General features: G+C 52.2%; 49 protein-coding genes, 1 tRNA gene and 1 pseudogene (1 of these 51 running past the window's edge). 12 read left to right on the forward strand and 39 right to left on the reverse strand.

Going from position 1 to position 57,671, the window contains the following annotated elements:
* Positions 1–100: 100 nt before the first annotated feature.
* A complete protein-coding gene (gene ftsY, locus IKB43_00475; GenBank protein ID MBR2468621.1) occupies positions 101–1,021 on the reverse strand; it encodes a signal recognition particle-docking protein FtsY in 921 nt (306 codons plus the stop codon).
* On the reverse strand, positions 1,021–1,602 hold the full coding sequence (locus IKB43_00480; GenBank protein ID MBR2468622.1) for an ATP-dependent Clp protease proteolytic subunit: 582 nt from the start codon (positions 1,600–1,602) through the stop codon (positions 1,021–1,023). The genes ftsY and IKB43_00480 overlap by 1 nt, the downstream gene beginning before the upstream one ends.
* Before the next feature lie 95 nt (positions 1,603–1,697).
* On the opposite strand from IKB43_00480, the gene IKB43_00485 reads away from it, so the two are divergent.
* From IKB43_00485 to IKB43_00495, 3 genes are all read left to right on the forward strand, one after another.
* Positions 1,698–2,462 (forward strand): type I 3-dehydroquinate dehydratase, encoded by a 765-nt coding sequence (locus IKB43_00485; GenBank protein ID MBR2468623.1) that lies wholly within the window; start codon positions 1,698–1,700, stop codon positions 2,460–2,462.
* Between the two features lie 84 nt (positions 2,463–2,546).
* Positions 2,547–3,011, forward strand: a complete 465-nt coding sequence (locus IKB43_00490; GenBank protein MBR2468624.1) for a PTS sugar transporter subunit IIA — start codon at positions 2,547–2,549, stop codon at positions 3,009–3,011.
* A 153-nt stretch (positions 3,012–3,164) separates the two neighbouring features.
* Positions 3,165–3,239, forward strand: a tRNA-Val gene (locus IKB43_00495).
* Between the two features lie 89 nt (positions 3,240–3,328).
* Here the strand turns inward: IKB43_00495 and IKB43_00500 are convergent.
* From IKB43_00500 to IKB43_00510, 3 genes are all read right to left on the reverse strand, one after another.
* Complete coding sequence (locus tag IKB43_00500) at positions 3,329–4,366, reverse strand: beta-lactamase family protein (protein MBR2468625.1); 1,038 nt, start codon at positions 4,364–4,366, stop codon at positions 3,329–3,331.
* Between the two features lie 139 nt (positions 4,367–4,505).
* Positions 4,506–5,768 (reverse strand): diaminopimelate decarboxylase, encoded by a 1,263-nt coding sequence (gene lysA, locus IKB43_00505; GenBank protein ID MBR2468626.1) that lies wholly within the window; start codon positions 5,766–5,768, stop codon positions 4,506–4,508.
* Between the two features lie 343 nt (positions 5,769–6,111).
* Positions 6,112–6,516, reverse strand: coding sequence for a glycogen-binding domain-containing protein (locus IKB43_00510; protein MBR2468627.1), 405 nt, complete (start codon positions 6,514–6,516; stop codon positions 6,112–6,114).
* Positions 6,517–6,737: 221 nt separating this feature from the next.
* Here IKB43_00510 and IKB43_00515 point away from each other — a divergent pair, with 221 nt between their 5' ends.
* Positions 6,738–8,159: a hypothetical protein gene (locus tag IKB43_00515; GenBank protein ID MBR2468628.1), complete on the forward strand. Its 1,422-nt coding sequence runs from the start codon at positions 6,738–6,740 to the stop codon at positions 8,157–8,159.
* Between the two features lie 92 nt (positions 8,160–8,251).
* Positions 8,252–9,820, forward strand: a complete 1,569-nt coding sequence (locus IKB43_00520) for a phosphomannomutase (GenBank protein ID MBR2468629.1) — start codon at positions 8,252–8,254, stop codon at positions 9,818–9,820.
* A 9-nt stretch (positions 9,821–9,829) separates the two neighbouring features.
* Here IKB43_00520 and IKB43_00525 read toward each other — a convergent pair whose 3' ends face one another.
* The 6 genes from IKB43_00525 to IKB43_00550 all read right to left on the reverse strand — a co-directional run bounded on the left by IKB43_00525 (position 9,830) and on the right by IKB43_00550 (position 16,343).
* A complete protein-coding gene (locus IKB43_00525) occupies positions 9,830–10,627 on the reverse strand; it encodes a hypothetical protein (protein ID MBR2468630.1) in 798 nt (265 codons plus the stop codon).
* 15 nt (positions 10,628–10,642) lie between these two features.
* A complete protein-coding gene (locus IKB43_00530) occupies positions 10,643–11,581 on the reverse strand; it encodes a hypothetical protein (GenBank protein MBR2468631.1) in 939 nt (312 codons plus the stop codon).
* Positions 11,582–11,596: 15 nt separating this feature from the next.
* Positions 11,597–12,448 carry a hypothetical protein gene (locus IKB43_00535; GenBank protein ID MBR2468632.1) on the reverse strand — a complete coding sequence of 284 codons (852 nt, stop codon included), beginning with the start codon at positions 12,446–12,448 and terminating at the stop codon, positions 11,597–11,599.
* Entirely contained in the window at positions 12,441–13,271 is an 831-nt protein-coding gene (locus tag IKB43_00540) for a TIGR02147 family protein (protein ID MBR2468633.1), read from the reverse strand. The genes IKB43_00535 and IKB43_00540 overlap by 8 nt, the downstream gene beginning before the upstream one ends.
* A 455-nt stretch (positions 13,272–13,726) precedes the next feature.
* On the reverse strand, positions 13,727–14,887 hold the full coding sequence (locus IKB43_00545) for an iron-containing alcohol dehydrogenase (GenBank protein MBR2468634.1): 1,161 nt from the start codon (positions 14,885–14,887) through the stop codon (positions 13,727–13,729).
* A gap of 172 nt (positions 14,888–15,059) precedes the next feature.
* Positions 15,060–16,343: an O-acetylhomoserine aminocarboxypropyltransferase/cysteine synthase gene (locus tag IKB43_00550; protein ID MBR2468635.1), complete on the reverse strand. Its 1,284-nt coding sequence runs from the start codon at positions 16,341–16,343 to the stop codon at positions 15,060–15,062.
* Between the two features lie 391 nt (positions 16,344–16,734).
* On the opposite strand from IKB43_00550, the gene IKB43_00555 reads away from it, so the two are divergent.
* Positions 16,735–17,121 carry a (deoxy)nucleoside triphosphate pyrophosphohydrolase gene (locus IKB43_00555; protein MBR2468636.1) on the forward strand — a complete coding sequence of 129 codons (387 nt, stop codon included), beginning with the start codon at positions 16,735–16,737 and terminating at the stop codon, positions 17,119–17,121.
* A 114-nt stretch (positions 17,122–17,235) separates the two neighbouring features.
* Positions 17,236–19,194 carry a carbohydrate-binding protein gene (locus IKB43_00560; GenBank protein MBR2468637.1) on the forward strand — a complete coding sequence of 653 codons (1,959 nt, stop codon included), beginning with the start codon at positions 17,236–17,238 and terminating at the stop codon, positions 19,192–19,194.
* Positions 19,195–19,281: 87 nt separating this feature from the next.
* On the opposite strand, the gene IKB43_00565 is transcribed toward IKB43_00560, so the two are convergent.
* The 16 genes from IKB43_00565 to cysT form a co-directional block, all read right to left on the reverse strand.
* The gene (locus IKB43_00565) at positions 19,282–20,199 is read right to left on the reverse strand and encodes a cysteine synthase family protein (GenBank protein ID MBR2468638.1); all 918 of its coding nucleotides are present in this window, start codon (positions 20,197–20,199) and stop codon (positions 19,282–19,284) included.
* Between the two features lies 1 nt (position 20,200).
* A complete protein-coding gene (locus IKB43_00570) occupies positions 20,201–21,382 on the reverse strand; it encodes a PLP-dependent transferase (protein MBR2468639.1) in 1,182 nt (393 codons plus the stop codon).
* A 337-nt stretch (positions 21,383–21,719) separates the two neighbouring features.
* Entirely contained in the window at positions 21,720–22,679 is a 960-nt protein-coding gene (locus tag IKB43_00575; protein ID MBR2468640.1) for a serine acetyltransferase, read from the reverse strand.
* Between the two features lie 104 nt (positions 22,680–22,783).
* On the reverse strand, positions 22,784–24,049 hold the full coding sequence (locus IKB43_00580; protein MBR2468641.1) for a cysteine desulfurase: 1,266 nt from the start codon (positions 24,047–24,049) through the stop codon (positions 22,784–22,786).
* A 463-nt stretch (positions 24,050–24,512) separates the two neighbouring features.
* The gene (locus tag IKB43_00585; GenBank protein MBR2468642.1) at positions 24,513–25,478 is read right to left on the reverse strand and encodes a hypothetical protein; all 966 of its coding nucleotides are present in this window, start codon (positions 25,476–25,478) and stop codon (positions 24,513–24,515) included.
* Between the two features lie 90 nt (positions 25,479–25,568).
* Positions 25,569–27,035: a molybdopterin-synthase adenylyltransferase MoeB gene (gene moeB, locus IKB43_00590; protein MBR2468643.1), complete on the reverse strand. Its 1,467-nt coding sequence runs from the start codon at positions 27,033–27,035 to the stop codon at positions 25,569–25,571.
* Positions 27,036–27,191: 156 nt separating this feature from the next.
* Complete coding sequence (locus IKB43_00595; GenBank protein MBR2468644.1) at positions 27,192–27,590, reverse strand: M67 family metallopeptidase; 399 nt, start codon at positions 27,588–27,590, stop codon at positions 27,192–27,194.
* 72 nt (positions 27,591–27,662) lie between these two features.
* Positions 27,663–28,073, reverse strand: a complete 411-nt coding sequence (locus IKB43_00600) for a M67 family metallopeptidase (protein MBR2468645.1) — start codon at positions 28,071–28,073, stop codon at positions 27,663–27,665.
* Positions 28,074–28,145: 72 nt separating this feature from the next.
* Complete coding sequence (gene moeB, locus IKB43_00605) at positions 28,146–28,955, reverse strand: molybdopterin-synthase adenylyltransferase MoeB (protein ID MBR2468646.1); 810 nt, start codon at positions 28,953–28,955, stop codon at positions 28,146–28,148.
* Positions 28,955–29,161 carry a sulfur carrier protein ThiS gene (gene thiS, locus IKB43_00610; protein ID MBR2468647.1) on the reverse strand — a complete coding sequence of 69 codons (207 nt, stop codon included), beginning with the start codon at positions 29,159–29,161 and terminating at the stop codon, positions 28,955–28,957. The genes moeB (IKB43_00605) and thiS overlap by 1 nt, the downstream gene beginning before the upstream one ends.
* A gap of 59 nt (positions 29,162–29,220) precedes the next feature.
* Positions 29,221–29,472, reverse strand: a complete 252-nt coding sequence (locus tag IKB43_00615; protein MBR2468648.1) for a sulfurtransferase TusA family protein — start codon at positions 29,470–29,472, stop codon at positions 29,221–29,223.
* The gene (locus IKB43_00620) at positions 29,465–30,325 is read right to left on the reverse strand and encodes a 4Fe-4S binding protein (protein MBR2468649.1); all 861 of its coding nucleotides are present in this window, start codon (positions 30,323–30,325) and stop codon (positions 29,465–29,467) included. Before IKB43_00620 ends, IKB43_00615 begins: the two co-directional genes overlap by 8 nt.
* Positions 30,326–30,372: 47 nt before the next feature.
* Complete coding sequence (locus IKB43_00625; protein ID MBR2468650.1) at positions 30,373–31,599, reverse strand: O-acetylhomoserine aminocarboxypropyltransferase/cysteine synthase; 1,227 nt, start codon at positions 31,597–31,599, stop codon at positions 30,373–30,375.
* A gap of 122 nt (positions 31,600–31,721) precedes the next feature.
* Positions 31,722–32,780, reverse strand: coding sequence for an ABC transporter ATP-binding protein (locus tag IKB43_00630; protein MBR2468651.1), 1,059 nt, complete (start codon positions 32,778–32,780; stop codon positions 31,722–31,724).
* Positions 32,781–32,867: 87 nt separating this feature from the next.
* Positions 32,868–33,710, reverse strand: coding sequence for a sulfate ABC transporter permease subunit CysW (cysW, locus tag IKB43_00635; GenBank protein ID MBR2468652.1), 843 nt, complete (start codon positions 33,708–33,710; stop codon positions 32,868–32,870).
* Positions 33,710–34,540 carry a sulfate ABC transporter permease subunit CysT gene (gene cysT, locus IKB43_00640; GenBank protein ID MBR2468653.1) on the reverse strand — a complete coding sequence of 277 codons (831 nt, stop codon included), beginning with the start codon at positions 34,538–34,540 and terminating at the stop codon, positions 33,710–33,712. Before cysT ends, cysW begins: the two co-directional genes overlap by 1 nt.
* 142 nt (positions 34,541–34,682) lie before the next feature.
* On the opposite strand from cysT, the gene IKB43_00645 reads away from it, so the two are divergent.
* The 3 genes from IKB43_00645 (at position 34,683) to IKB43_00655 (ending at position 41,892) form a co-directional block, all read left to right on the forward strand.
* Complete coding sequence (locus IKB43_00645; GenBank protein MBR2468654.1) at positions 34,683–35,255, forward strand: HD domain-containing protein; 573 nt, start codon at positions 34,683–34,685, stop codon at positions 35,253–35,255.
* A 523-nt stretch (positions 35,256–35,778) separates the two neighbouring features.
* Positions 35,779–40,752 carry a RecQ family ATP-dependent DNA helicase gene (locus IKB43_00650; GenBank protein MBR2468655.1) on the forward strand — a complete coding sequence of 1,658 codons (4,974 nt, stop codon included), beginning with the start codon at positions 35,779–35,781 and terminating at the stop codon, positions 40,750–40,752.
* 279 nt (positions 40,753–41,031) lie between these two features.
* On the forward strand, positions 41,032–41,892 hold the full coding sequence (locus IKB43_00655) for an ORF6N domain-containing protein (GenBank protein ID MBR2468656.1): 861 nt from the start codon (positions 41,032–41,034) through the stop codon (positions 41,890–41,892).
* 92 nt (positions 41,893–41,984) lie between these two features.
* Here the strand turns inward: IKB43_00655 and IKB43_00660 are convergent, their stop codons facing one another.
* Positions 41,985–43,034: a sulfate ABC transporter substrate-binding protein gene (locus tag IKB43_00660; GenBank protein ID MBR2468657.1), complete on the reverse strand. Its 1,050-nt coding sequence runs from the start codon at positions 43,032–43,034 to the stop codon at positions 41,985–41,987.
* A gap of 242 nt (positions 43,035–43,276) precedes the next feature.
* Here IKB43_00660 and bioB point away from each other — a divergent pair, with 242 nt between their 5' ends.
* Positions 43,277–44,227, forward strand: coding sequence for a biotin synthase BioB (gene bioB / locus IKB43_00665; GenBank protein ID MBR2468658.1), 951 nt, complete (start codon positions 43,277–43,279; stop codon positions 44,225–44,227).
* Here bioB and pdxT read toward each other — a convergent pair.
* The gene (gene pdxT / locus IKB43_00670; GenBank protein MBR2468659.1) at positions 44,216–44,818 is read right to left on the reverse strand and encodes a pyridoxal 5'-phosphate synthase glutaminase subunit PdxT; all 603 of its coding nucleotides are present in this window, start codon (positions 44,816–44,818) and stop codon (positions 44,216–44,218) included. The two genes, bioB and pdxT, sit on opposite strands and share 12 nt — an antisense overlap.
* Positions 44,818–45,696, reverse strand: coding sequence for a pyridoxal 5'-phosphate synthase lyase subunit PdxS (gene pdxS / locus IKB43_00675; GenBank protein ID MBR2468660.1), 879 nt, complete (start codon positions 45,694–45,696; stop codon positions 44,818–44,820). The genes pdxT and pdxS overlap by 1 nt, the downstream gene beginning before the upstream one ends.
* 139 nt (positions 45,697–45,835) lie before the next feature.
* On the opposite strand from pdxS, the gene IKB43_00680 reads away from it, so the two are divergent.
* Positions 45,836–47,260 carry a PLP-dependent aminotransferase family protein gene (locus tag IKB43_00680; protein MBR2468661.1) on the forward strand — a complete coding sequence of 475 codons (1,425 nt, stop codon included), beginning with the start codon at positions 45,836–45,838 and terminating at the stop codon, positions 47,258–47,260.
* 63 nt (positions 47,261–47,323) lie between these two features.
* On the opposite strand, the pseudogene IKB43_00685 reads toward IKB43_00680, so the two are convergent.
* The 9 genes and pseudogenes from IKB43_00685 to feoB all read right to left on the reverse strand — a co-directional run.
* Positions 47,324–47,608: pseudogene (locus tag IKB43_00685) on the reverse strand (5-methyltetrahydropteroyltriglutamate--homocysteine S-methyltransferase).
* 89 nt (positions 47,609–47,697) lie between these two features.
* The gene (locus IKB43_00690) at positions 47,698–49,107 is read right to left on the reverse strand and encodes a hypothetical protein (GenBank protein ID MBR2468662.1); all 1,410 of its coding nucleotides are present in this window, start codon (positions 49,105–49,107) and stop codon (positions 47,698–47,700) included.
* A 166-nt stretch (positions 49,108–49,273) separates the two neighbouring features.
* Positions 49,274–50,959 (reverse strand): sulfate adenylyltransferase, encoded by a 1,686-nt coding sequence (locus tag IKB43_00695; GenBank protein ID MBR2468663.1) that lies wholly within the window; start codon positions 50,957–50,959, stop codon positions 49,274–49,276.
* Positions 50,959–51,858: a sulfate adenylyltransferase subunit CysD gene (cysD, locus tag IKB43_00700; GenBank protein ID MBR2468664.1), complete on the reverse strand. Its 900-nt coding sequence runs from the start codon at positions 51,856–51,858 to the stop codon at positions 50,959–50,961. Before cysD ends, IKB43_00695 begins: the two co-directional genes overlap by 1 nt.
* Before the next feature lie 55 nt (positions 51,859–51,913).
* Positions 51,914–52,240: a ferredoxin family protein gene (locus tag IKB43_00705; protein MBR2468665.1), complete on the reverse strand. Its 327-nt coding sequence runs from the start codon at positions 52,238–52,240 to the stop codon at positions 51,914–51,916.
* Positions 52,224–54,014 carry an adenylyl-sulfate reductase subunit alpha gene (locus IKB43_00710; protein ID MBR2468666.1) on the reverse strand — a complete coding sequence of 597 codons (1,791 nt, stop codon included), beginning with the start codon at positions 54,012–54,014 and terminating at the stop codon, positions 52,224–52,226. Before IKB43_00710 ends, IKB43_00705 begins: the two co-directional genes overlap by 17 nt.
* A gap of 176 nt (positions 54,015–54,190) precedes the next feature.
* Positions 54,191–54,748 carry a hypothetical protein gene (locus tag IKB43_00715; GenBank protein MBR2468667.1) on the reverse strand — a complete coding sequence of 186 codons (558 nt, stop codon included), beginning with the start codon at positions 54,746–54,748 and terminating at the stop codon, positions 54,191–54,193.
* A gap of 286 nt (positions 54,749–55,034) precedes the next feature.
* Positions 55,035–56,540: a hypothetical protein gene (locus IKB43_00720; GenBank protein ID MBR2468668.1), complete on the reverse strand. Its 1,506-nt coding sequence runs from the start codon at positions 56,538–56,540 to the stop codon at positions 55,035–55,037.
* Positions 56,541–56,759: 219 nt separating this feature from the next.
* Positions 56,760–57,671: the final stretch of a ferrous iron transport protein B gene (feoB, locus tag IKB43_00725; GenBank protein ID MBR2468669.1), read on the reverse strand. It continues 2,097 nt past the right edge of the window; 912 of the gene's 3,009 nt are visible here — the last part of the coding sequence; its start codon lies beyond the right edge, outside the window; the stop codon is at positions 56,760–56,762.

The following is a 57,671-nucleotide window of genomic DNA, read 5'->3' on the forward strand; positions in this document are numbered from 1 at the left end:
AGGCACAGCAAGACCGTAAGTCCAAGAATCATCAAGAAGCGCCCGGCGACGCTTTTTAAACTCTTGATAATTCGTGGTTGAACGTCGGTCATGACGGTTTTCAGGTTTCGCTTTCCAGGGCGTTTTCGAAAAGGCCTTCTACATATTCGGCCTTGCTGAAAGGCACCAGCTGGTCGATGCGTTCGCCCATGCCAATCCAGCGGATGGGAATCTGCAGGGAGCTTGCGATGGAAAGCACTGCTCCGCCGCGGGCCGTGCCGTCTAGCTTGGTGACCACCAGGCCCGTAAGGGGGAAGCTCTGGTTGAAAATCTTGGTCTGGTTGATGGTGTTCTGACCGGTGTTGCCGTCAATGACCAGCCACATGTCGTGAGGCATGTCGGGGTTCACCTTCTTGATGACGCGGACTATCTTCTTGAGTTCTTCCATCAGGTAGTCCTTGTTGTGCAGACGGCCTGCGGTATCGATGAGCACCACGTCGCAGCCGCGGGCCACAGCCGCATTGCAAGCATCAAACGCCACGGCTGCAGGGTCGGAACCTTCTTGATGTTTTACGAATTCGGCGCCGCTACGTTCGGCCCAGGTTTCCAGCTGGTCGATGGCCGCCGCACGGAAGGTATCGCAGGCGGCAATCATCACCTTCTTGCCTTCGTCCTTGAGGCGGGCGGCAAGCTTACCGATTGTGGTGGTCTTGCCGGCACCGTTTACACCGATGACCAGCACCACATGGGGCTTGCCCTTGAGTTCAAAGGGGGGAGGGTCTTTCAAGAGGCGTTCCGCCTCGCTCCGCATAATGTCAAGAACCTGCTCGGTGGTCAGTGACTTGCCGAGAGCCTGCTCGCGTAAGGCGTCGGTCAACAGGAATGCGGCTTCGACACCCACGTCGGCCTTGATGAGGTGCTCTTCCAGCTCTTCCAGGGTTTCGTCGGTAATTTTCCCGGCGCCTACAATACCCTTGAGCTCGCCCATAAGGGCGTCACGGGTCTTGGCAAGGCCGCTCTTGATGGCAGAAAAAAGTCCCATTATACCAGGCTCTCGACCTTATCGACCAGACCGTAGGCCCTGGCCTCTTCGGCGCTCATAAAGTTGTCGCGTTCGGTGTCCTTGTCGATTTCTTCGATGCTATGGCCCGAAGTTTCGGCAAGAATCTTGCCCGTGATGTTACGGATGCGGAGCATTTCTTCGGCCTGGATCTGGATATCGCTAGCGGGCGCCACGATTTCGCCGTGAATCAGGGGCTGGTGGATCATGATACGGGCATTGGGCCAGGCGTAACGCTTGCCCTTGGCACCGGAGGTGAGGAGGACAGCTCCCATGGAGGCGGCCTGACCACAGCAGACGGTAACCACGTCGCTCTTGATGGCGTTCATGCAGTCGTAAATGGCAAGACCGCTAGAAATCACTCCGCCCGGGCTGTTGATAAAGAACACGATGTCTTCGTGGTTCAGGGAATCCAGGTACAGGAGCTGCTTGACGATGCGTTCGGCGCTTTCGTCATCCACTCCGCCCCACAAAAAAATCCTGCGCTTGGAGGCGAGGAACTCCTCGGCCTTTTTCATCATTTCGGGTGTCTGGTTTTCTTTCTTTTCGCTACAGTCAGCCATAATGAATCCTTTTTGTTCAAGTATAATTTAGAAATTATTCAACACTGAATTATCGCCATTTCCTTGCAAAATGTAAAGATTCCTATATTTGGCCCATGCCCGCGTGCAACGATAAAATTTTGGTAGGCCTTGTCAGTCCCGAAGTCCTCTCCGCCATAGAGTCGGACTCCATGCACCCCGTGTTTCTGGACCTGCAAGCCTGTTCGGCGCTAGAAATCCGGTATGACTTTTTCGAAGAGTCCCTCTGGCCGGGCCTTTCGGCGCGGGTCCGGAAGGTAGCGCCCCACGCCATGCAGATAGGCACCATCCGCCTCAAGCGGGATGGCGGGGCCTTTCAGGATTCCCGTGCCGGAGACCGCCTGCCCCTGTGGAAAAACATCCTGGAAGCGGAGCAGGTGCCGGGCTGGCTGGACCTGGAGCAGGACTGCCTCTACGACTACGAAAAGCTGTCCGCCCTGGCCGACCGCCGGAATGTAAAAATCCTTATCTCTCAGCACAATTTTTCCCGCACGCCTACGGACATGGAACTGCGGGATTACGCCCGAGACGTTTCCCGCCTAGGGGCCGAAGGTCTGAAAATTGCTGCCATGTGCAACTCCGAAGAGGACTGTGACCGTCTGTACAGGTTCACGCAGAAATTTTCTGGCGACTTTGAACTTTTTGCCGCCTTCGGCATGGGTGACCTTGGCCGGGTAAGCCGAATCTGGTCCCTGAAAGAGGGGGCGAACCTGACCTACGGGGCCATTGGCCAAGTGGCTGCCCCCGGTCAAATCCAGGTGCCGGTGATGGCGGAAGCCCTTGAAAAACTGTCGGATTTCCATTCCAAATTCGAAATTTCCGCATTTTTGAACGAAAAATGACGGTTTTCCTTTTTTTATCCTTATTTTTTGGCAAAAAGGCCTTAAATTTTCTAAATATCTATCTTGTAGATAGAGGATAATGATATGCGTCTTTCTGAACGGTTTGTAGATAATTGCATTTTGATCAATTCTCCTTGCGAAACCAAGGAGGCCATTCTGAACGAACTGGTGGATACTCTTTGCAGCGCCTATAAGCTGGAACATCGCGACGAAATTTTTGAGGCCGTCTGGAACCGCGAAAAGACCCGTTCCACCGGTATCGGTTGCGGCCTGGCCGTGCCCCACGCCAAGATTGACTACGTGGACCGCATGTGCATGGTGGCCGCCACTGTCGAAAAGGGCCTGGACTTCGAGTCCTTTGACGGCGAACCCGTTTATTTGCTGATTCTCATCGTAAGCCCCGGAAACACTGTCGGACCGCACCTGAAGGCCCTGTCTTCGGTGAGCCGCCTCCTGGCCGACGGCAACGTCCGCAAGGAGCTGATTGCCGCCAAGACCCCGGCGGAGTTCCTGACTATCCTCAAGGGCGCCGAGGATAAGTACCTGTAGGCGGCAAAAGCCGCCTGTAGATACTAGTTACTAGTTCTAAGTTACTAGATATTTTTGTATAAAATTCTAGTAACTAGCGAAGCGTAACTTGGAACTTAGAACTCGCCATCCCTTGACAACCTCCTGTCCCTTTTATATATTTGCACCCACCTCGGACGGTTAGCTCAGTTGGTTTAGAGCGCTGCTTTCACACGGCAGAGGTCACTGGTTCAAATCCAGTACCGTCCACTCGAAAGGTCCTGCTTCGGCGGGGCCTTTTTGTTTTTGTCCGGGGCGTTTTAGACCGCGGGACAACCGTTGGTTACAAGAGGCGCCGCCTAAACCTGCCCGAAGAACAAGTCCGAAAGGGCAGAGCGGAACTGGTTGATGCGGTCGGCGCTGGGTTCCCGGTGTGGCCAGGTGAAGTTGCTCAGGAGGACTACAGCCGCTCCCTTTTCGGGGTCGGCCACGATGCTTGCTCCGGTAAAACCGGTTTTTCCGAAGGTGCGGGGGGAGCGGCGGCTTCCCATGAACCGTTCGGCGTTCAACTCCCAGCCGAGGGCCGTTTCTGCACCCACCTCCGGGGCGAAGGCGTTGTGGCTTACCAGGTCAAGCAGCCCCTTGGGGGCGACGGTCTTGCCTTCGAAGACACCGTCGTTCAAGACCATCTGCACAAAGCGGAGCAGGTCGGGGACGGTGCTGAACATGCCGGCAGAACCTACGGGGAAAAGTTTCCGGAGCACCCAGGCGCTTTCGTCGTGAATTTCCCCCTGGATGGTGCGGCCCCGGAATTCGCATTCTTCCGTGGGCATGATCTGCTCCTTTGGGAACCGGTCCAGCGGGTCCCAGCCGGAACGCTCCATCTGTAGCGGCTCGAAGAAGGTCTCTTGCCCCAGCTGCTGCAGGGACTTTCCGGTGAGGCGGTTCAGCACGATTCCCAGCAGCACGCTGGGCGGGTTTCCGTAGTTGAAGGCCTTGCCCGGCGGAATCTGGAACTGGTAGGTGAACAGGGCCTCCAGAATCTTTTCGGGCGGAAGAGTCCGGAGAGTCTTCATGGGCACCCGGTAGTCCAGGCTATGGGTCAGCAGGTGGAAAATCCGGATGTCGCCCCGGTAGTTGGTGTGCAGCTCCGGAATGAAGTCTATGACCTTGGCGTCAACATCCAGTTCGCCCCGCAGAATGCTGCACAGGGCAAGAGTCGAGGTGGGGCAGACCTTGGTAAGGGAGGCAATGTCGAAGAGGGTGTCTTCGGCAGTGTCCAGCGCAACGACGTGCCGCGAACCGTCGGGCAGTACAAAGCCTGCCACGGCCTTGCTAAAGATGCCCTGGGCTTTGCCCTGGATGAGCAGTTCCTGGATGGTCGCTTTGTTGAACATGTTCCTTCTTCCCCCTTTGTCATCCTGAGGCGGAGCCGAAGGATCCAGACACGAATTTTATACCATCAACTGACGGCCAAGAACTTGTGTCCTGGATGCTTCGTCGCGCAGCTCCTCGGCATGACGTAAGGAAACGTCATTACAAATCAATAACGCGGTCGTTCTGCAAGAGCTGCTCGAAGGTCTGCCTTTCGCGGATGACCTTCAGTTCGCCATTAGTGTACATGGTCTCGGCGGCGTAGCGGCGGCTGTTGTAGTTGCTGCTCATGGCGGCACCGTAGGCACCAGCATCATGGAGAATCAGCAAGTCGCCGACCTTTGCTTTCGGGAGCTTGCGGGTCACCACGAAGCCACCTTCTTCCTGCGTGAACACGTCACCAGATTCGCAGAGCGGGCCTGCCACCACTGCGTCGACCATCTCGTTCATTTCGCGACCGTCGCGGGCGATGATGGAAATGGCGTGGTAGCTACCGTAGAAGCTCGGGCGCACCAGGTCGGTAAAGCCCGCGTCGAGCAGGTAGAATAAATTGTCGCCCTGCTTTTTGACGGCGCGGATTTCGGCCATCAGGTAACCGCTTTCGGCCACCAGGTAGCGACCGGGTTCCACTTCCAGGTGAACCTCGTGGCCGATGCTCTGCTGGATGTTCTTGCGGGCCTTGTCCCACAGGTCGTAGTAGGCCTGCATGTCGATGCGGTTGCCCTTGTCTTCTTCGTGGTACGGAATCGGGAGGCCGCCCCCTGCACTGATGGTGCGCAAATGAGAGCCCAGGCGGCGGCTAGCGTCCACCATGGCGTCGCAAACCTGCGAGAGGTGCTCGAAGTCGGAGCCGGAACCGATGTGCATGTGGAGTCCTGTAATCCACATCCCGTTTGCCTGCGCGAGCTTGACGCAGTCCTTGATCTGTTCGTGCCACACGCCGTGCTTGCTAAGCGGGCCGCCGGTATTCACCTTGCTGGAATGCCCGTGGCCGAAGCCCGGGTTCACGCGGAGCGTAAGTTCCGACTTCACGCCGAAATCGGCCAGCTGCTGGATCATGTCGGGGGAACCCACGTTCACCGCGATGTCGTACTTCTTCACGAGTTCAAGCGCGTCCTTGTCAAAGATATCTGCGGTGTAAACAATCTCGGGAGCCTTGCCCTTCTGTTGGCCGCCCTTGAAACCCGCCTTCAACGCGCGCACGATTTCGCCTGCAGAGACGGCATCCACCACGCCGCCCAGCTTGCGCACCAGCGCTACGATGGAGAGGTTCGGGCAAGCCTTCTGGGCAAAACGCACGGTGTCGAAAACCTGAACTTCCTTCACGCGCTTCTCAATGGTGGCGCGATCATAGAGCCAGAGGGGGGTGCCGTACTGTTCGGCAGCCTTCACGAAAACTTCTTGAGGGATGGAATAATTTGTCATACGACGAAAATTTAGTTTTTTATTATGCGGGAGGGGCCCCAGCTCGGAGTTGCGAAGGCCGCACGGGCCCCTCCCTGCACCCTCCCCATCCTGGCGCAAGCGCCAACCTTACGGCTCAACCATGGCCATACAAGTATGGCCGCGGCACTCGCCTTGATCGGTTGTGGCCGACGCTTCTATTCTCTAGCCGCTTTACACTATTTGTTAAATTAGACAGTTGTCACGCTACAGACTTTTTTATTTTATAAAAAAGGTTTCGGTGATCCGAAACCTCTCTCGTCTTTCGTCTGTAGGGCCGTGGTTCGGCGATGCTCACCAACCTAGGCCCGTTCTTTCGTCTAGATTACACGTGCTTGATCTTGTTGTCGCCTTCGTCCCAGTACTGACCGTCGCAGACGAACTTGTATTCGTAAACGCCGGAGTCGAGGGTGACCTTGCCGACCCAGAGACCGGTCTTCTTGTCCTTCTTGAGCATATCCTTGTCGATAGCCCAGTTGTTGAAGGAACCGGCAACGGAAACGGTAGTGGCCAGGGGGCAGTTGGCTTCGAACACCACGGCGACCTTCTTGGAGGCCTTGGGGGCGGCTTTCTTTGCCGGAGCGGACTTAACGGCAGCCTTTTTCTCGGCAGCGGGCTTAGCAGCCTTGGGGGCGGCAGCCTTAGTGGCGGTCTTCTTGGCCGGGGCGGCCTTTACCGCAGCCTTCTTGGCAGCGGGTGCCTTTGTTGTCTTAGCAGTAGCTTTGGTCATAGTTATCTCCTTTACTTAGTCCGCGCCAAAGATAGTAAAAAAAAGTTTAACTGTCTAATAAAAAAGTGAAATTATGCCTAAAACTACGGATTATACACTGATAATTGCCTCAAAAAAGGCGAAAAAAACGGGTTCGTGGTCAAAAAAAGAAGAAAGTTGTTGTAAAAAACAGGACAATAATCTATTTTTTCATCAAATAACTTAAAAAGGAGTATTCCCAAATGAAAAAGAGCTTAACTCTCATGTTGGCCGTTACGTCGGCGTTTTTCTTCGCCTGTAGCGACGACAGCAGTTCGGACAGCGGTACCAATGGTGGCAGCGTTACTATTGAGGTGTCCGGAACCATCTCTGTTGACCAAGAAAACAAGGCTGTTGTCGTTGCCATCTCCAACGCCGAAGACGTGTGCGTCAACGAAAACAATACTTATGCTTGGAAGAATGTGGATTTCGGTGTAGATTCTTCTTTCGCAAAATACCTATTCTTGGGCGATACCCTGGTGGTAATCGATTGCGAAGAAATAGGTAAGGATGGCGAACCTAGGTATTGCGACGACGAGGGTCAGATGTTTGTTGGCGGCAAGGCCGATGACCTGAACGGCACCTGGAAGTCCGTTTATTGCATGTACGATACGGACGATGAAACGAGCCAATGCTTCAAGGCTTGTAAGGACGTCCCTGGTGGCAAGCTCACCGAAGAAGAAATGGCGAAGATGTACGAGGACATGTTCAGTTCCATGAGCGAGTTGGATATGGATGCGGAACCTGAAGTGGACCAGAAAATGATGGACCGCATGACCTGCCTTGACGACAATGATTTGAGAAAGTTCCCGGAATCGATCATGAAGATATCGGGTAATTCAATAACTTCCAAGGTTACCTATAGCTATGGTGATGATGACAACTTTGACGACTACATGAATTCCAGATTCATGTCCAAGTTCTACAAGAACCTGGCAAAGGGCGATCCTTCGATTCCCGACACCTACTACCTGACCGAAGAAGATTCCTCTGGTGTGGAACAGTACATCAAGTCGGCCGGTATTGAAGTGACGAAGCAGACCAAGAACAGCGTCACCTTCAAGTTTGCAGACCAGACTTTCTCGGTGGATGTCAAGAAATTCAACAATTCTGTTGACGGACGTGAATTTGCCATGTCTGTTTCCTTCAACAGCATGAGCTGCGACCTAGAAGCCGAAGAAGGGGAAGTGACCAAGAGCACTTGCAAGGCTGAATATGGCGAATTCTTTGACAAGGAAACCGTAAAGGATGCTGCCGGCAACAAGATTACGGTCGCCTATGAATACGAAAAGTCCAACGAAAAGGATTTTGACCGTTGCACCGACAAGATGGTGGATTCTGTGTATGCCGCCATCAAGGGTAAGGGTGGTTCGAGCGACGACGAATGTGATCGTATAATTCAAGAGTACTATGCTTGCTCCGCAAGTGGTTCCATTAACAGTAATTGTGACTTTGTGGCCTACCAGGAATGTGTAGCTGCCGCCACAGAAGACGACACCTATGATGTTTCCAGCCCCGATTGGGAACTCTACAAGAAGGCAACTTCTTCTGCTGAACTTGCCAAGAAAAAGTTCCTCAAGAATGCCCGCAAGATTGCCCGCAAACTGGAAAAGTTTGCCGAATAAGAAAAGGCTATTTGCTTGAAAATGATCCCGGCCTCTTGGGTCGGGATTTTTTATTTTTGTAGAAAGCCGAGAAATAGCGGCAAGAGGTTTTTATGAACGTTACGATGCAAGAGGTAATGAAAGAGTCCGGCGTGGCATTCGGTACCAGCGGTGCCCGCGGACTTGTGACCGCCATGACGGACCGGGTGTGCTATGTGTATGCCCGCTCCTTTATCAAGTACTGTGAAGCAAGTTACAAGTGCGAGCACACCATCGCCATTGCAGGCGACCTGCGGCCCAGTACCGAACGGATTTTGAAAGCCCTTGTAAAGGCGGGCGAGGACAGCTCCTGGAAGGTGGTCTATTGCGGTCGTATCCCGAGCCCGGCCATTGCACTGTATGGTATCGACAAGAAGCTCCCCACCATCATGGTGACGGGGAGCCACATTCCTGCAGACCGTAACGGCATCAAGTTTAACCACCCCCAGGGCGAAATCACCAAGAAAGACGAGCAGGGAATCGTTTCCCAGTCCGTTGATTTTGACGAATCGATTTTCGATGCGGCAGGCATGCTGAAATCGGCGCCGGAGCTGCCGACGGTTGAAGCCGAGGCCGAAGAAAATTACCTGAAACGCTACCCTGCGTTTTTCGGGAGCAAGGCCCTTTCGGGGCTTACCATCGGGGTCTATCAGCATTCTGCTGTGGGTCGCGACATCGTGGTGAAGGTTCTGGAAAGCCTGGGCGCTACCGTAAAGCCCTTCGCCAGGAGCGAGACGTTTATTCCGGTAGATACCGAAGCCATCCGTAAAGAAGACGAAGAACTGGCTCGGGATTTTGCCCATAAGGATTTTGTGGACGCCATCTTCAGTACCGACGGGGATTCTGACCGGCCGCTTTTGGCGGACGATACCGGCATGTGGCTCAGGGGCGACGTGCTGGGCATCCTCGCTGCCCAGGCGCTGGGTATCCAGCGCATTGCAACTCCCGTGAGTTGCAACACGTCGCTTGAAAAGTCGGGCAGCTTCGAAAAGATTTGCCGTACCCGCATAGGCAGCCCCTACGTGATCGCCGGCATGGAAAGCCTGGTGGACAGTGCCGACCCTGCCGTAAGTGTCGCCGGTTACGAGGCCAACGGAGGGTTCTTGCTGCAGACGGATTTGACCCGTGAATTTGCGGAACATGACAGCAGCGGTAACGAGACGCGGGTGACCCGCACCCTGCCGGCACTCCCCACCCGTGACGCCCTGCTCCCCATGCTTGCCGTGATGGTGCGTGTCCGGGAAGAGCGGATGTGCGTGGTGGACCTGCTGAAAAAACTCCCCAAGCGCTTTACGCTCAGTGACCGCCTCAAGGAATTCCCGACGGAAACCTCTAAGGCAAAGCTAGCCGAAATCCGCGAGCAGAAACTGGGCAAGAAACTTTTTGGCGCCCTTACGGCAAAGCCTAGCCGTTTTGCAAAGCCCGATGCCAATGGCAACATGCCCGCACCCTTCCACGGCGATATCGTCTCCATCGACGAGACCGACGGCTACCGCATGGAATTCGATTCTGGAGACATCGTGCACCTGCGGCCCAGCGGAAACGCTCCGGAATTTCGCTGCTACGTAGAAACCGGCGATAAGGAGCGCTCCGCGGAACTCCTCGCCGGTTGCATGAAGATTATGGAAGGCTGGCGGAAATAATTTGGAAGGTTAGTTTCCTGTTGGGACAGGAGGCATGACAACGCCATATTTTCCGTTATTGCATTGATACATGCAGTCGGCAGCACTGCTCCAGACGCTTATGGTAAGTTGTGCGACCTTTCCGTTTTCTTTACTGCAGCTAAACCCGTTGATGGGGTGTGTTCCGCAGCTATAGTTGGGCCGCTGGCAGTTGCTCCCGGGAGGGCATTTGTCGATGGTACTTTTATATTTCCAATAGCCTTCGTTGCAGATAAGGTTTATTTCATTGACGGTCATTTCATCGCCTGATGGAGTGCAGTTGTCTCCGATGATGGCGAGCCTCCACCCATTATTGCGGCATACGGCATAAGCGCCTGTTTCGCAGTCCTTGACCGTGTCATAGTCTTGGCAGGTGCCTCCGTCTACATCGGAAACGTGCTTGCAAGTTTCTTCTGTGCTGGAGCTGCTATTGACGCAATACTCCGTCAATCCCTTGTTGCAAAGTTGTGTTGCGGAGTAGCATTCTAGGGTGAGGGCTTGGCAGGTTACGGCCAAAGACGAACTGGAATTGTCGTCAAGGGATGCCGATGAACCGCCTTCGGTTGCCGAACTTTCTGCGGTTGCGGAACTGTTGACTGTTGCCGAGCTTTCTGCTGTTGCGGAGCTCTCGATGTTGTCAGAGCTATCGCCACCGTTGCTTTCAGAGGAGTTTTCCTCGATGTCCGGCCCGTTGACGCTAGCGCTGCTGCTGTCGTCGCAGGCCGTAAGCGTAAAGGTCAGTGCTGCTGCGGCAAACCCGCAAGCGATTTTTAAAAGACGTTGTTTCATGGCGAGTTTCCTTTTTTAAAGTCTGGTCCAAACGTTGTTGATGCACTGGTAATTGTAGCTTTCGACGGTCATCTGTTCACCCTCGTTTGTGCAGGGGGCTCCATCGGGCAATATTCCATGGTCGTCGCTCTTGTTGTTGCCGCAATCCATCATGGGGTCGCATTGTTGGACAAATTCTTCCCATTTGCCACTTTGGTTGCAGGAATAGCGTATTTGATCGCTTGGGTAATCATCTTCTGGATCATTGTAGGTATAGAGCCATCTCATGGGGTCTTTGCCATAACTGCAGGATTCGTTTAGCCAATCGGTTTTGAGGCAGTATTTCTTGAGTTTTGTTTTCAGACATAGAGTGTAGTCATCGTATCCGCAGTAGGGTTTGGTGGGGTCACAGTCATTCGTCACGAACCAGCGATTGCTAACGCACATATAGGTGGTTGTGTTGTCGCTGCAATCAGTCATGAGAGTGAAGTCGTTTTCGTCGCAGTTCCACCTGTCGTTCCCATCGATACCGGAAATATTGGCACAGCTTTCGGCAACCTGCCAAGTACCGCCTTTACAGACGTAGTCGAGGTTTGTTGCGCAGTCGAAAGCCTTGGTACCATCCATGCAGGGGGTCATGGCGCAGCCTTGTGTTATGAGGCATTCGTTGTCCGTAATGTGGGAGCAGGTTTCTACGGAGTTAGAGCTAAGTTCCGCGGAGGAGGAACTAGTGCCCGTGGATGTTGAAGAGCCTCCCTCTTGACTCGTTGAGGAATTGCCATTTTGGCTTGTGGCAGATTTCTCGTTGCTATCGGCGGAGTCTCCGGTTGTCTCGGAGCTGGTGACGGTCTCGCTAGAAAGCCCATCCAGGTCATCGCTCGAGGGCCCGCTACTACTGTCGTCGCAGGCGACAAGCGCAAAGGCGAGTGCCGCCGCGGCAAGTCCGCAACTAAATTTCGTGAATTTCAGTTTCATATCGTTGCTCCTTTTTTAGTACTGTCTATTTGCCCACCCCGTACTAAAGTCCAGGTCGATGCATTTGCCTGACGGTTTTTCTATTGTCTTCGTTTCCTTGACGATTTCGGCTTCAAGGTTTACATTACTGCAATAAACAAACAGGAATGCATAGAGTTTTTCTTCTGTCGAATAGCTGCAGCCCTCCATTTCTACGACGGTAACCGTCATGGAGTTTGCACTGACCGCAGTCAAGACGTTTGGCCTTCCGTCGCCTGCGACCACCAGTACATAGGCACCATAATCTTCAGCACCGTCGGCGCTGCAGGTTCCACCGGCCTTGAGTTCTTCGATTTTGTTCTGGATTGATTTCATCCCTTCTATTTTCTCGTCGGGAAGCTTGTAGATTCCGGGCTTATCGAAGTTCAACGAGGAACTGTTGTTGTCGCCTTCGCTGGTTGAAGGAGCCGTATCGGTCTTGTTCCGGACAACCGTTGCCGCGAGGACAGAATTGTCGTAATGGAGGTCCGGGATTCCGTACTGGACAATAAAGCTGTTGGGATCTTTGCCGGAAACGGGAGTGGATTCGCTATGAGTAGGGCTGGAATCGTTTTCTGCACCGGAGGAGCTCTGCTCTACAGTGTTACTGGAACTTTCCACGCCGGGAGAAACCATCAGGGAACTGGAAGAAAGTTCCGCCTTGTTGGGGCTTTCGGAACTAGAGGACGGATTTTCGGAAGCGGAGGATACCGACCCTTGACCTTCGGCCATTTCATTAGTTTCTTCGGCGGTACCAGCAAGACCGCTCGTGGAATCGGCGCATCCTGTGCCCAAGAAGGCCACAAGGAAAAATAGCGCGAATAAATACAAGAGGAATGGCTTATTCATTTTCGCACTCCTTCACGTTTTTGGTCAAGGGGAAGAGCTGGAGGTTCAGGCGGTACACCTGGTCGATGTTTTTGTCGTCAGCGGCGATGGCGATAATTTGGCGGCGGCATTCGTCCAGCACCTTCACGATGCGTTCGTAACTTTCGCGGGACACTCCCATGGTCACTCCGCTGAAGTTGCGCTGTTCAACAGGCAAATCCAACGCAGGGGTAGCAAGCTTGGACATCTGGCGGTGCATTCCCCTGAGTGCAAGCCGCGTGGCGTCCGGCGTTCCTGTGATGGATGATTCTGCCTGCACGAAAGCGCTGTCCCCTGCCTTCTTCAGGAGACCCGCCTTCGTGAGGAAGTTCAGACTCTGCTGGACTTCTGCCGCGGTCATTTCGGGGTAGCATTTCTTGGCGATTTCGCCCGGAGTGGCGCCCGGCATCAGGGGCGCAAGTTCACGTACAACGGGGTTCTGCCAGGAATCGTAAAACTCGAACAGGTCGCCTTCTAGCACGCGGACCTTGTGGATCTTGGCAATGGCGAGCATATTTTCGTAGGCGGCCTTCTTTTTTTCTTCGGTGGCGGCCTGGCCGAATTCCACCATGGCGCGGAAATATTCCATCTCGAAACCCACGAGACCCATGGCGGCCCCCGTGCGTTCCACGCCGATACGGGAGAGCTTGCTCTTGCCGTCGCAGACTACCTTCATGTAAGAAGACGAGGAGAATCCCGCTATCTTGGAGAACTCGCGCCACGAAAAAACGGAACGGCGCTTGCGCTCCTCGTAGTAATCCAGCATGTACTGGCGGAAATCGGAATATTCGACTATCGGTTTCATCGTAAATAAATATACGACTATTTCCCCCAAAAGTCAATAGCCTATGCAACAAAAATGCTTATTTTGAATAAAAATACGAAAAATTTACATAATTTTCTAAAATATTTTCGTATATAGAACACTTTGTTTCATATACTGTTGCATAAAGAAGGAGCGATGAAGTATTTGCTAAGTACGGAGATGATAGGGGATCCCCGCCTTGGTTCGACGCAGCTCACCACAGGTCGCGGGGATGACAAAGAATGGTCGCGAGGATGACGAAAAGGAATATAGAAGGGGGTTTTAGGGGGCGATGCCCCCTAGGGGAGGGGGTGATGGAAGACGCGGCGAGATGGCGGCTCGTGGGCCGCCATGACGACGGGGCTGCAATCAGGGGGAGGCTTCCCCCACCAAGGTAAAACAAAAAAAAGAACCGCAGCGTTTGTCGCGGTTCTTTGAGGTTTCATTGGGGACTCTTACAGCGCGAGTTTCAAGATGTCCTTGATGGCGGCAGCGTCTAGCGGCACGTAGTGGCCGACCTTGCCGTTGCGTGTAGCGCGGGCAGCCATGGAGTCGAAATCCCTGTCGTCGATTTTCAGCTCTGCAAGGGTTGTGGCCAAGTGCAGTTTCTTGAAGAATGCCGTCAGTTTTTCGGACAGGATGTAGGCCCGTTCTGTTTCGCTGTAGTTGAAGGTATCCACACCGAACAGGCGGCTTGCGAGGAGGGCGAGCCTCCAGGGCTTCTGCACCGCCATGTACTTTGTCCAGGCCACAGTCACCACGGCCATGCCTTCTCCATGGGTGATGTTGTACTGAGCCGAAAGTTCATGTTCAATTCGGTGCGAGCCCCAGTCGGCGCGGCGACCTGCATCCAAGAACCCGCCGTGAGCCACACTTGCAAGCCACTGGATTTCTCCACGGGCATTCACGTCTTTCTGGTTGGCAATCAGTTTGTCCGCGTTCACGAACAGAGACCTGATTGCTCCCTCAATCAGGTAATCTGTCGTGTCGGAATTCTTTTCGTCCGAGAAATAGCGTTCCAACAAGTGCGAAAGTACGTCCGCGATGCCTACAAAAGTCTGGTACGCCGGCAGGCCCACCGTGTATTTCGGGTTCATGATGGCGAACTTCGGGATGATGCGGTCGTCTTCGAAGCCCAGCTTCCACTGCCCGCTAGAAAGGATGGCCGCGTTGGATGTCTCGGAACCGCTGGATGCCGTCGTGGCGATGACGCCTACCGGTAATACCTTTTCGGGTGAAATTCCCCTCTCGAAGAAATCCCACACGTCCCCTTCGTAAGGTATTCCAAGCGCCACCGCCTTTGCGGTATCTATGGAACTTCCGCCGCCTACGGCCAGAACGAAGTCCACCTGGTTTTGTTTGCCTTGCTTTACCAGCTCGCGAACAAGGTCAATGGACGGGTTCGGCACCACGTTTCCGTTTTCGGAAAAGCGAATGCCCAGTTCGGCGACGGCGTCCTTGATGACATCGTAAATGCCGAGGGTCTTGATAAAGTCGCCGCTGTAAACGAGTTGGAGCGACTTTACGCCGTGTGCGGCCAAAAGCGATTTCAGTTTCTGTTCGCTGTGTTCGCCAAAGACAATTTTTGCAGGGTTGTAGTATTCAAAATCAATCATTGTATTCTCCGTACAAAAAAGTGTCATCCTGAGCGGAGCGTAAGCGAAGTCGAAGGATCCAAATCAGCGGTTTTTTCCTAATGGTGGAAATACCGCTGGACTGGATGCTTCCTGGCCTACGCCCGTCAGCATGACATTACTTAAAACTGACCTCTCATAGCTCACGACACGTTTAGATTGCCGCGAAGCCGTTTTCCAGGTCGGCGATGATGTCTTCGTAGTGTTCCGTACCGATAGACACGCGGATGGTTGCCGGAGTGATTTCGGCTGCGGCCAGTTCCTCTGGAGTGAGCTCCGAATGCGTGGTGGTGTACGGGTGGATCACGAGGCTCTTCACGTCGGCAACGTTTGCAAGCAGGCTGAAGATTTTCAAGCTGTCGATGAACTTGAAGGCTTCGGCCTGGCCGCCCTTGATGTCGAAGGTGAAAATGGAACCGCCACCGTTGGGGAAATACTTCTGGTAAAGTTCATGGTCCGGATGGTTCGGCAGGCTCGGGTGGCTCACGCGGGTAACCTTCGGGTGCTTTACCAGGTACTCGATGACCTTCTTGGTGTTTTCTACATGGCGGTCCAGGCGGAGCGATAGGGTTTCTACACCCTGCAGCAGCAGGAACGCGTTGAACGGAGAAATGGCAGCGCCTTCGTCGCGCAAGAGAATCGTGCGGATGTAGATGGCATAGGCTGCAGCGCCCGTGGCCACGAAAGGAATGCCGTAGCTCGGGTTCTTTTCGGTAAACTGCGGGAACTTGCCACTGGCCGCCCAGTCGAACTTGCCGCTGTCTACGATGATGCCGCCGAGGGTCGTTCCATGGCCGCCGATAAACTTGGTGGCAGAATGCACAACCACGTCGGCACCGTGTTCGATGGGGCGAATCAGGTAGGGCGTACCGAAGGTGTTGTCGATGACCAGCGGAATCTTGTTCTTGTGGGCAATCTGGGCAATGGCGTCGATATCCGGGATGTCGGAATGGGGGTTGCCGAGAGTCTCAATAAAGATGAGTTTCGTATTTTCCTTGACGGCGGACTCGACGCTCTTGAGATCGTGGGTATCTACAAACGTGGTCTCGATACCGAAGGTGCGGAGCGTGTGCAGCAGCAGGTTGAAAGTTCCGCCGTAAACCGTGCGCTGGGCCACCACATGGTCTCCCTTGCGGGCAAGAGCCGTGATGGCGTAAGTGATGGCTGCAGCACCAGAAGCTACAGCCAGAGCGGCAACGCCACCTTCGAGAGCGGCAACGCGTTCTTCGAGAACGCCCTGGGTGCTGTTGGTGATGCGTCCATAGACGTTACCGGCATCCTTCAGGGCAAAACGGTCCGCGGCATGCTGTGCGTTATGGAACACGTAAGAAGTGGTCTGGTAAATAGGCACCGCGCGGGAATCGGTTGCGGGGTCTGCGTGTTCCTGGCCAACGTGGAGCTGAAGAGTTTCAAAATGGAGCTTGTTCTGTGTTGTCATGGTAAAAATTCCTTTTAGGTTGCAGCGGGCAATCGGGTCCCATGAGGACCCTTCGCTCGCTAAATTTTTTTTGAAATATCCTTAGGCTTGATTTTTCTAACCTGCAAAGCCTCAAGGACAAAAGGCTTCCGGCTAGTTCGTTTTCAGAATGCCTCTCGGCATTCGACATTCAGTACTCATAGGCGCTCCTTCGAATGCATTGGGAATCACAAACCATTTTGTTATCCCTATCAATCTTGTAGGAAATAAAATAGAATAAGAATGTCCCTTCGTCAAGGCATAAATGCATACTATTTAATTATGGTTTGTTATAGTTTTTAATTATGGCCAATGCGTACAAAGGGAGATTAATATTTCTTCCATTGGATCTTCTTTTTCTACATTTCTTCGTATGAAATCTATTGAAGTCGTAGCCGGCATCATCATGGACGGCGAAAAAGTTTTCGCCACCCAGCGCGGCTACGGCGACTATAAGGACTTCTGGGAATTCCCGGGCGGTAAAATGGAGCCCGGTGAAACTCCGCTGCAGGCCCTTGCCCGGGAGCTGAAAGAAGAACTCGCCATCGATGTAAACGTGGGCGAATTCCTGTGCACGGTGGAGCATGACTACCCGACCTTTCACCTGACCATGCACTGCTTTTACTGCACTATCGCGGGCGGAAAGGCTCCCATGCTTTTGGAACACGAGGCGGCCAGGTGGCTCAGCCCCGCGGAACTGCACAGCGTTGACTGGTTGCCCGCCGACGTGAAGGTGGTCGAATCGCTTGAAAACGCGTAAATTCACCAATTAGAGCCCTGTCATTGACAAAACGTCCATAGAAAAAATCCCGAAACTATGGAAAATCCCCCTAAAAGGGGGTATTTTTTTTGCCGGTGATTAAGGATTGTGGGTATGAAACATAAGCTTCTTACTGCTGTTTTGGTATTGGCCGCCATCTCTGAAGCGGCTGTAAACTTAAACGTCAGCTTGGGTGATAGCATCAAGCCGGTGACCCATGTGGCCACGGGTTCGCTCTACGGTCTGACCGAAGATCTTCCGAGCAACATCGAAAAGGACGTGGCTCCTCTCAGGCCCAACGTGTTCCTTGCTCCTGCCCGCAGCGGAAACGGGCGCCAGCAGCGTATCGGTGGCGCGTTTCTTGTAGCGCCCCGTGTGGAAGCGATTGGTGCCAAGGTACAGATTCGTCTTGCCGATGTCTTGCCCGGTTGGCCGTACAAATTCCAGAGTATGGAACACTGGAAATCCGAGGTCACCTCTGTCATCAAGGACAAGCTTGCGTCCAGCAACAAGAATTTTGACGGTTACGAAATCTGGAATGAGCCAAACGACACCTGGAACAGCAAAAATGGCGATTTTAATTCGGTGCTCTGGAAACAGACCTACGACTTGATTCGTCAACTGGACCCGGACGCCAAAATCATTGGCCCGTCGTACTCCTTCTATCACGCTTCCAAGATGGAAGAATTCGTGAAGTACTGCGCCCAGAACAAGTGCATGCCCGACGTGGTCAGCTGGCACCAGTGGGGGAGCGGCGGCTTCGTGGGTGCCGTCGAGACCTACCGCGCCCTGGAAAAGACATACAACGTCAAGCCCCGCCCGCTGAGCATCAACGAATATTCCTCTACGGAACATACCGAAGAGGGTTGCCCGGGCCTGTCGATTCCCTTTATTGCCAAGTTCGAGCGCCACGGTGTTGAAAGCGCCATGATTTCCTGGTGGTTCGTCCCGCTTCCGGGCCGCCTAGGCAGCCTTCTCACCAAGAACAACGAGCGGGGCGGCGGCTGGTGGCTGTACAAGTGGTACGGCGATATGAGCGGCTATATGGCGAAGGTGACCCCGCCCAACGACAAGAGCGACGGCGTGGACGGCTTTGCAGCCCTTGACGAGAAGAAGGGCTTTGCAAGCATCGTGCTGGGCGGCAACACCCTGGGCGATGTGAACGTGAACATTTCGGGTATCCCCGCCGCATTCGGCAACAAGGTGAATGTGGCGGTGGAATACGTGGTGTGGGAAGACAAGGACAAGGCGGTTCCTTCTACCACGCCGGTATCCAGCAAGGAATATGACGTGAGCGATGGCAAGATTACGGTACCGGTGAATATCGCCAACACCAAGTACGGTTACCGCGTGTACGTGACAGCCATTGTCCCCCAGGGCCCATACAACGGAGTGGCTACGGCAATTCCGGGAAAACTTGAAACTGAAAACTATGACGTTGGCGGTCCTGGCAAGGCCTACATGGACAAGGACGACGAGAACAAGGGAAAGACCTATCGCGAAGATGCCGTTGATGTGGTGAAGGGAGGTACAGGCTACGCTATCGGCTACACCCAAGAAGGCGAATGGCTGGAGTACACCGTGAAGGTGGTCGAGGCCGGCGAGTACAGCGTGTCTGCTAGCTATGCGACCTCTTCTGAAAATGCTGGGTTCAACTTGTACGTGGATGACGAAATGGTGCTGGAAAATATTGTATTCCCGCAGGGTAGCGACTGGGAAACCTACGCCACGTTTGATGCGGGAAAGGTGAACCTGCTTGCAGGGGAACATGTGTTCAAACTGGAAATTGTAGGCAACTACGTGAACATTGACTGGCTTGATTTCAGTGCAGTCAATTCAGCGAAGGGTGATTCGACAACGGCAATCACAGTACGCTATAGGGTAGATTTCGGCGAGCTTAGAACTTACGGGGTCTACGGTCTCGATGGTCGCCTCGTGGCAAAATTCTCCGCTGCAACCGGCGAAAACCTGCAGGCAAAAACTGCAGCGGCGGTCAAGCGCTCCGGCATGTATCTGGTGAAATCTAGAACAGGCGGAAAGGTTTACCGCATTAAGGTTTCGCAACCGGACTAATCAAAAGAAATTATTCGTTCTCTCCCAGAAAAAATACCGTCAGCGTCCTGCTGGCGGTTTTCTAGTTCTAGAAATTGTTGACGAAATTTATGGGGTTTCGTACAATCCCTTGCTGAAGTAACGGTCGCCACGGTCGGGCGCAACGAACACGATGTTTCCGCGGGCACCCGAGGCGATGAGTTTCTTGGCTGCGGTGAACGCGGCACCCGAAGAGGAGCCTGCGAAGATTCCTTCTTTCTGGGCGAGTTCGCGAGAGCCGGTAAAGGCGTCGTCATCGTTGATTTTGATGACCTGATCCACCAGCGACATGTCCATGGTATCGGCGATAAAGTCGTTGCCGATTCCTTCGATGTTGTAGTCGCCATGTTCGCCGCCGCCCATGGTAGAGCCGATGGGGTCTGCCAGCACGCCCTTGATGCTTGGGTTGCGTTCCTTGAGAGCCTTGAGGATTCCGCTGAAGGTGCCGCCGCTGCCTGCGCCTGCCACTACGTAGTCTACGTGACCGTCCAGGTCTTCGTAGATTTCAGGGCCGGTGGTTTCGTAATGGGCGAGGGGGTTGGCCATATTGTGGAACTGCCGAAGCGAAACAGAATCGGGAATCTGTTTCAAAAGTTCTTCGGCCTTCTTTTCGGCTCCTAGCATGCCTTCTTCGCGGGGGGTGTTGATGAGTTCTGCGCCGAGGGCGCGCAGGAGCGTCTGCTTTTCTTGCGAGAACTTGGTGGGCACCACGAATATCACGCGGATGCCGCGGTTGAGCGCGGCGAAGGCAATGCCAAGGCCGGTGTTGCCTGCGGTCGCCTCGACGATGGTTCCGTCCGGCTTGAGCGTTCCTTTTGCGAGAGCGTCGTTCACCATATAAAGGCCGGTACGGTCCTTCACGCTGCCCGAGGGGTTCCAGAGTTCCAGTTTGGCAAACAGGTTTGCGCCTTCGGGGAGCCCCACGTGCGAAAGTTTTACAAGCGGAGTCTTGCCGATTAGGCCCTGCATAGATTCGTAGTAATGCATTTTATGCTCCTTTCGCCGAATCGGACGGTGCGGCCGCCGCATTGATTGCCGCGACCAGGTCCACAATGATGTCATCCACTTTCTCGATGCCTACAGACAAACGAATGAGTCCGTCGGTGATGCCCACCTTTTCGCGAATTTCCTTCGGAATGGAGGCATGGGTCATGGTAGCCGGATGGCATACGAGGCTTTCGACGCCGCCCAAACTTTCGGCGAGCGAAATCAGCTGCAATGCCTTGAAGAATTTCTTGATGTCGTAGTTTTCGTAAAGTTCGAACGAAATCATGGCGCCGCCGTTCTTGGCTTGTTTCTTGTTGATTTCATAACCCTGTGCGGTCGGAAGGCCCGGATAATAAACATGCTTTACAGCCTCGTGGCTCTCCAGGTAGCGGGCGATGCGTTCTGCATTTTCGGTATGGCGATCGAGGCGCACGCCGAGCGTCTTGATACCGCGAATCAAGAGGAAGGAATCAAAGGGGCCGAGTACAGCGCCAACAGCGTTCTGCGTGAAGGCGAGACGTTCCGCAATTTCTTTGTTGTTGGTCACCGCAAGGCCTGCCACCAGATCGCTATGGCCGCCCAGATACTTGGTCGCGCTATGCACAACGATGTCGGCGCCCAGTTCCAGTGGACGCTGCAAATAAGGCGTCATGAAGGTATTATCGACAATCGTCAGAATTCCGTGCTTCTTGGCAATCGCGGCCACCCCTGCTAAGTCTGTCACGGTCAGGAGCGGGTTTGCCGGGCTTTCGATAAAGAAGGCCTTCACATCGGGCGTCACCTTGGTATCAAGTGCTGCCAAGTCGGTAGTATCTTCAATGGAGTAGGTGATGCCCAGGTTCTTGAAAACCTTGTCCAGAACGCGAAAGGTTCCGCCGTACACATTGCTCGAGATGATGATTTTGTCGCCCTTGTTAAACAGGGCAAGAACCGTTGAGGTGGCCGCCATGCCGCTTGCAAAGGCAAAGCCTGCCACACCGCCTTCCAGTTCTGCAATCAGGGCTTCCAGGGCTGCGCGCGTGGGGTTGCCCGTGCGGGAATATTCCCAGCCCGTATTTTCACCAAGGCCCGCCTGCTTGTAGGTGGAAGTCTGGTAGATGGGTACGTTGACAGCACCTGTTACGCTGTCGCCATCGATGCCGCCGTGAATGAGTTTTGTTTCGATATACTTAGAAGTTGACATTTTGAAATTCCTTTGGCGCCTTTGTTGCCGCGCCGCGCATTGATGAAAGTTTGAATAAAAAAATCCCGCTCAGGAATTGTATCTGAGCGGGATCGTGTTTAGAGTCTTGTTAAACCAATAGCCTAAAAACTAGTCGCCCGCTCAACATCGACACACGCAACACACGTTGCAGAATTTCTTTGAAAAGGCAGGTGAATTCATCGTGATTTTATTTCCTATATTTTTTGTAGGGATAATATAGGCAAAAATTTTCTCGCTGTCAACCAAATTCGGGCTATTCGGTTATACTATTTTTCTTTAGCTAGTAATAGTTTTTTGCTATAACGCAACTAAATGACTAAATGATATAGTACCAGACATCGCTCTGTTTGAGCTCCTCTGACTTGTGTTGCTTATCGGTAGAAACGTAGTCCATTTCGAGGCTCTTCATGCTCACGCGGGTATTGGGCGCGACAGAACTCGTGATGAAGGCGCTACCGCCGATGATGGCATTTTCGCCCACGACGGTATCACCGCCGAGAATGGAGGCGTTCGCGTAAATGGTTACGTTGTCTTGAATGGTGGGGTGACGCTTTTTGCCGGAGAGGCGCTGGCCCCCGCGTGTCGAAAGAGCACCGAGAGTGACACCCTGGTAAATCTTCACGTTCTTGCCTATCACGGCGGTTTCGCCAATGACGATGCCTGTGCCGTGATCGATAAAGAAGTACTTGCCGATGGATGCGCCCGGATGGATATCGATGCCCGTTTTGGAATGGGCGTATTCGGTCATGAGACGCGGGAGAACGGGTACATGCAAAAGGTAAAGCTCGTGGGCGATGCGGTAAATCGTTGTCGCCATAAGGCCAGGGTAGGCGAGGATAATTTCGTCGAGGCAGCCGGCAGCAGGGTCGCCATCGTAGGCGGCGTGCAAGTCGGTTTCAAGGCATTCGCGAATCAATGGAATCTTGGCGAAAAACTCCTTGCAGATACGGTAGCTTTCAATCTTGCGCTCGTCGGAGCTCATGGTGCCGCGGAGCTTGCAGTAATCGAGAGCAATGGCCACCTGCTTGTGGAGGTGGTAAAAGGTGTCCTCGATAATGACCGCAAAGCTGTTCTTGGGGTTGTAAATCTTGTGGGTGCGGTCCCTGAAATGCCCAGGATAAACTACGCGGATTAGGTTCTGCAAAATCGTCTGGATTTCGGCCTGGTCGGGTCGATTATAGATGTCGATGTTGTCGATATGCTTGCCGCGATTGTAATCGGCAAAAATCGTTTGTACCGCTTTTTCGACTTCTGATTCCTGGATAAGTTTGTGCATGACAAAATTCAGGGTAAAAATTTAAGGAATAGTGTGGAATGTGAAATGTGAGATGTGAAATGAAATTATCTTCACTCCACACTACACATTCCACACATCACATTTTATGCGAACGTCTTCAGCGCCCTCACAAGAGCGTCGATGTCGTCCGGCGAGTTGTACAGCGCAAGCGTCGGGCGAACGGTACTTTCGTAACCGAAATGCCTGAGCACCGGCTGTGCGCAGTGGTGACCTGTACGTACGGCGACACCGTAGGCATCGAGCCTCTTGCCCACTTCTTCGTCGGAATAACCGTCGAGCTTGAAGGCAAGTGCAGAAGCCTTGTTGAGTGCCGTACCTACAAGATGCAGGCCCTTGACGGTCTTCAGTTCCTTGAGGCCATACTGCAACAGTTCATGTTCCCAGCGGAATACGCAGGGCATCCCGATTTCGGAGAGGTACTGGAGGGCAGCACCCAAGCCTACGGCGTCAGCGATGCTTCCGGTTCCCGCTTCGAACTTGTTCGGAATCCCGTTGTAGATGGTGCGTTCGAACGTGACGTCGGCAATCATGTTGCCACCGCCGTGGTACGGGCGTGCCGCTTCCAGCAATTCCTTCTTGCCGTAAACGACGCCGATACCGGTCGGGGCAAACACCTTGTGTCCAGAGAACACGAAGAAGTCTGCGTCGAGGGCGGAAACATTCACCGGAATGTGCGCGATGGACTGTGCCCCATCAATGAGGATTCTCACGCCGTGCCTGTGGGCGATGGCAATGAGTTCCTCGATCGGTGTCACGGTGCCGAGCACGTTCGAGACATGCGTCACGGAAACGAACTTGGTGCGCTTCGTGAATAGCGCCTCGTAATCGTGCAACTTGAGCTGGCCGGTAGAATCGCAGGGAATCACCTTGATGATGGCGCCCGTTTCTTCGGCGATGAGCTGCCACGGCACGATGTTCGCATGGTGTTCCAGGATAGAGACGATGATTTCGTCACCCGGCTGGAGCGTCGGCTTCACGTAGGCGTTAGCCACCAGGTTGATTGCCTCGGTGGTACCGCGCACGAACACGATTTCCTGCGAAGACGGGGCCCCGATAAAGTCGCGCACGATGTTACGGGCGTTTTCGTAGGCATCCGTCGATGCAGCCGCAAGCGTATGGGCGCCACGGTGCACGTTGGAGTTTTCGTTTTCGTAGTAGTACTTGAGACGGTCAATCACCACCTGCGGGCGCTGCGTCGTAGCACCGTTATCGAGCCAGACGAGCGGATGGCCGTTGACCTGCTTCGAAAGAATCGGGAAATCGCTACGGATTTGCGCAAGGTTCTTGGAACCGATGCGGATGGATTCGTTGCGGGAATTGGAGCCGCTGTTTGCGGAACCCGTCTTCACGGAATCGCCTCCGAGAGAAGTCGGAGCGTCGATTGGGCGCGCGTTCTGTGCAGCCTGCGTCTTGGACACGACCTTCGGGGAGTATCCTTGAGCCGGCGCGGGCGCCGCCGGAACATCGCCGAACTGCGACACAAATTCCGCTTCGGGAATCGCAGGGGCTTCCACGGATTTGAGCCAGGTATCGGTGGAATTGCCGCCGTAGGCAAACGGAGCCGAAGAAGTCGGCTGGTCGCCATAGGTCGCAAACGGATGTTCCCAGTCGAATTCGGGAGTCTGGCTGATGGCAGCCGCTCCTTGGGCGGCGCTCACTCCCTGAGCCACAGAAGCATTCTGCACTTCGGGTGCCGCGGGAGTTGCAGCATAAGCACTGTCCGTCAAGTCGGGAAAGTACTCATTTGCCAACTGCTCCAGTTCAGCCGCATTGGGAACTCCGGCGAGTTCTTCCAGCGATCTGGTATCTGGATTATTCGTAATCATAGTATTCGCCAACCTCTACGTCTTCGAGAACTGCAATGGCATCGTCGGCAAGGATAGCCGCAGAGCAGTACAGGGAAAGCAGGTAAGAAGCAACGCCCTTGTTGTCGATGCCGCGGAAACGCACGGAGAGACCGCGAGAATGTTCGTTCTTGAGACCGGCCTGGAAGAGGCCGATTACGCCGCGCTTGGCTTCGCCAGTACGCACGAGCAAGATATTGGTCTTGCCGCCCTGGGACTTCGGATTCTTCACGCCGTCCACGAGGAGCTTATCGGTCGGGACCAGAGGAATTCCGCGCCAGGTGAGGAACTTGCCACCGGCGATATCGACAACAACAGGCGGCACGCCACGGCGGGTGCATTCGCGTTCGAATGCGGCAATGGCACGCGGGTGAGCAAGGAAGAAGGACGGTTCCTTCCAAACCTTCGAAATGAGTTCGTCGAGATCGTCCGGTGTGGGGCGTCCGTCGGCGCGGAGCGGCTGAATGCGCTGGGAATCAGCCACGTTCTTCAGCAGGCCGTAATCGTCGTTGTTGATGAGCAGGCTTTCCTGACGTTCGCGGAGCGATTCGATAGCGAGGCCGAGCTGTTCCTGAACCTGGTCATACGGAGAACTGTAAACGTCTTCGATGGCCGTGTTCACGTTGATAATCGTAGAGATAGAATTGAGTTTGTATTCGCGCGGTTCGGTTTCGTATTCGACGTAGCCTTCCGGAATAATGTCGGTTTTCTTGGTCTGGCTGCAAAGAACATCGAGCGGGGTTTCGCCTTCCACGACCTTGTTCACACGGAACAGGCCCGTTTCGAGACCCTTGAATTCAAGGAACTTGGTGAGCCACTTGGGAGTAAGTGCACCGAATTGCGGCTTGGTCTTGGTGACGTTCGCCAGGTTGTAGGCAGCCTTTGCGCCAAGCGCATTGATGCCGGTTTTCTTTTCTGTAGCTTCATTTGCCATAGTGGTTTACCTCTTGGGTTTGTGTTAAGTGTTGCAGTTCTATAAAGTTTTGTTTCCTATCTGTTTTGTAGGATTTTACGAGAAAAAATTTTACAGCCATGCGCCTTCGTGCGAGAACATGATGTCCTTCATGGCATCAACGCCGCCTTTAAGGTTATAGAGCGGCCCCGTGTAGCCCGCTTCGCGCAAGGTGTTGATGGCGAGAATGCTGCGCTTGCCCTGCTTGCAAATAAAGACGGTATCCTTGTTCGGGTCCAGTTCTTTTTGCCTGCGGGCCAGCTGCCCAATGGGAATCACGATGGCGTTGGGGAAGCGTAAAATCGCGCGTTCATGGGGTTCGCGCACATCGATAATGGTCAGCGGGTCGCCATTGTCAATCTTCTTCGCGAGTTCTTCGGGCGTAAAGCCCTCCACCGGGATTTCGTTGTTTTCCTTGAGCCCGCAAAAATCTTCATAATCAAACTCTTCGATATCGGTTATGGTCGGGTTCTTTCCGCAAATCGGACAGTCGCTCTGCCTCTGAACTTGGATAATTTTCGATTTTAGATAAAGACTGTCAATAATCAGGAGCTTTCCGCTCAGGACTTCGCCGACTCCGATAATTAACTTTAGCGCTTCATTTGCCTGGATGCTCCCGATAATTCCCGGCAGCGGGCTGATCGTTCCACCCGATGCGCAAGAAGGTACAAGTCCTGCAGGGGGCGGTTCCTTAAAAAGGCAGCGGTAACAGGGGCCGCCATTCAGGTTGAATACGCCGACACGCCCTTCGAACTGGTAAACGGCTCCAAATACTAGCGGTGTTCCGTTCAAGACGCAGGCATCGTTAATCAGGTAACGGGATTTGTAGTTGTCGGTACAGTCTATGACGAGGTCATATCCCTCAATCAGCCTTAGGACATTATCTGCTGAAATTTCTTCTTTTTCGGCCTCGACCACAATGGACTTGTTCACATTCCGAATCCTGTCTTTTGCGGAGGCGACTTTGGGCCGTTTAATGTCACGAGTGCCATACAGGACCTGATTTTGCAGGCCGTCCAATGAGACTTCGCTATTGTCGATAATCTTGATTGTGCCTACACCTGCCGCCGCAAGGTACTGGATTACGGCGGAACCAAGCGCTCCCGCTCCAACAACGACGACACGTGCCGCCTTGATGCGCTTTTGTCCCTTGACTCCGATTTCCTTGAGCATCAGGTGTTTCCCAAAACGCTCCACTTCGGAGTCGTCAAAGGAGACCTCTTTACGTCGTGCATCGGAGATGATGCTTTCTGTCGAAGATTCTACAACAGGTGCGCCACCTGCAATCGCTGGCAGCAGAAGGATTTCTGTCTCTTCTGAAAGCGGCGTGTCCCAAAGGGCGTCGAGCAGGTTCTTGCCATTGACATAGATCTGGATAAAGCTTCTGAGCTTATTGTTGTCATCAAACAGGACCTTGCCTGCGTCTGGATACATGTCCAGAAGGATAGCGAGGGCTTTCCTGACAGAGCTCGCCGGGATTTCTATCTGTGCACTGTTTCCAAAAAAATTTCTAAGTGTAGCCGAGATGTAAATTTTCACTTTTTCCTCCGTACAAAAAAAAGTGGAACTTTGTACAAAATAACCACTGAGGCTATTTCTGCTGCGAAATATAGAACTGGGTTTTATTGCTGTCCAATACTTAATTCTTATGCTAGATTATTGATTTTTTCTATATCATCGGGGGGGGGCTGGGCTTTATGACTCCGCGGTAAAAGTCCTTATATCGACGACTCCGTCGGCTGTGACGGAGAGAATGGCATAAATGAGCCCTGGGACCATTTTTTCGGTATCTTCCCTGGATGGGATGGCCTCGCAATCGGGATGGGAGTGGTAGAACCCGACGATTTCAAGCCCGCTTCCTTCGATTTCTCGTTCCACCTGGTAAAGAAACAGCGGGTTCGCCTCGAAGCGGGTGGATTTCTGCTCTCCCTGAACCAGGTTGGGGGCTTCGCGGGTTTCTAGAACCTCAATTTCGCCTTTTCCACTATTTTTGGCGGTTTTTCCGAGCAAAATACCGCAACATTCACCTGGATAGGCGGCTTTTGCGGCCTCCTCCATTTGACAAGACGAGATTTTGTTCAGATTGATTTCCATAAAAAAACGAAAAAAAGTGCCCCCGGGGCAGGATTTCGGTAAAACCCCAGGGGCACCATTGTACGGAGCTCTTTAGCCGATTACGAGACCTTCGTTCGTGGCAATATCACCTTCAATGTGGAAAGAGTTCAGCACCGGATGTTCACGGTCCATGAGCGAAAGAATCAAGTAGCTCGCCCTGGAATCGTAGGCAAGACGCTTGTCTTCTTCCGACGGGCGCGAAGGGGATTCCGGATGGGAATGCCAGTTACCCAGCGGCGAAAAGCCGTTTGCACGCATGTCCTTGATGGCGGCAAGCTGTTCCTTGGGGTCCAGCGAAAAATGCTCGTTGGAATGGTCGATATTCGTGAGCAGGTAGACCTCCTCGATATGCTTGTCGCTACCTTCGATGCGCCCCGCAATCAGCCCGCAGGCCTCTTCGGGGAGGTTCTTTTCCGCATGCGCAAGAATTTTTTCGTAGTTATCTTTTGAAATGGAAATCATATTTCTCTCCTCAAAGCGAGTGTAGCGAGCGTCCCCAAACCTCAAAGGATCGCAGATCCGCGCTCATACCTCTTAATGCTTCAAATCGCAAACCGCCTGCTCGTAGTCGATGAGCTGGGTGATGGTCGGGTGCGTACCGCAAACAGCGCAGTCTTCGGTATGCGTCGGGAGTTTCACCTTGCGGAATTCCATGGTGAGCGCATTGTAGGTGAGCAGGTAGCCCGTAAGCAGGTTGCCCACACCGAGAATGTACTTGACCGCTTCCATCGCTTGCAGGCTACCGATAACGCCGCCCATGGCGCCAATCACGCCCGCCTGCTTGCAGGTCGGCACAGCATCTTTCGGAGGGGGTTCCTTGAACACACAGCGGTAGCAGGGGCCCTGGCCCGGAACATACGTCATGAGCTGTCCCTGGGAGCGGATGATTCCCGCATGGGAGAAAGGTTTCTTCGCCATCACGCAAGCGTCGTTAATGAGGAACTTCGCCGGGAAATTGTCCGTGCCGTCGATGATGAAATCGTAATCCTTGATGAGGTCGAGGATGTTGTCGCTGGTGACGAAGGTGTGGTAGGTAATGACCTTCACATCGGGGTTCATCGCTTCCATCGTCTCTTTCGCGGACTGCACCTTGGGCTTGCCCACATCGGCTGTAGCGTGAATGATCTGGCGCTGCAGATTGGAAAGGTCAACCACGTCGGCATCAGCAATACCGATGGTGCCCACGCCCGCTGCAGCAAGGTACATGGCTACAGGGGCTCCGAGGCCACCAGCACCGATTACCAGCACCTTCGCGTTCAGGAGCTTCTTTTGGCCCTTCGCGCCCACCTCTTTCAAGATGATGTGGCGGGAATAGCGCTCCAGCTGTTCGTTAGTAAATGCCATTAGCAGCCGCCTCCCATGAAGTAGAGGAACTCGACGCTGTCGCCGTCCTTGAGCACGGCCTTGTCAAACGTTCCGACTTCCACAAATTCCTCGTTCACCGAAACGGTCACGTAAAGCGGGTTGTCAATCTTCTCGGCATCAATCAGTTCTGCGACGGTGAGACCGTCCTTGTATTCTTTCTTGTTTCCTGCAACAGTGATAATCATTTTATACTCCTTAATAAACTTTTCCTTTGTCATCCCCGCGAAGGCGGGGATCTCCTTGGTTAGTCTCCGACCTTCTTCACGATGAGCGTGAAGGTGCCGTCCTGGTTGTCGTCGAGTTTCAAGATTTCGTGTCCCTCTTCCTTGATACTGCGCGGCACGTTCTGCACCGGTTCGCCGTCGTTCAGGCGGATAGAAAGGATTTGACCTTCTTCCAGTTCCTCGAGGGCGACCTTCGCCTTCACGAAAGTAGTCGGGCACACGACATCGGTAATGTCGATGGTATCGTCGATTTTGTACTGCGTATCAGCCATTGTAAACCTCCGTAATTTTCTTCGCAAACACGTCGCGGCCGATGCGATCAATGGTGTACTTGAAGCGTTCACCGGGCTTCGCGTTCTCGGCAAAGAACGTGATGGCCGCATCGCAGATGTCCAGCAGCTTTTGCTTGTCTTCGATGAAGGGGATAATCGTTTCGCCCTTGTTGATGTTGTTGCCGAAAAGCCCGCCGAAGGAGACGATGTAGCCGTGTGTATCTTCCCAGGCGTCCGTCGGGCAAGACTTGTAGCAGCGTCCGCAGAAGTTGCACTGCGATTCGTCGAAGATAACCTTCTTGTTTTCGACCTTGATGGCGCCCTTGCGGCAAGTCTTTGCGCAAAGCCCGCAGCCGATGCACTTGTCCTCGATCCACTTGACCTTGATGGCACCCTTGATGCCTACGTCGTTTTCTTCGGCCTTGAGGCAGTTGTTCTGGCAACCGGTCACGCCGAACTTGAACTTGTGCGGGAGTTCGCGAGCAAAGTAACGGTCGTCGAGTTCCTTGGCGAGCGCGTAGGTATCAATACAGCCACTCGGGCAAACCGCTTCGCCCTGGCATGCCGTGATGGTGCGCACACGCGGTCCGCAAACGCCCGGTTCCACGCCGCCTTCGGCCAGGGCTGCCTTCACGTCTTCTACGTTTTCGAGCTTGATGAACGGGATTTCGACGCTCTGCCTGGAGGTCAAATGAGCGTAACCTTCACCGTATTTTTCGGCGACTTCTGCGATTTTAGCGAGTTGTGTTGCAGTCAAATTGCCGCCCACCACGCGCACGCGCAGCGAGAAGTTGTTCTTCTGCTTCTGGCGCATCCAACCGCCCTTCTTAAGAGTTGCATAATCCGTTGCCATTTTTGTGTCTCCGTTATTGTCATGCCCGCGAAGGCGGGCATCTCCGTTTAAATATTTTTAATCGCCTGTTCAAAATCTTCTTTCAAATCCCCGATGTCCTCAATCCCGATGCTCACGCGGATAGTCCCTTCGAAAACGCCCGCATGTTCCTTCTGTTCCTTGGAACTGTGCGTAAAGATGGTACTTTCTGGGTGAATCACCAGCGTGCGGATATCGCCGATATTGGTCGCGATGGTGGCGTACTTGAGCCCGTTAATCAGCTTGAACGCTCGTTCCTTCGTGCCCGCATCAATCGTGAGGATTGCGCCTCCCCTGCCACCAAGTTGCTTCTGCACCAGGTCGTAATAGGGGCTGCTTTTGAGGGCCGGATAGTTGACAGAAACGCCATCAAAACCCTGCAAAAATTCCGAGAGTTGCAGCGCGTTGCTGCAAAGGCGATCCATACGGAGTCCGAGTGTTTCAAGCCCGAGCGAATTCAGGAAAGAGGTCGCCGGGGCAACGCAGCAGCCCACGTTACGCCAGATTCCGTTGCGCAGTTTCGCGATGTAGGCAAACTTGCCGAAACGCCTGTATTCTTCGAGGCCCTTGTAGCGGGTGTAATTCCAAGGGAAGTTCCCGCTATCGACAATGAGGCCGCTAATCGCAGAACCGCTCCCGTTAATGTACTTCGAAGACGAATGCACCACGATATCCGCGCCGAAATCGAAGGGATGCACAAGATACGGAGTCGCCGTCGTGCTATCGACAATGAACGGGACGCCGCCCTCGTGGGCAGCATCCGCGACGGCCTTCAGGTCAACGACATTCAGTTTCGGGTTCCCGATAAGTTCGGTAAATACCGCCTTTGTCTTTTCGTTCAGCTGTTCGCGGACACTTTCGGCGGTCACTTCGGTAACGAACCGGGTCGTAATTCCGAACGCCTCCAGGTCGTGGAACAGGTCGATAGTGCCGCCAAAGAGCCCAGCACTCGCAATCACTTCGTCGCCCGCGTGCAAAATGTTCAAAAGCGAGATAGTCACTGCCGCCATGCCCGAAGAGCAGGCCACCGCGCCGATACCCTTCTCGAGTGATGCAATTCGGCGTTCAAAGGAATCGTTCGTGGGGTTCGCGATGCGCGTATATGCAAATCCCGGAGCTTTGTTGTTGAATACGGCTTCGAGTTTTTCGGCGGAATCCTGCGAAAAGGCGCTCACCTGGTAAATGGGCGCAAGCGTAGAACCGCTACATCGGTCGCTACCGAAATTCTGGTGCAATAAAGCAGTATTGAAATCCATTCAGAATGTCTCCGTACAATTTCCGTCCGCAGCCAAATATAGAACGGGATTTCACCCCCGTCCAATACTTAATTTTTATGCGGAATTATCAGTTTTTTCTATAGCGAAACCGCATCCGTTCGTTAAATCACCACCACCGGCTCACGCAGCGACTTGTTTTCGAGCAGGGTCGCGGTGTCGCCCTGGGTCACGAACATGCGGTAGATAAACACGTTCACGGCTTCGCCTACATCGATTCTCGGCTGGTCGAAAGACCGGCGGGCCGTAAGCAAGACCCCGTTCACGCGGACGCGCAGTTCGATACCGTAGCCGCGGAAATCCACTTCTTCCACAACGCCTTCTTCAGCGGAACTCTTGTATTTCTGCACTTCGTTTTTCTTGGTGACCTTCACGAATTCTGGGCGCACAATCGCATTCTCCGCATTTTCAAGGATGTCGAAACGGCGGAAATTACTATAGTCCTTAAAAATGCTGGGCTGGCCGAAGAACGATGCCGTAAAGGCGGTTTTCGGGTTGCTGTAAACCTCGTAGGGCGAGCCCACCTGCTCGATGCGGCCCCGGTTAGTGATGATGATTTCGTCGGCGACTTCAATGGCTTCGTCCTGGTCGTGTGTCACGAAAATGCTCGTGACACCGAGTTTCTGGATCATGCCCTTGAGCCAGCTGCGCAGTTCCTGGCGCACCTTCGCGTCGATTGCGGCAAAAGGTTCGTCGAGCAAGAGCAATTGCGGGTTGGGAGCGAGGGCACGGGCAAAGGCTACACGCTGGCGCTGCCCGCCCGAAAGTTCGCTGGGGTAACGTTTTTCGAGTCCGGAAAGGCCCACCAGTTCCAAGAGTTCGTGGACGCGTTCCTTGATTTCGTTGGCCGGCTTCTTCGCAATCTTGAGACCAAAAGCGATATTGTCGAAGACGGTCATGTAGCGGAACAATGCGTAACTCTGGAACACGAAACCGATACCGCGCTTGCTTGCGGGCACATTATTGATGACCTTCCCGTTGATGATGATTTCGCCGCTGTCCGGGTTCTCGAGCCCCGCAATCATGCGGAGAATCGTCGTCTTGCCCGAACCGCTCGGGCCCAGAAGGCCAATCAGCTTGCCTTTCTCGATGCCGACAGTTACATCGTCCGAGGCCTTGAAATTTCCGAAATGCTTGTTGATATGTTTGAGTTCGACGTACATAAAATCTCCTATTTCATAATCGTCATCCCCGCTGTCATTCTGGAGGGGCAAAGCCCCGATAGAATCACGGGGATCCAATTTTCAAGGCTATTTCTTTCTTCCCTTATGTTCAATGACGCTTCGAGCAACCAGAATGAGAATGGCAAGCATCACCAGTATCGACGCCACCGCAAATGCGGGCACGTACTGGAACTCGTTAAAAAGGATTTCCACATGGAGCGGGAGCGTGTTCGTCTTTCCGCGCAGGTGGCCCGAAATCACCGACACCGCTCCGAATTCGCCCATGGCGCGCGCCGCGCAGAGCACCACGCCGTAAAGGAAAGCCCACTTGATATGCGGAAAAGTGATGCGCCTAAAAATCGTAAAACCCTTCGCACCCATGAGCGCCGCCGCCTCTTCCTCGTCGGTTCCCTGCGATTCCAGTACCGGAATCAATTCACGGGAAATAAACGGGAAAGTCACGAAAATTGTCGCAAGCACAATTCCCGGCACCGCAAAGACAATCTTGATATCGGCATCCTGCAACAGCGGGAAAATCGGGCTCTGACGGCCAAACGTGAGCAAGAAAATGAGACCCGCAATAATCGGCGAAACCGTCACCGGCAAGTCAATGAGCGTCGCGAGAATCTTTTTCCCCTTGAACTTGAACTTCGTAAGGCTCCAGGCGGCACACAGCCCGAATACCGTATTGATGGCGACAGCAAAAAACGAAGCCTCCAGCGTAAGGAGGATCGCCTTGATGGTGTAATCGTCGGCAACCGCCTGGCTGTACACCGCAAAACCCTGCTTGAACGCTTCGGTAATCACCGTAATCAGCGGGAGGATAAGCATCAAGAAGACGAAAAGTAGGCTTATGCCAATCAGCGAATACCTGACAAGTTTCGAGCCTTTCGTATCGCGATGGAGAGCGTTCTGCGTCACTGCACTCATTAGCTACCTCCCTTGAGAATCTTGGCGTTCCTGTTCTGCACCACGTTCACCAGGAACAGCGTGATGAACGACGCCACCAGCATCACGAGGGCAATCGTCGTCGCGCTGGAATAGTCGTATTCCTGGAGTTCCGACATGATGATGAGCGGCGCGATTTCGGTTTCGAAGGGCATGTTGCCCGCGATAAATACGACGCTACCGTATTCGCCGAGGCAGCGCCCGAAAGCGAGCCCGAAACCCGTAAAGATGGCGGGAATCAGTTCCGGCAATATGACCTTCCAGAAAATCCTCGTGCGGCTTGCGCCCAGCACCCCCGCAGCCTCTTCGTAGGCGGGGTCCAGTTTTTCGAGCACCGGCTGCACCGCGCGCACCACGAAGGGGATGCCGATAAACACGAGCGCCACTGTAATGCCGATACGCGTGAATGCAATCTTAATGCCGAAATTCGCAAAAAAGCCGCCCACAAGGCCCGTGTCTGCTGTAAGGGCTGTCAAGGCGATGCCCGCTACCGCCGTAGGGAGCGCAAACGGGAGTTCTATGGTTCCGTCCACGATACGCTTGAGCGGGAACGTGTAACGCACCAGCACCCAGGCGAGAACCACGCCCATCACTGCGTTGATAAGCGATGCGATAAAAGCCGTCAAGAAACTCACCTTGAAACTCGAAAGCACCCGCGGCCGCGTGATGACATCGATAATCTCACTCGCGCTCATCTGGGCCGAAAACACGACCAGCGAAGCAAGCGGAATCAGCACCACCACGCTCAAAATCGCCAGGGTCACCCCCGTAGTAAGGCCGAAGCCCGGTATGACAACACTCTTTCTTTTCATAAACGTTGCCAAATATAGAACGGGCTTTTGGGTGCGTCTAATACTTAATATTTATGCTGAATTATCAATTTTTTCTATAACAAACAGGGTGCAATAGGCACCCCAAATTATTTATATTACCGACAAAAATTGGAGATTTAAAATGAGCCTGACCGTCGAACGCGCAAAAGAAATCAGCAAGGGCCACGTGACCGAAGAATCGCTGGTCATCCATTCCCTCAACGTATGCTACGCCATGGGCGCCATGGCCAAACACTTTGGCGAAGACGTTGAACACTGGCAAGCCGTGGGCTACCTGCACGATTACGACTACCAGGAATTTCCCGAAGAACACCTGCAGCACACCGAAAAGGAACTGCTCGCACAAGGCGTCTCCGAAGAAGACGTGCGTGCCATTTTGGCACACGGTTTTGAAATCGTGAACCAGGTGGAGCCCAAGACCAACATGGAAAAGAGCCTGTTTACCGTCGACGAACTCACCGGAATCATCCAGGCCTGCGCGAGAATGCGCCCCAACGGCATCCTGGATCTGGAAGTGAAAAGCTTCATTAAGAAGTTCAAGGACAAGAAATTTGCCGCCAAGTGCAACCGCGACTACATCCTGAAAGGCTGCGCCCTGCTCGGCATGGACGTGAAAGACGTCGCCGCCATCTGCATCGAGGGCATGCGCGAACACGCCGCAGAAATTGGGCTGGCAGGGAACGCCGGGGCATAATGTCGGAAAAATGGGCGTTCCCCGGCTTGTCCCCATCTGTCACCCTGGAGCCGCAGGCGATAGGGGCCATGCCGGGTCGGGCTATACTCGCTTCGCTCACCGAGCCTGTAGTCTCGGCCCCAAGGGGTAACTATCCCTAACGCAAAAGTCTCGTATCACTGAAAAAAGAATCGCGGTTTAGCCCCTTGACACGCAAAAACAGTGAGTATAGATTTATCGCATGACCTACTACTTTATCAGCGACTTGCATGTCGAATACCGCCATCAAGCGAGAATACACCGATAAACTAGGCAAAAAGCACCTGCTGCTGTGCAATCCCGTGGGCAACCCCGACGAGAAACCCTACGCAGAATATGGACTCAAACGGGAAGATTTCTTGATGGAAGTGGGGGGGGGAGGATTTTTTTGCTTAAAATCAAAACGGGACAAAATATCAAAATCCCCCCCCAAAAAACATCTTTTTCGGCAAATTTGCACATTTTTTATGTTTTTAACACCTAAATTCATTTATATTTCAGGTGGATGCCCGATTTTAGTAAGTTCTTATTTTTTGATTTGGAATATAATCCCGAAACACAGAAAGTCCGGGAATATGGCTTTATATTGGGTGAAGAATATGTTCGCGATAGGAATCCCGCCAAATTAGAATCGGCAGCTTTAAAAGCTAAGTTTATTGTTGGGCACAATGTACTGCGTCATGACGCCCCGATACTCCGGCAATATTTCTCTATCGATTTTCCGAACGTCAAGGCGCTTGACACATTGATGCTGTCGTCACTGCTATTCCCGCGCAAGCCGTATCACAAATTGCGCAAGGAATACCTGCACAATGAAGACGACCCGTCGGATCCGCTGGAAGATGCCAGACTCTGCAAAAAATTGCTAGAAGACTGCATCGAAAAATGGAAAAGTTATCCATGGCAACTTCAATATCTTCTCTTTCAATTTTTAAAAAACGAGCCTGGCTTTGCCCCATTTTTTGAACTGGTCGATGTCCCTAGCACGCTAAAGCTACGCCATAAAATAGCGGAAATACAGCGCTGGTTCACTTCTAATTACGAAAAAACAATTTGCTTGCGTCAAGATTTTCAAAATGAATGGAAGGCATACCGTGCAGAATGGTGCTTTCTGCTGACATTATTCCATGAAGAAGGCCCTAGCGATTATGTACCTTACTGGGTACGCTACCAATACCCCCATCTTGAAAACATTCTGCATCGTAGGCGTCTTGTTCCTTGCGGAGACTCCCAATGTCCATACTGTTCCGAACAATTGAGCTCAACGAAGCAGTTGAAAAAATGGTTTGGCTTCGATAGTTTCCGTTCCTTTAATGGGGAAAAGATTCCTCTTCAGCAACAGGTTGTTGAATCGGCCATGCGAGGGGAATCCCTATTGGCAGTCTTTCCAACGGGTGGTGGAAAATCAATGACTTTTCAATTGCCAGCCTTGATTGCGGGCACCCAAGTAGGCGCATTGACCGTCGTGATTTCACCAATTGTCGCTTTGATGAAGGACCAAGTTGACGTTCTGGAAAAGCGTAGGCAAATAGGAGACGCCGCCTATATAAACTCCATGCTTTCTCCCGCAGAACGAAAAGACGTTATCGAAAAAGTCAACAACGGCGAAAAGAACATTCTATATATTTCTCCAGAATCACTGCGTTCGAATACGACATTCAATTTACTGAAGCATCGTCGAGTAGAACGTATCGTTGTAGATGAGGCTCACTGTTTTAGCGGCTGGGGCCACGATTTTAGAGTCGATTATCTTTATTTGGCAGACTTTTTGAAAGACTTGCAAAGAGAAAAGAATCTAGAATCTCCGATTTCGGTGAGTTGCTTTACGGCAACCGCAAAGCAATCCGTTGTAGATGACATTTGCGGTTATTTCAAGGAACGCCTAAATCTTGAATTGGTAAAATTCGTTAGCCCCGCAAAACGTACAAACCTGACGTATAAGGTTATTGAATCTTCGGAGTCACCCAACGAACGGCGTAAGCAGTTAGTAAATATTCTTCGCGAATATAAAGGTCCCAAAATCATATATGCATCCAAGGTGAAGACGACAGAATCCTTAGCCGAAGAATTGTACAATCGAGGCTTCGCCAGCGCCTGCTATAACGGCAAAATGGAATCCGAAAAGAAAATGACCATTCAGGACCAATTTCAGAATGGCGAAGTGGATACCATGGTGGCGACAACGGCTTTCGGAATGGGCGTTGACAAGGACAACGTGGAACTGGTCGCTCACTACGAAATTTCTAGTACACTGGAAAATTATGTACAAGAAGCAGGCCGTGCGGGTCGTGACCCAAAATTGCAGGCCAGCTGTGTAGCACTTTTCAATCCTAAAGATCTTGACACGAACTTTCAAATTCTTCAACAATCTAAGCTATCTGCACAAGAGATCTCATCCGTCTGGAAAGTTTTGAAAAAAACAGCTGGCAACCAGAATCGCATAATCATGTCGGCTCTTGAAATAGCTGATTTATGCGGATGGACAGAAAAAGAAAATGACGCCAGTGTCAATACGACAAAGGTTAAGCTAGCCATTCTTGTTTTGGAAGAACAGGGATTCTTGAAGCGTAAGCGGAATAGAACTCAAATGTATGGTTCATCCATTTCGGTTGATTCTGCAGAAGAGGCCCGTGAAAGAATCGGTTCAGACAAGATTGAAATCACTAACTCAACCGAAAATATCGCATATCGCATAATTCATCACATCATCAGCAAACGATGGACCCGTTCTCCGGAATGCGCTCTTGACGAACTTACTGTAAATTTAGGCCTGACGCGCGAACAGGCAAATGATGGACTGCGGCTATTGAGAACGCTCAATCTTTTGAACGAGGAAGATGATTGGAGCGCCAGATTACAGAGAAAGGGTAACGATACTCCACGTTCACTCTTAAAAGCTGCATCTGAATTGCAGGAAGAACTGCTGAAAGCATGCGAAGGCAAGGGCGTTAATGACCGCTTTGTCATAGACATGACCAAACTCAATTCCCAGTTAAACCAAAGAGATGACTCTATCGGTGCTTCTACATCTAGACGGAATCTTTTCATTTTCCGTGGCATTCTGCGTTATTGGGCCCACGAAAGTGTCGCTGAAATCCATTTAGTAGAAGCAGGACATCAGGTTTATCAGATAGAATTTCTTGTTCCTCCTGAAAGTGTCAAGGAAAACCTCAAGAAGCAATGGCAGATATTTGACAAGGCCATTGATGCATTGACGGATATGCAAAAGGAACAAGCTCATAAAAATGGAAATATTGTCTGGTTCTCCTTAAATAGTTTAATGAGAAAAATGTACGGCGAGAAAGCTGTTGGCCGTATTGAGATGCAAAAGCAACTGGAGTATGCCCTTCTCTTCTTGCATTTAGTTGGATCCATTACACTGGACCATGGCCTTGTCGTTTTCTATACAGGGCTTGTTTTGGAGTTGAATCCAGAAGCAAAACAACGCAGTTTTACTCCTAAAGACTTTGAAATGCTTGATGCGCATTACAAGCATAAAGCAGAAGCGATTCACATTGTTGGTGAATATGCTAAGATGATGCTTACCGATGAACGAATGGCTCAGCAGTTATTAGGTGATTATTTCGTAATGGATATCGGTGATTTTCGTTTGAAGTATATGCAGGGAATAAAGCAGGAAGATTCCGTATCCGATGAACTGAAGCGGAAAATAGAAAAAGTTAATGACGAACAGCGTAAAGTCATAAAAAGCCGCAAGAAACATATCCTTGTAGGTGCCGGCCCCGGTTCGGGAAAAACGCACCTGCTAGTTCACAAAGTTGCTTCGCTTTTGTGGATTGAAGAAGCAAAACCTGATTCAATCCTGTGCTTGACATACACGCGCGCTGCATGCCGCGAGCTCAGAAAGCGCCTGTTTGATTTGGCAGGCCTGTTAGCTGCAAAAGTAACCATCACCACATTCCATTCACTCGCTTTCTCTATACTTGGCGTACAGGGAAATAAAAAGGCACTTGAAAATGCTGACGATGTTGTTTCCAAAGCCGCTGAACTTCTTGAATCCGGAGAAGACGTTGGCGTAGGTGCCCCCGGTGTTATTCTTGTTGATGAATTTCAGGATTTGTCTGCAGGAGAATACCGCCTATTGCGAGCTCTTTATGATTTAGGAGAAAAAGATCCCCGCGTTATTGTCGTTGGAGACGATGATCAAAGTATTTTTGCTTTCCGTGGAAGTTCTTCTCAGTATTTCCAAAAATTTGCCGATGAATTCCCGAATACCGAAAAATTCTATTTAACGACAAATTACCGCTCTGTCGCTGAACTTGTACGAGCAAATGCAAAATTGCTTGACTTGATGACAGAACGCGTAAAAGAAGGCTCGCAACAGTTTGCATTAAAACAAGACAAGGCGTCGCTAGCATTCTATGAAGAAAGTGACAAGGCTACAGCCGCTTTTGCTGCAGCAGAAATTCTGGCAAAAAAATTTTTATCAAATTCAACAGAGTCCTATTGTATTTTGACGAGGGATAACGCGGAAGCCTTTTTGGCTGCTGCGAAATTAGAAGAAAAAAATGTTCCATATCGCCTTCTTAAAGGGCGAGACAAGGACAAATGTCCCGTTGAAAAAACACGAGAAATTTTAGGATTCAGCAAAATACTCCAGGAGGACCCGCGCGTAGGTAAATTCCCGTGGAGTGCAAAAGAATTCAGACGACTTGCAGACGATTACAAAACAAACCATAAAACAGAAAGTTCTTTTGAATTGCTAGATGCATTAGTAAATGATTTTATAGAGACCGAAACGGCTTGCGGCGAAGACGAAATCACATTAGGTGATTTCAACCAGTATTTGAGCGAAGTGTCGTATAGCGACTTTGCTACGAAAAACATGGGTGCGGTTTCTATAGGGACAATGCATAGCGCAAAAGGACTTGAATGGGATAATGTAATCCTTGCGCTAGGATCGTGGGCATTGAAAGATGCCGACGACAAAACAGCACAAGAAAATTATCGTCTGCTTTACGTTGCTGCGACACGAGCAAAGAAATCGCTAACTATTATTGGCGCTGAAAAAATGCTGCCGCAAGAATGGTTAAGTCATTTTGTCAAGCAAGGCAAAATCACTAACATAGATATTCCGAAGGTATTGCATATTGAAACGGGGCTCAGTGACATGGCTTTGGGACAGTATCTGAAAAAAGGTGATTCTAGCGATGTTTTTGTTGAAAAGCTACAACAGGTGTTAGAAAAAGAATCGATAGGAACATCCCTTTCCGTAGAACTTCATCCCAAAACAGGAAACTACTGTATAAAACAAGGTTCACTTTATTGGGCATGGTTCGCAAAGGATTTTACTGGCGGCCTTGTGAAAAGCCTGGCAAAGAATATCCTTGTTCCACAAAAGGCTATTCTTTCGCAAGTTGTTCGCTGGACATCTGAAGACGGGCAAGAAACCTGGGTGCCGTTGTTTAGAGTGGAATTCGCAAAAAAAATAATCTCTCGATCGTCGCAAGAGATATGACAAATCATTGAAAATGTATCGGATTTGAGTTGTCAAGCATTCCTTGACAACTCAAAAGCGGTGCGTTGCGGGCTGGCGTCTGAGCCCCGCAGAAGGGGAAGGCTTTTCCCTCCTTTCAGAATTTTCCCACAAAATCGCCCGGACCTATTGACAATCGTGGTTTCCGAAGCTATATTTAGTGCACAAGTGTGTAGTTTTGGCGTTTTTTGCTTGTTCGCCAAAGGAGTTGATGATGAAAGACATTGAGCATGTCGCCTTGAACCTATTGGATAGGTCCGGATTATTCGCGATAAGCAGGTGCTGCTGGACAGCGATCTTGCGATTCTTTATGGGGTTGAAACCAAGCGTATCAACGAACAGGTAAAGCGTAATATTGAGCGCTTTCCAGCAGAGTTTTGTTTTCAACTAGACAAACTGGAGTTTGAAAATTGGAAGTCGCAATTTGCGACTTCCAATTCAGACAAGATGGGATTGCGAAAGGCGCCCTTCGCCTTCACCGAGCAGGGGGTGGCAATGCTTTCTGCCGTACTGCATAGCGAAAAAGCCATAAGGGTCAGCATAGACATTATGAAGGCATTCGTTGCGATGCGACACTACATGATGCTGAATGGTGGTTTCGTTAATCGCCTTGCCAATGTGGAAAGTAAAGTAATCGATCAGGATGCGCGGTTGCTCGATCACGAACACAAATTTGATACCATTTTTGAGGCGATGGACCGCGGCGAGCTCAAAACCAAGGGCATTTTCTACGAAAGTCAGGAGTTTGACGCCTATGCTTTTGCGTGCGGCTTAATCCGCCAGGCGCAAAAAAACATTGTGCTTGTGGACAATTATGTGGATGAAACGACTCTTTTGATGATGCTCAAGAGGAAAAAGGGCGTCTCGGTGACGATTTATACCTACAACAAGAGCAAAATTTTTGAGCTAGACCTCCAGAAATACAATGCGCAGTATGCCGACTGCCCCATAACAATTCTTCCAAATACAAATACTCACGATCGCTTTCTGTTTATAGACGAAACTTCGTATCACTTTGGAGCGTCTCTAAAGGACTTGGGGAAGAAAACGTTCTTCTGTAGCAAAGAAGACTTCACCTTGGAAGAGGTACTGAAAGAAACGCAAAACAAAAGAATCCGCTAAAAAATCCCCGCTCCGAAGAGCGAGGATTTTTGCTATGACAATTTGGCTCTAGATTCTATCGCCTCTTCGAGGCTCCAGAATGACAACCTGGCTTACTTCTTTTCGTAAATCTGGTCGAAGACGCCTCCGTTGGAGAAGTGCGTTCCCTGTGCCTTGTCCCAACCGCCGAAGTGCTCGATAGAAATCAAGTTCACGTTCTGGTCGAATTCCTTGTACTGGTCGAGAATGGCCTTGTTGGAGGGGCGGTAATGGTTCTTTGCGGCAATGTGCTGGCCGTCGTCGCTGTAGAGGTAGTTCAAGTACTCGGTGGCAAGTTCGCGGGTGCCGCGCTTGTCGACCACCTTGTCCACGATGGCAACGGAAGGTTCAGCCAGAATGCTGATGCTCGGGATTACGATTTCGTAGTCGTTCGGGTAGTCCTTGAGAGCGAGGAAGGCTTCGTTTTCCCATGCGAGAAGCACGTCGCCCTGGCCGTTTTCGATAAAGGTCGTGGTGGAGCCACGTGCACCGGAAGCGAGCACGAGCACGTTCTGGAACAGTTTCTTGATGAAGTCCTTGACCTTGGCCTCGTCATTGTTGTACTGCTTTTCGGCCCATGCCCAGGCGGCGAGGTAGTTCCAGCGTGCGCCACCGGAAGTTTTCGGGTTCGGCGTGATGATGCCAACGCCCGGCTTCACGAGGTCACCCCAGTCCTTCAGGTTCTTCGGGTTGCCCTTGCGGACCAGGAACACGATGGTGGATGTATACGGGGAACTATTCAGCGGGAATTCCTTGACCCAACCGTTTTCGATGAGGCCCGCGTCGCGCACTGCGTTCACGTCGAATTCGAGGGCGAGAGTCACCACGTCGGCTTCGAGACCGTTGGCCACTTCCAGAGCCTGCTTGCCGGAACCGCCGTGAGACTGCGTGATTTCCACTTCGCCACCGGTCTTTTCTTTCCAGTGCTTCTTGAAGACTTCGTTGTAGTTCGCGTAGAGTTCGCGGGTCGGGTCGTAAGACACGTTGGTGAGCGTCTGCTTTTCAACCTTCTTGACGGAAGTTTCGCTCTTCTGCTCGTCAGAAGATGAGCATGCGCTAAAACCGATAGTTCCCGCAATCAGGAGACTTGCCGCAATGGCGGACTTGACAAAATTCTGATTCATTCTTATACCTCGCTTGTTTATTGTTTTTTGTTTGTTGTTTTTTGTGCGCCGAAATATAGAACCCGTTTTTGCCATTGTCCAATACTTAATTCTTATGCGGTATTATCGGATTTTTTTATAAGTTCCGAACGCAAAATAGCCTTTTGCTATCGGCAGGTATAAGAAAATAGTATAACGCCAGATATTGTGCCGCAAAAAACCGATTTGTATTTTATAGTATCATCTTTTTTATTTGGTTTAAAATGTCTTTAACCCGCGAAGAAGCTCTTAATATTCTGAATACCAATGCAGAACTCTTGCCTGCGCTTGTTGAAAATGCATATAAATTGCGCGCCAAGTACAAAGGCAACCGCGTAAACATCCAGTTGCTCACCAATGTCCGTAGTGGAAACTGCACGCAGAACTGCGCGTATTGCGCCCAGTCCCGCGATTCCGAAGCACCTATTGAAAAGTACCGCTATGTAGAGGATAAAAAACTCTATGGCGACAACGATCTTGTTGACGAAATGCATTTGGCGAGGCACTGCATCGGGCTCAGCGGCATCCGCTTTGCCGACGACGATATCGAAAAACTTGCCGAACGCATCCGCAGGATGAAAAAGAATGACACGCAAATCTGTTGTTCCATCGGGTTCCTGACCGAAAAGCAGGCTTTGATTCTTAAGGAAGCGGGGCTGAACCGTATCAATCACAACTTGAACAGCAGCCGTCGTTTTTATCCGAGCATCTGCACCACGCACACTTACCAAGAACGAATTGACAACCTGAAAATGCTGAAGGGTCTCGGCTTTGAAATTTGCTCCGGCGGCATCATCGGCATGGGTGAAACGCCCGAAGATGTCGTCGATATGCTTTTCGAACTGCTGGAAATCAATCCCGACTCGGTGCCCATCAACTTCTTGCTTCCGGTAGAAGGCACGCGCCTAGCGAAGCGCGACATTTCAGCTCTCACGCCCGAATACTGCATCAAGGTGCTTTGCCTTGCGCGTCTGATGCTCCCGAAATCGGACATCCGCTGTGCCGCCGGCCGCGAAATGTATTTCAAGGGACACGAGAAGACGCTTTTCAAGGTGGCCGATTCCATATTCGCGTCAGGCTACCTCACCGAAGGCGGCCAGAGTCTCGAAGAAACATTCCGCACCATCGAGGCGGCGGGCTTCACCTGGCAAGTGGAAAGCGAATCATCCCACTAGCTTCAAAAAATACTGGTGGATGCTAGTGTCGCTATTGAGTTCCGGGTGAAATGAAAGTGCGATCTGGTTCTTGTAGCGAACGGCAACGATTTGCTCGGGAGCATCTGCAGTATTTGAACTTGCCGTACGCGAAAGGACTTCGATGCCTTTGCCGACTGATTCAAAGAAGGGCGCGCGAATAAAAGTCTGCGGAACTTTTCCGACGTGCGCGACTTCGTTTTCCGTAAAGAAGCTGCCGAGTTGCCGACCGTAGGCATTGCGGCGGATAATCGCGGGGAACGTCGCGAAATGCGCCTTGTTTTCGCCTGCAATTTTTTCGGCAAGGAGGATTGCGCCGGCACATGTTGCAAGCACAGGCAGGCCTTCGACAATCTTTTTTCGAAGAGGCTCGAAAAGCCCCAAATCGTGGAGCAGCTTCCCTTGCACGGTACTTTCTCCACCGGGGAGTACGAGACCGTCTAAATGGCGGTCAAGGTCGCGTAACTGCCTGATTTCAAATACTTCGGCGCCCAGCGATTTGAGGATACGTTCATGTTCAATGAACGCCCCCTGCACCGCGAGTACGCCAATTTGCGGTTTGATAATTCCCATTATTTTCCCCTTTCGGCCATCAGCAGCGCGATTTCCTGTTCGTTGATACCGACCATGGCTTCGCCCAAGTCTTCAGAAAGTTTGGCGATAAGCTTTGCATCGGTGTAATTGGTAACTGCCTGTACAATGGCGGCGGCGCGCTTGGCGGGGTTACCTGACTTGAAGATTCCGGAGCCTACGAAAACGCCTTCGGCACCGAGTTGCATCATGAGGGCGGCATCGGCGGGGGTGGCAACACCACCGGCAGCGAAGTTCACCACGGGGAGTTTCTTGTGGTCGTGAACGAAGCGCACCAGGTCGTACGACACCTGGAGTTCCTTGGCACGGTTAAAGAGTTCATCTTCGCGCATGTTCGAAATGCGGGCGATTTCCTGGTTCATCAGGCGCATGTGTCGTACGGCCTGGACGATGTCGCCCGTACCCGGCTCCCCCTTGGTACGGATCATCGACGCTCCTTCTTCAATACGGCGCAGCGCTTCGCCCAAATCCTTGGCGCCGCAAACGAACGGCACATCAAATTCTCGCTTATTGATGTGGAAAATGTCGTCGGCAGGAGAGAGCACTTCGCTTTCGTCGATGTAGTCGATCTCGATGGCCTGCAAAATTTGCGCTTCGGCAAAATGACCGATACGGCATTTGGCCATGACCGGGATAGAGACGGCGTCCTGAATGCCCTTAATCATCTTGGGGTCGCTCATGCGCGATACACCGCCCGCGGCACGGATGTCGGCAGGAATGCGTTCCAGGGCCATCACGGCGGCGGCACCTGCGGCTTCGGCAATTTTGGCTTGTTCGGGGGTAGTCACATCCATAATGACGCCACCCTTGAGCATCTGGGCAAGGTTCTTGTTGAGTTCGTAACGGTTCTGGTCAGACATGTACATCTCCTTGAAAGTGATTGTTTTGTTTACGACGCTTAATTTAAAACATTCGCTTGACCTGCACAATATTCAGTTTTTTACTATTTTTATAAGGTCAGTTAAATATCAGATTAACAATATTAATAAGGTCAGTTTAATGTTCACTTACGATATGTCCAAGGCGGGAGCAAATAGCCTCTACCATTACCTTTATCAATGCATCAAAAAAGATATCGTAAGCGGAAACGTCCTTGCCGAAGAACAGCTCCCTTCCAAACGTAACCTCGCGCAGAATCTTGGCGTTAGCGTCGTGACGGTTGAAAATGCTTACGCACAGCTCCTCGCCGAAGGTTTCATCTACTCGCTCCCTAAAAAGGGCTTCTTTGTTGCGGACATTAATGCCGCAGCTAATGAACAAGCCCATCGGAATCGCAAGAAATCTCGCACACGCAGGCTCCGCGCAGAACTCTCCGACGAATCAGAACATGTCAACCCGAAATATATCGCCGACTTTGCAAGTAACGGTTCCGATATCGAGGCGTTCCCCTTTACCACTTGGGCAAAAATCACTCGCGAGGTCCTTTGCGAAAGGCAAAATGATATGCTGCAAGTTTCTCCGGGAATGGGCTCGCTAGAACTTCGCCGAGCCATTGCCCGCATGCTCCGCGAATTCAGAAATATCCAGGTATCGCCCGAACAGATTGTCATTGGCGCCGGAACTGATTACCTTTATGGTTTGCTAGTACAATTGCTCGGATTTGACAAGTGCTATGGCGTAGAAGACCCTGGTTGGAGCAAAATATCGAAGCTCTATAGCCAATACGGCGTCAAAGTTCGTCACGTCCCTATTCTGAACGATAACTTTGTGGACTCGGTCGCAGATTTCGGCGTTGACGTGATGCATATTTCCCCTGCCCATCATTTTCCGACAGGAAAGGTGATGCCCATTGGCGAGCGTTACCGCTTGCTCAGCTGGGCTACTGAATCGCCGAGACGCTACATTGTAGAAGATGATTATGACAGCGAATTTCGCATGACAGGAAAGCCTATTCCTGCGTTGCAAAACATCGATGTTTCTGAGAAGGTGATTTACCTGAATACATTCTCCAAAACGATGACATCTGCGATTAGGCTTAGTTATATGGTGCTCCCGCCGCATCTTGTCGAAAAATTTCATCAGAAACTTTCGTTCTACTCTTGTTCCGTATCGAATCTGGACCAGTACGTCATGGCTAAATTCATCGACTTGGGCTATTACGAGACTCACATCAACCGCATGCGTAACCTTTACCGCGCCAAGCGCGACGCGCTGCTGTCGGCAATAAGAAAAAGCAGGCTTTCAAGCGTTGTTCGCATTTATGAAGAAGATGCCGGTCTGCACTTTATTTTGGAAGCGTCAATAAAATGTTCTGATTCCGATTTTTGCAGGCAGCTGCGCCAAAAAGGCGTTAACATCAAGGCCCTTTCGGAATACTATTTCGAAGCGCAGCCCTCTGTGCACAAGTTCGTCATTAACTATTCCTCGGTGGATAAGAGGAATGTGCAAAAGGCGGTGCAGGCTTTCGCATTGCTCTGTAAGTAAAGAACGCCCTTGGCGTTTAATAACGTCGAGGACGTGTTTTGCGAGTCGAGATGCAAAAGCGACTTACTTTTCGTTGCGCAATTTCTTTGCTGCCGCCACGAGATTCTTGAGGCTTGCCGTGGTTTCGATTTCGCCGCGGGTCTTGAGGCCACAATCGGGGTTTACCCACACGTTTTCTTGCGGCACCTTCGCATGCACCAGGCGGAATGCGGGAATCGCCCAGTCGAGGTATTCCTTGTGCCAGTCGCTCTTGCGGAGCGGCAGCTTTTCGCGGAGGGCGGCTTCGTCAATCTGGATAATGCGAATGCCGTTCTTTTCGAGGTCAAGGACTTCATCGCGCTACGCCAAAGCCTACATTGCAGCCCTTTTAAGGCATTGTAAATAAAAAAAAGACCCCCGGCGCGGGTTACGCCAGGGGCAGGTTTTTGGAGTTGTGATTATTGGATGCTTGCGGTAAAGCGAGCGGCGATGGCGACATCGGCGATTTCATTTTCGCTGTAGGCGCTCAACTGAATTTTGCTGTGCTTGCCGAATTTCTTGATGAGGCTTACCGTCCAGGCGAGTTCGTCGGCATCCTTGTTCAGTTCGTCGCGGTCCTTGAAGTATTCAAGTTCCGCGTAAAAACTGTTCAAGATACCTGCGGTCGGAATTTCGAGACCGACGAAAAACGGAGTGTAATCGGAGCCCTGGGCATATTCAGGCTTGATGGCGTTTGCGGCCGTTAAATCTTCGCCGTCACCCGTGGTGATGTAGGCGACTTCACCATAAACGCCAAGGTTCTTGAGGAGGTAGTAGCTTGCGCGACCCGCAATGCGGTGCGTCACTTCGGCAGTGTGCTGGATTGGGTCAAGAACGTTTCCACGGTAGGCAGCGCTGATTTTTGCATCGCCGAGCTTGAGGGTTTCTTCGGCGCGGAGGTAGCCGGTGTCGAACTTACTGTCGTATGTACCGAGCAACAAGCTGAAGCTGGAAACGCCTACATCATAGCCGATGCCGAGAGCATCATGCTGGTAATCGCGGGCAAGGAATCCGCGCTTGCTCAGGTGCACGTCCACGTAGGTACCGAAGTTACCTGCAACGGTCCAGTCCGTACGGAAACGACCGAACTGCGTGCTGAAATTACCGAAATCAGAGTTCCACTTGTACTTGGCGTAGTAGGTATCGGCGCTAATCTTGTCCTGTGCCGTTTTTGTAGCCTTGACATTGCCGTCTTGATCAACGGTCACGTCGGTCACGTTCTTGTTGCCAAAGGCCGGAGAGAAAATACGAATGTTGATTACCGCTTCAAAGTCATCGGAAGAATACTTTCCACCGATGTTTGCACGCAAGAAGGAATTGTCAAGCGTATTGTCGGCATCGTTATCGTAAACGGCCTTAATGGCCTGGGCCTGCACGTTTCCGGTAAGCTTGAAAGCGGGTTCCTCTTTCGGTTTTTCAGGCGCGGCAGTTTCGGCCTTGGGGGGTTCCGCTACGGGAGCTGTAGCTGCGGGAGCTGCTTCTGCAGAAGTTTCATTTGCAGAGGCAACGGGTGCTTCGGCAGGTGCTTCCGCAACAGGAGTTTCAGCGACGGGAGTTTCGGCAGGGGCTTCTTCCACGGGTGCGCTTGTGGCCTGAGTTTCCGGAGCAGCAGTTGCTTCGGGAGCGGCGGTTGCTGAGCCGGTTGATGAGCTTGCCGAATTAGTCGAAGCATCGGCAGCCGGAGTTTCTGCTGCCGGGGCCTCAGCGGCAGGGGCCGCGGCCACAGGAGCTTCTGCTGCGGGGGCAACATCCTGTGCGAAAACGTTGGAGGCGAAAAGGGAAGTCGTAATGGCCGCTGCGGCGGCGAACTTTGCAAAATTATGATTCATTCTTAAACTCCTTGGTTATGGTTATTTTTTTAGTTCTTCTTTTGTGCGCACAAATATAGAAGGCACTTTTTATTTTGTCCAATACTTTAATTTTATGCGGAGTTATCGTTTTTTGCTATAAAAAATCCCCGTCTTCGCGGGGGATGACGATGGCGTGCACCGACTGTTACTTTATCACAACTTTTCGATACGTGTCGAAAGCGGCCCACTTGCGGAAGAATTCTTCTCGTCCAAATTCACCTGCTTCGGCATATTCGCGCAGAAGCCTTGAAACATCTTCGTCGGAGAACACCTTGATTTCAAAGCCTCGCCCGTTGATGACGGGGAATCCGTCGTAAAGATATTTGGCCGATTCCGTAATTTCGGCAATTCGCTTGCCGCGCACCTTCACGGCTACGCTGTCACGCAAGATGATAATGTCGAAATCGTCGGGATAGTGGTAGCTTTCGCCTACGGTCGGGATTTCGTCACCGACAGTGTAGTGCTGCCTTACGGGCTGCTGCTTCACCACGGAGAGTGTCGCCGTGTCGTAGAAAAATTCTTCGAAGATTTCTCCACGACCGTGGCGTTCACCCTGCACGAATTCAGCCTTTTCGCCTGCGGCAATCTGCCTTTCAAAAAGATCTTCCACGACTCCACAAGCCGATGTCGCATGGGTCACGCGGTCGATCAAAATCAGTTCGCCCAAGGTCTTGTGCTTCTCGAAAAGGTCCACGACAATTCCTTCGGCAAATACAATTTCAACAACGGCGATGCCATTCTTGTTGAGCGTTTCAGTAGCCTGGTGTGCACCCGTATTCACGTCAATCGCATACTCGATTTTAGTGAGTATTCCGGGAATCGTTTTCGTCCCGAGTTTTACAAGGTAGTCCTTGCCGAGCGAAAGCGGTTCGTCATCCATCCACAGGAGCGAAGCCTTGATTTTCTTGTAGCTTCCGATGTCAGTGTCTTTGGCGAGCACGCAACCTCTAGAAACATCCACTTCGCGGTCCAGCGAAATGGTCACAGGTTCACCGGCGTGAGCCTCTTCCACATTCTTGTCGCCACGCAGGATTCCCTTGACGGTCGCCTTCTCGTTGCTCGGGAGGCTAGTAACCGTATCGCCCACGCGGATAATACCCGCTTCGATCTGTCCCTGGAACCCGCGAAAAGTGCGGTCCGGGCGGCATACGCGCTGCACGGGCAGGTAAAAACCCGCTTCGGTTTGCGCATCGTCGATGTCGATGGTTTCAAGGTAATCCAAGAGGGCCTTGCCCTGGTACCAGGCGATGTTCTTGGATTTCACCGTCACGTTGTCGCCTTCGGTAGCCGAAAGCGGAATCACGTAAACGCTGTGGAGCGAAAGTTCGTCGCTCAGTTCGTTGATTTGCTTCAGGATTTCTTCGAAGCGTTCCTGGCTATAGCCCACAAGATCCATCTTGTTCACAGCAAAGACAAAGTAGCGGATACCCATGAGCTTGCAGATGCGGGCGTGACGGCGGGTCTGCACAAGCACACCCTGCGAGGCATCCACAAGAATCACGGAGAGGTCTGCAAACGAGGCGCCCACGGCCATGTTACGGGTGTATTCCTCATGCCCCGGCGTATCTGCCACAATGAAACTGCGGTTGTCCGTCGTAAAGTAACGGTACGCGACATCGATGGTAATGCCCTGCTCGCGTTCCGCCATCAGGCCGTCCAGCAAAAGGGAATAGTCAATTTTTCCGCTGCGGCTACCGACTTTGCTGTCGAGCTCCAGAGCCTTTTCCTGGTCAGCGTAAAGCAACTTGGAATCGTAAAGGATATGCCCGATGAGTGTAGATTTTCCGTCGTCCACCGAGCCGCATGTAATAAACTTCAACAAACCATTCATTAGAAATATCCCTCCCTCTTGCGGCGTTCCATGCTGCCTGCGGCTTCGTTGTCAATGACGCGGGAAGTGCGTTCCGAGGATACTGCACTCAATGTTTCGTTGATGATTTCGTCGAGTGTGGTGGCAGTCGATTCAATGCCACCCGTGAGCGGGTAACAGCCCAGTGTACGGAAACGCACCGACTTGATTTCGGGCGTTTCGCCTTCGCGAAGCGGGAAGCGGTCATCGTCCACCATGATGATGTTGCCGTCGCGCACCACGACCGGGCGCGGGGCCGCAAAGTACAGCGGAACAATATCAATCTTTTCGCGCTTGATGTACTGCCAAATGTCTTTTTCGGTCCAGTTCGAAATCGGGAAAACGCGGATGCTTTCGCCCTTGTTGATTTTGGTATTGTAAAGTTTCCACATTTCAGGGCGCTGGTTTTTCGGGTCCCAGGCATGTGCAGAATTGCGAAAAGAGAAAATCCTCTCCTTGGCGCGGGATTTTTCTTCGTCACGGCGGCCACCGCCAAAGGCAGCGGTAAAGCCGTACTTGTTGAGTGCCTGCTTCAAGGCCTGCGTCTTCATGATATCGGTATAGGCGGCACCGTGGTCAAACGGGTTGATGCCCTGCTTGACGCCGTCCTGGTTGATGTATTCCAGCATTTCGATGCCGAGCTTTTTCGCGATGTTGTCGCGGAACTCGATCATCTCGCGGAACTTCCACGTGGTATTCACGTGCAGAAACGGGAAAGGCGGCTTTTCGGGGTAAAAGGCCTTCATGGCCAAATGCAACATGACGGAACTGTCCTTGCCGATAGAGTAGAGCATCACCGGCTTTTCGCATTCGGCAGCGACTTCGCGGATGATGTAAATTGCTTCGGCTTCCAGTTCGTCGAGATGTGAATATTCGCTCAAGTTAAATCTCCATTAAGATTCCGGGTCAAGCCCGGAATGACGATTTGTGAAATTCCTAGTATTTGTTCGATTCCTTGGGGTCAATGTCGATAGTCTTGACACTTCCGTCGTTCAACTCAAAAATCCAACGCACGATATCGTTCTTTTGGCCCTTGACCTTTTCGGTGTGCACCTTGCAGCCCTTGCCGCCAATGTCTTCGCCGAGGAAAAACCGGATGGCGTGAACGGGGCATTCCTTGATGCACGAGATGCAACCCCAGCAGTCCTTGGGATACTTGATAAACGCTTTTTTGCCTTCGTTTATCTTGATTAACGTGCCGGGGCAAACGTCGTGGCAGCGCCCGCAACCGATGCACTTGCCTTGATCAATGCTGATGCTCATAGTTCCTTTGCCCTTCTGTGGTGAGTTCGCGCAAGATAATTTTGATTTCGCCGTTTTCAAGACGCGAATTCACGTACTTGCGGAAATGTTCGTTGTCTTTTTCGGGATAGTCGGTGTTTTCGGCAAAGCTGTGCCAACGTGTTTCATGGCGTGCCGAGAGGTGCGCAATCACGCTCTTGCAGACCGTCAGGCGTTCCTTGAGTTCGTAGATGTACATCACCTCTTGTAGGTCGGCGGCACGCAGGGAATCCGTGCGGGCCTCAATCTTCTTGATTTCTTCAAGAGCAACTGCTAACTGATTTTCGCTATAACGATAGCCTGTCTTGATGCCGCCTGCAAAAGCGTCCATAGCTGTTTGCATCGTTTCTTCAAGGTGTTCGACGGTGTCTCCGCCTTCGTCACGGGCTTTTTCGAAGGTGTTATTGACTCGTTTGCCAAGGAACTTCTTGATTTCTGCGACATGTTCTGCAACCTCCCCTTCCGAAATTTTTTCCAACAGATTCACGCTCGATATGCCAGGTCCCTGAGCTTGCCGAAGGGCCGACAAACTCTCTATATATTCCACCGCGCTTTTCGCGGCAATCTCGCCTTCGGCAAGGGCCCCTGTTACGTACTTTTGCGGGGCACCACCGGCAACATCGCCCGCAGCATAGAGCCCTTCGATAGTCGTTGCGCGTTTGGTATCCACCCAGTAACCGCTTGCGGTGTGGCCGCCCACGATGTAGGGTTCCGTACCTTCGATTTCCACATTCGCTTTCGACGGAGTGCCGTTTTCAATCCAGCGAATCGTCTGCGATGGCGCCATGTTCAGGTAAGCCTTCAAAAGCGATTCTTCCTGCTCGGGCGTAATCCCGATGGTGCGCAGGTAGCACGGCCCGCGACCTTCCAGATTTTCGGCTACCGTACCGTACACGCGTTCCGAAGTAGAAATCCCGTACTTGGTCTCATAAACTTCTCCGAGCGCATTCACCTGCTTGGCGCCAACGCCCTGCGCGAGCGTCCCCGTCGGGGCAATCGTATCCTTGCAACGGAGCGCAATAAAACGCATCTCGAATGTGGTCATCTCGGCACCGTGACGGATTCCCATGGCGTAACCCGCGCCCGTATTGAACGGCGGGTACCACATCTTGTGGCGCGAAAATCCCGGATTGTTCGGGCGGTAAAGTCCGGCGGCACCGCCCGTCGCGATAATCACCGCACCCGCCTCGATGGCGTAAAAAGTATCGTTCTCGATTCCAAAACCGAACGCCCCGTCAATCCTGTTGTCGTGAACGGAAAAATCGAAAACGTTCACGTGGTTCAGCACGGTCACATTGGGGAGCTTCTTGACGGCATCGGCCAAAATCGGCTTAATGTTTTCGCCGTTGATTTTGATGTTGCGATTTCCTCGCGTCACATATTTGCCATCTTTATCTTTCAAGATGACAAGCCCCAAGTTTTCCAGATGCGCAGTGACTTCGTTGAACTTCTCGGAGATGGAATAGAGCAAATCCTCGCGGACGATTCCGTCGGCATCCTTCTTGGCATATTCCACGTAGTCCCTGGGCGTGCGGCCTTCGGTAATGTAGGCGTTCAGGGCGTTTACGCCAGCGGCAAGACAACCGCTCCGCTTGATGTTCGCCTTTTCTACGACGAGTATCTTGAGGCGGGCGCCTTTATTTTCCGCGGCATCCTGTACCCCGTCGGCATTACTTTCGGCAGTAATAGCGGCATAACAGCCGGCCGTCCCGCCGCCTATAATCAGCAAATCCGTTTTAAGCCGTTCTATCTTCACAGCATCTCCGTACAACTTTTGGTGCTGCCAAATATAGAACGGGATTTTCACCCCGTCCAATATTATATTTTTATGGTGTTTTATAGAATTTTGCTATAACGCAAAAAGAAAAAAGGCGCTCCCGAAAAAGGACTTCGAATCTCCCGGGAGCGCCAGCTTGTACGGAGAGTACAAACTTATTTGATGTCTTTTCTCCAGGTGGCGGGCTTGAATTCGCCTACGATGGGGAGAAGACGCTGGTCCACGTCGATTTTCAGCACCGAGTTGAAGTTGTTGGTGGCGATCATCTGGGCGGCAAAGCCCACGATGGCCACAATCTCGGAATCGTTGTAGAACTTGCGCAGTTCCTCGAAGTAGCTGTCCGGAACGGCGGTGGGGTCCTTCACGATTTGCCTTGCGAGCTTCACGAGAATCTCTTCGTTCTTCTCGTATTCAAAGCCGTTGGGGTCGATACCGAGAGCCTTCAGGTCGCTGATAAAAAACAGCGAGCAGAGCTGGCAACTGTTGGTGGTAGAAATGGCGTGGGCGTAAACGGTGGCGGCGCGCTGCCCGATGATTTCTACGAGTCGAGCCCAGCTGGTGTACCAACCCATAAAGGCGTCGAATGTCGCGTAGTCCTGCAGCAGCGCACGCTTCATGTTGGTAATCTTGCCGGTAGAGACGAGCTTTTCGTAGGCTTCCTTTGCCTTGCCCTGGGCTTCGTCAACGGATTCAATAAATTTTACTCTTGCCATATTTTGCACTCTCCTTTGGTGCGTCTGCACCGTTTTTTTTGCGCAAAATATAGAAGCGGTTTTTTACGTTGTCCAATACTAAATTTTTATGCGGAGTTATCAGTTTTTTTTATAAGGAAAGGAGTTATGTGTTTGATTTGTTATCTAGATTCCGGGTCAAGCCCGGAATGACGTAGGAGCTGAGTGATGCAGAAGAACGCAAGCATATCGTGTACAATTGCAAAAAGAAAAGAACCGCAGCGATTGCCGCGGTCCCTTGGTTTTTGGGGAAATCTGAATTTGTGAACTAGAAGCTGAACACGGTTTCCACACCGAAGCGCAGCGCGTTGTCGTCTTCGTTGTCCTGGATAGCCAGGTCCACCATACCGAAGGCCGTGATTTCCAGGTTCTCCACCGGCGTGATGTAGACGCGTCCGCCCACGTCGAAGGTGGCGGCGGTTTCATCGTCGTCATCCAGCGTGTGGGTGTGGTATTCTACAGGGATACCCAGCTTGATGAACTCGGCAAGCTTGAGAGCGGGCTCGGCATAGGCGAAGAAGTATTCGGGAATTTCGCCGTTGTCCAGGTCGCTGGCGTCTTCGGCCGCATCACCTCTGTCGATAAAGGCATAGAATGCAGTCGTCTTGATATCGAACATGCCAAGTTCAAAGGTGGGTTCAGCCAGGATGGTGTGGGCGGTAGATGTCCAATCCTGATCTTCCACCACATCGCCATCGTCCATAAGGTAGTCGGCATGGAAACCATAGACTGCGCGGAAGGCGAATCCGCCGATGCTGAGCCCGGCTTCTACACCGGCATGGAGTTCGTTGTGCTGGGCGGTCTGAAAGCTCTTGTAGTCCACATACGGACGCAGGTGCTGGCCGGCGTAGTCGAATTCGTAGGCGGCGTGAACGTCGTAGACCTTGCCGCCATTGTCGTCGGCCCAGTCGTTGTCGCCACGGCCAAAACCAAAGCCGAGAATGAATCCGGCCAGGTCGATTTCAAGACCGCGGATGTCATGTTCTTTCATGCCGGCGGCATTGTCGGCAGGATCATCGTAGTCGTAGTAGGCCACAAATGCACCTTCGGAATAAGTCAGGTCACCGGCCTTGACGGCGAAGAATTCTGCAGGCTGGTACTGGATGTAAGCGCCGTTATAGACGGCGGCAGGATCCGTGGTTTCGTCGTCGGCTTCGAGGCCTACATAGGCAGACCACTTTTCGTTGAACTGGATTTCAAAATTCAGGTCGAAGGTGGATGCATAGGAATGGTTCAGGTCGTCTTCTACCCAGACATTGCCCGTGTAGGCGTCGAATTCCACTTCACCATTATACTTGACTTGCATCTGGGCTTCGGATGTTCCTTCGTTCATGCTAGCCTTGAGCATATCAAGGGCGTTGCCCGCGGCATTGGCCACTTCGCCCGGATTCGTGTTTTCGGTTGCTGAGCTTGCCGAAGCATCGGCAGGAGCTGCGGCCTGTTCGGCAGGCTGCTCGGGCTTGGCTTCTTCTGCCTTGGGTTCTTCGGCGGGCTGTGCCGCTGCGGTCTGCTCAGCGGGCTGTTCCTGTGCGGCAGCCGGTGCTTCCGTCTGTTCGGCAGCGACGGTTTCGGTTGCTGAGCCTGTCGAAGTATCGGCCTTCGGCTGTTCAGCAGGTTGTGCAGCAGGCTGAGTTTCCTGTGCGGCAGGCTGCTCGGCAGCAGGAGCGGCAGCTTCGGGGGCCGCAGGTGCTGCGTCCTGTGCAAGTGCCGGCATTGCAAAGAACGCTGCGGCAGCGAGTCCAGACAAGAGGTGGGACGATAAACGGTTTTTCATTTTTATCTCCTTTGACGGATATTTTTTCGTTTTTGTAACACTCCGTCCACTGTTTTACAGTTCATGTCACAAAAACGGTAGGCAGACGCTCTTTCGCGCACAGTAGAGCAAAATGCGTGCCATTTTTTTGTTAAGGTTTGTTAGTTTGGTCTAACTTAAACTTTCTAATAAAGGGCTGGCAGGATTTGGGCCTACCAGCCCTATTCTTGATTCCAAAGGTTAGTCTTCGAATCTCTTTTCCTTATTGGCCTTCATGCCGAAGAGCTTGAGGAAGATTCCCGTACCCACAAGCACCACGATGGCTGCGACAATCCATGTCACGTTTCCACCAACAGGCACCTGGTAAAGGAGTACCGCCACAGCCCAGGCAAGGAGCGTCTGCACCGTCGCCATGAGGATTGCGAGGCCGAGGCCGATTTCGCGGGCAACCACACCCATGGCGGCAAGGCACGGCACATAGAGCAGGATGAAGATGAGGAATGCGAACACCTGCCAGTTAAAGCCATCCACCGGGTTACCGTTCTTGTCCGGGTTGTGGAAGTAAGAGCGGAGGTTGGCATAGATGTCGGCGGTTTCGGAAAGGTCGCCTTCTTCGAGAGCTCCCATTTCGTCTTCGGAGAGTTCGAGACCTGCGGCAGCGAGCTTTGCGAACACGGCCTCGCGGGTCTTTTCGTCCTCTTCTTCTTCGCCGAAGGTTTCGATGGCTGCATATTCTTCGCAGGTCAGCACCTTGGCGTCGGTAATCTTGTCCAGAGTTTCTTTCTTGAGTTCGGCGGCTTCTTGGCCTTCCAATTCTCCGGAGGTTCCCAGCGGATCTACGAGAGAGCCGAACACTTCGGCGAGGTTGGCGGGAATGGAACCGAGGGCCTCCAGCAGGGCGCCCTTCATGTCGGGAGCGCCACCTTCTTCCTCTTCTTCGGCAGGGCATTCGTCAATGCCCGCGATAAGGGGCTTTTCTTCTGCAGCGGGTTCCACGACGGTTTCTTCTGCGGGAGCCTCGGCAGGAGCGGCTTCGCTCGTGCCAGATTCCGGCTCGGTGGCCGGAATGACGTTCGATGCGAGTGCTGCGGAATCGGTTGTAACAACGCTATCGGTTGTAGCAGAATCAGCGGCAGCCACCTCAGCGGTTTC

It is taken from the genome of Fibrobacter sp., assembly GCA_017503015.1.
In the GTDB taxonomy this organism is placed as follows: Bacteria; Fibrobacterota; Fibrobacteria; order Fibrobacterales; family Fibrobacteraceae; genus Fibrobacter.

Coding starts and splice junctions, on each gene's coding strand:
- IKB43_00585 (MBR2468642.1), bottom strand. CDS start 25,478: ATGGCAAATGAAGCTACAGAAAAGAAAACCGGCATCAATGCGCTTGGC.
- bioB (MBR2468658.1), top strand. CDS start 43,277: ATGTCTTTAACCCGCGAAGAAGCTCTTAATATTCTGAATACCAATGCA.
- IKB43_00715 (MBR2468667.1), bottom strand. CDS start 54,748: ATGGCAAGAGTAAAATTTATTGAATCCGTTGACGAAGCCCAGGGCAAG.
- pdxS (MBR2468660.1), bottom strand. CDS start 45,696: ATGTCTGACCAGAACCGTTACGAACTCAACAAGAACCTTGCCCAGATG.
- IKB43_00630 (MBR2468651.1), bottom strand. CDS start 32,780: ATGTACGTCGAACTCAAACATATCAACAAGCATTTCGGAAATTTCAAG.
- IKB43_00615 (MBR2468648.1), bottom strand. CDS start 29,472: ATGGCTGATACGCAGTACAAAATCGACGATACCATCGACATTACCGAT.
- IKB43_00490 (MBR2468624.1), top strand. CDS start 2,547: ATGCGTCTTTCTGAACGGTTTGTAGATAATTGCATTTTGATCAATTCT.
- IKB43_00545 (MBR2468634.1), bottom strand. CDS start 14,887: ATGATTGATTTTGAATACTACAACCCTGCAAAAATTGTCTTTGGCGAA.
- cysW (MBR2468652.1), bottom strand. CDS start 33,710: ATGAGTGCAGTGACGCAGAACGCTCTCCATCGCGATACGAAAGGCTCG.
- IKB43_00480 (MBR2468622.1), bottom strand. CDS start 1,602: ATGGCTGACTGTAGCGAAAAGAAAGAAAACCAGACACCCGAAATGATG.
- IKB43_00550 (MBR2468635.1), bottom strand. CDS start 16,343: ATGACAACACAGAACAAGCTCCATTTTGAAACTCTTCAGCTCCACGTT.
- IKB43_00575 (MBR2468640.1), bottom strand. CDS start 22,679: ATGCACAAACTTATCCAGGAATCAGAAGTCGAAAAAGCGGTACAAACG.
- IKB43_00535 (MBR2468632.1), bottom strand. CDS start 12,448: ATGAATAAGCCATTCCTCTTGTATTTATTCGCGCTATTTTTCCTTGTG.
- IKB43_00510 (MBR2468627.1), bottom strand. CDS start 6,516: ATGACCAAAGCTACTGCTAAGACAACAAAGGCACCCGCTGCCAAGAAG.
- IKB43_00680 (MBR2468661.1), top strand. CDS start 45,836: ATGTTCACTTACGATATGTCCAAGGCGGGAGCAAATAGCCTCTACCAT.
- moeB (MBR2468646.1), bottom strand. CDS start 28,955: ATGGCATTTACTAACGAACAGCTGGAGCGCTATTCCCGCCACATCATC.
- IKB43_00690 (MBR2468662.1), bottom strand. CDS start 49,107: ATGAATCATAATTTTGCAAAGTTCGCCGCCGCAGCGGCCATTACGACT.
- IKB43_00520 (MBR2468629.1), top strand. CDS start 8,252: ATGAACGTTACGATGCAAGAGGTAATGAAAGAGTCCGGCGTGGCATTC.
- IKB43_00570 (MBR2468639.1), bottom strand. CDS start 21,382: ATGTCAACTTCTAAGTATATCGAAACAAAACTCATTCACGGCGGCATC.
- IKB43_00485 (MBR2468623.1), top strand. CDS start 1,698: ATGCCCGCGTGCAACGATAAAATTTTGGTAGGCCTTGTCAGTCCCGAA.
- IKB43_00600 (MBR2468645.1), bottom strand. CDS start 28,073: ATGATTTCCATTTCAAAAGATAACTACGAAAAAATTCTTGCGCATGCG.
- IKB43_00500 (MBR2468625.1), bottom strand. CDS start 4,366: ATGTTCAACAAAGCGACCATCCAGGAACTGCTCATCCAGGGCAAAGCC.
- IKB43_00660 (MBR2468657.1), bottom strand. CDS start 43,034: ATGAATCAGAATTTTGTCAAGTCCGCCATTGCGGCAAGTCTCCTGATT.
- IKB43_00720 (MBR2468668.1), bottom strand. CDS start 56,540: ATGAAAAACCGTTTATCGTCCCACCTCTTGTCTGGACTCGCTGCCGCA.
- IKB43_00540 (MBR2468633.1), bottom strand. CDS start 13,271: ATGAAACCGATAGTCGAATATTCCGATTTCCGCCAGTACATGCTGGAT.
- IKB43_00620 (MBR2468649.1), bottom strand. CDS start 30,325: ATGGCAACGGATTATGCAACTCTTAAGAAGGGCGGTTGGATGCGCCAG.
- IKB43_00595 (MBR2468644.1), bottom strand. CDS start 27,590: ATGGAAATCAATCTGAACAAAATCTCGTCTTGTCAAATGGAGGAGGCC.
- IKB43_00705 (MBR2468665.1), bottom strand. CDS start 52,240: ATGAGCATCAGCATTGATCAAGGCAAGTGCATCGGTTGCGGGCGCTGC.
- IKB43_00515 (MBR2468628.1), top strand. CDS start 6,738: ATGAAAAAGAGCTTAACTCTCATGTTGGCCGTTACGTCGGCGTTTTTC.
- IKB43_00650 (MBR2468655.1), top strand. CDS start 35,779: ATGCCCGATTTTAGTAAGTTCTTATTTTTTGATTTGGAATATAATCCC.
- IKB43_00560 (MBR2468637.1), top strand. CDS start 17,236: ATGAAACATAAGCTTCTTACTGCTGTTTTGGTATTGGCCGCCATCTCT.
- lysA (MBR2468626.1), bottom strand. CDS start 5,768: ATGACAAATTATTCCATCCCTCAAGAAGTTTTCGTGAAGGCTGCCGAA.
- IKB43_00645 (MBR2468654.1), top strand. CDS start 34,683: ATGAGCCTGACCGTCGAACGCGCAAAAGAAATCAGCAAGGGCCACGTG.
- ftsY (MBR2468621.1), bottom strand. CDS start 1,021: ATGGGACTTTTTTCTGCCATCAAGAGCGGCCTTGCCAAGACCCGTGAC.
- IKB43_00625 (MBR2468650.1), bottom strand. CDS start 31,599: ATGGATTTCAATACTGCTTTATTGCACCAGAATTTCGGTAGCGACCGA.
- IKB43_00695 (MBR2468663.1), bottom strand. CDS start 50,959: ATGAATGGTTTGTTGAAGTTTATTACATGCGGCTCGGTGGACGACGGA.
- IKB43_00525 (MBR2468630.1), bottom strand. CDS start 10,627: ATGAAACAACGTCTTTTAAAAATCGCTTGCGGGTTTGCCGCAGCAGCA.
- IKB43_00565 (MBR2468638.1), bottom strand. CDS start 20,199: ATGCATTACTACGAATCTATGCAGGGCCTAATCGGCAAGACTCCGCTT.
- IKB43_00530 (MBR2468631.1), bottom strand. CDS start 11,581: ATGAAACTGAAATTCACGAAATTTAGTTGCGGACTTGCCGCGGCGGCA.
- pdxT (MBR2468659.1), bottom strand. CDS start 44,818: ATGGGAATTATCAAACCGCAAATTGGCGTACTCGCGGTGCAGGGGGCG.
- cysT (MBR2468653.1), bottom strand. CDS start 34,540: ATGAAAAGAAAGAGTGTTGTCATACCGGGCTTCGGCCTTACTACGGGG.
- thiS (MBR2468647.1), bottom strand. CDS start 29,161: ATGATTATCACTGTTGCAGGAAACAAGAAAGAATACAAGGACGGTCTC.
- IKB43_00555 (MBR2468636.1), top strand. CDS start 16,735: ATGAAATCTATTGAAGTCGTAGCCGGCATCATCATGGACGGCGAAAAA.